The sequence below is a fragment of the Chitinophaga hostae genome (assembly GCF_018224885.1).
GTDB classification, from domain to species: domain Bacteria; phylum Bacteroidota; class Bacteroidia; order Chitinophagales; family Chitinophagaceae; genus Chitinophaga; species Chitinophaga hostae.
In genome coordinates this window covers 345,438-403,108 of record NZ_JAGTXB010000003.1, presented here as the reverse complement: position 1 = coordinate 403,108, position 57,671 = coordinate 345,438, and the positions used below count along the sequence as shown (strand labels likewise).

Below are 57,671 nucleotides of genomic sequence, written 5' to 3'. Positions count from 1 at the left end.
GCAGGTACCGGTCATTCCCTGGTTTTTTACCGGGGTGGTGGCATTAATTTTTCCTTTTACGAGGTTGTTGATCACCACGCCTTTTTCCTGTGCATTGGCTATAGTAGCGGCAAGCATGGCAAGTGTAAAACAAAATGTTTTCATAAACGATTTCATTAGATTATCGGCCTAAAGATAAGGGAACCCCTATAATAAAAAGTACCATTACCGTATGAACGGTAATGGTACGGATATAATCTGCAATAGAATGGCGGTAATCAATTCTCAATACCAACATGGTAAGTCGTAGAAGAGCCCTTGATATGCACTTGTTTGGCTTTAAGGTACTTACGGTATTTGGCAACGATGTTATCAGGTTGTTTAACACCATTGATAAACAGGCCGTTATCGTTTTTTTCTACGCTGTAATCTTTTTGTGTATCCAACAGGTTGTCGGCAACCATTCTTCTCAGCATTTCCTGGTATATATCGTTTTCTTCACGCTTTTCGTTTGCCTCCCGTCTGTCTTTATCTGCTTTTTCCCGTCTTTCTGCTATTTCTTCTCTTTTGTATGCCATGTCTTTTTTAGCGGCTTCTCTTGTTTTGCCGGCTTCTTCCCTGGCTCTTGCGGCGTCTTCAAGAGCTTCCGCTCTTTGTTTGCGGATGTCTGCCAATCGCCGGCTGTTTTCTTCTTTCGACATATTGGCTGATTGCAGACTTGTTGCCACCTCTTTTCTTATTTTATTGCTGAGGTCTTTCATGTCCAGGCTCTGATAAGCCATGGCCAGGTTTTTATTGAGCGTGGCAAAGTCGATATTTTTCAATGCCGCAGCGGCTTCTGCCTGGGCTTTGCTTATCTGGTCCCAGTCCACATTTTTCAATGCCGCAGCACTTTCTGCCTGTGCTTTGCGCACCTCTTCCGATACATCTTTCCAGTTAATGTTTTTGGTAGCTGCCTGGATATCTGCCTGCACTTTTTTCATATCCACTTCCTGGAGTTGCTTCATTGCCAGCTGGATGCTCTTCTGCGCCTCGCGGATCTGTTTGCGGATTTCCTCTTTTGTGATATTGGTATCCTTGCTATAATTGTAATTATAGGAAAAGGACATCTTGTTGTTCACATTTGTATTTGTCTTCACTTTGACATGTGAATACACATTGGCTGAGCTGTCGCTGATTTTATGAAAACGGTAACTGGTCTCGTCATTTATTTCCCCAATTCCTGACAAATCATTGTTCAGCGGACCAATAGCCCCTGGTGTTGTTGCAGGTCCAGGAAGCGGGGCAGGGCCAGGGGCAGCTGCCGGATCAGGCGCAGGTGGTACTGGCGGCGCAGGTTCTACGGTGTCAACGATGATTTCATCGAGGGCGCGTTTAAACTGACTGTTGGCAGCCTGGGGCAGTTCAACAGCGTTGTTGCCATCATCAGCCTTTTTAGGGGATACTGAGTCTTTAAGATGTTTTTCAGTTACCTGTTGTTCCTTTGTTTCATTACTTTTTCCTTTGGCGGGATTTAACCACGCAATGGATATAAGGCTGGTGGCAATGATTAAGACAGCTAAAAATTTTTGACTATAATTAAGATGATTAGTTTTCATTTCCATGATGCGTTTAATGCGGTGAAACAGATGTTGTTTACTGTCTGCGGCAGCCATGGTAAGCCGGTGAGCGGTTAACCGGTATTGTTCAAGCGCTACCAGTGCATGCGCATATTGCAGCGGTTGTACGGTGCTGGCTATAACCAGGTCGTCGCAGCAGTGTTCTCTTTCAATACGGATGGTTTTTGAAATCAGCCATACAAAAGGATTAAAGAAAAGGATTGTTTCAACAATTGATTGGAAGATATTCAACAGATAATCATTGCGTTTGATGTGCGCGAGTTCGTGCAGCAGCACGGCTTCCAGCTGTTCTTCAGTAAGATTGTTGACCATGGCCACCGGCAACAGGATCAGCGGTTTTAAAAAGCCCAGCATTACGGGCACCTGCACATGCCTGGAGATCAGTAGTTTCACCTTGCGGGGAATCTGGAGCTGAGCGGCCAGTTTGTGGAGATGTTTATCCCATGCAGCCCCCATGGGCTCTATCCGGGTAGTACGGATCTGGTGTAATTGAAAAAGATCAGAAAATAATTTAACGGTCATCCCGGTCATGCCGGCAATGTAGAGTGTTACCAATAAAGGGAAACACAACTCGAGGTTGGGAAACAGCCATATCAGCGGATCCTGGCTTGGGTATACCGCCGGCAGTGATACAGGATCCTGCAGCGAAATGGTGCCATGAAGTGCTAAAATAGTGCTTCTTGCTTCCTGCAACCGTTGTATATGCATATAGAAGGTTGCCAGGAACCAGGTAAAAATACCGGTGAGTGATACGAACGACAAATTATATTTGATTCTGGCACCCGCCTGTGGCCAAAGCTTTAATACTATCCGTAAACAGGCATAGATAAGGAATGCCTGCCACATGGAATGAAGGATGGTCCATCCCAGGGCGCGTACAAGGTCGCCCGTAATAGGTAATAAATTCATGGTAGTGAGTTTACCTGTTGTCCTTTTGTTGTTTTTCTATCGCTGACAAATACTGACGGATCTTTTCCAGTTCTTCTTCTGATGACTGATGATGGCCAAGGGCCTGCATCACCAGCTGTGATGCCGAACCACCAAAAACCGTATCGATCATTTTATTTACCAGTTGTTCCTGCGTTTTCTGTTGTGAAATGGCGGCAGTATATACATGGGTTTTGCTGCTGGTATCGCGTTGCAACAGCGCTTTCTCATGCATAATCTGCATTAATTTAAGTGTGGTGGTATAACCGGCATCTTTCGTTTGAGATAAGATATCATGTACCTCACGAACGGTGCTGGGGCCCTTTTCCCAGAGCACACCCAAAATTTCCAATTCACTTTCTGTAGGCCGGAGTTGTTTCAAAGCAATGCGTATTAATGATGATTATTATTGTACGAATATCTTCGTAAACGAATGTACGATAGTTTTCGTAAATGCCAAATTTTTTGTGATTCTTTTCTTGCCGGGATTTTTTTGCCCAGGATTAGACTGATTATAATGATTTAAAGGATTTTTTTCTTTGATTTTAAAAGATTGGAGGAGACATAAGCGAATATATCTTCCCAAATCTTTTAAAATCAAATACAATCAAAGAAAAAAATCCTTTAAATCATTATAATCAGTCTAATCCTGGGCAAAAAAATCCCGGCAAGAAAAGAACAAGAAAAATTCGGAACAAGACTAACCCTCCCGCCGGAGCTGCCTGGTAGTTTTCCGGCTGCCATCGGCACTCCAGCCCGGTGCGTCAAAAATGTAATGCCACGCTTCCCGGAAGGAGCGGGCATGGCGCAGATCCTGCCATATGTCCACCCATTCGTGGGTAGCAATCCGGAAAGGGTTATAGCTATGAATATTTTTTGTGAGACCATAGACGGGACGCTGCTTTTCAGGCGTAAAAGTGCCAAACATACGGTCCCAGATAATCAGTATGCCGGCATGGTTGCGGTCCAGGTAGTCAAGATCGGAGCCATGATGTACCCGGTGATGTGAAGGAGTATTGAAAATATATTCTATGGGCGCCGGCAGTTTGTTAATTACCTCTGTGTGGATCCAGAACTGGTAAATCAGGCTGATAGCCTGCATACTCATCACCATTATTGGATGGAAGCCTACAAAAGGCATCCAGAGCCAGAATATAAAGGTGCCGGTTAGATTACCGGTCCAGTTTTGCCGCACGGCGGTGGCCAGGTTGTACTTTTCTGATGAGTGGTGAATCACATGGGAAGCCCAGAAAAAACGGATGGTATGACTGCTGCGGTGAAACCAGTAGTAACTGAAATCGTCTGCAAAAAAACATAATACCCAGGCCCACCAGGTAAAACCTAATGTGAACAGGCGGAGCTGGTAAATAGAAAGATAGATCCCGAAAATAACGGCCTTGGTAAAAATTCCAATGAAGACATTGCCCAGTCCCATAGCGATGCTGCTGAGGGCATCCTTGGGCTCATACATATTCTTTTTATCGATGGTGGTAAAAACGATTTCCAGCAGTATGAGCAGCACAAATCCGGGAATGGCATATGTAATCAGGTCGGGAGCCATAATGTATGCTTTGTTGCTATTGAAGTTAACGATTTTGCCTTACTCCGGATTAAACTGATTTTGTCTTACCCAGGATTAGACTGATGTCTTACCCAGGATTAGACTGATTTTGACGATTTTCAGGATTTTTATCATTTTGATGCGATAAGATAGAAAAAGATTAGCGGAGATAGATGGAAAGATGTCCCATCTATCTCCGCTAATCTTTTTAATTATAAAAAAGAATCCTGAAAATCGTCAAAATCAGTCTAATCCTGGGTAAGACAAAATCAGTTTAATCCGGAGTAATACAAAATTACTTATTAAAACTCCGTTCCGCCCTGCTTACAGCCGACGTGCCAAACCAGCCCAATATCCTGATCTGACCATTGGTGGAGGTGTTTTTTACGTTGCTCTTTACGTTCTCCAGCACTTTGGCGAACAAGCCGCCGGAATTTACCTGGGCGTCTACCTGCGTGAGGAAACTATGTGAAGGATAAGTAACGGAAAGCAAACGCACAATTGCCTTTTCGCCGTTCAGGAATGGTTTCTCATAGTCGGTGATGCCTTCTTCTATGGGTAAAATAAACGGATCACCGTCAGAAATGCCGGCATCGTAAGAACCGTCAATAGAGAAGTTATCTTCCAGGCGTCTGAGTGTATCGTTACGATAGGAGCGAATCCAGTAATAATCAACCGTGTCTTTCAGATCCCTGGCGTGAAAGGTAGCATAGAAGCCTTCTTTGCCGCTGATAGATTCCTCTTTGGTTTTGAACTCATAAGTGATGGAATCGATACGGGGCACCCTTTTGATACTGTCGAATGCTTCAAATGTTTCTCCCTTAAACTCTATGCGCAGTTTGTAACCGTGACCAATCACACCGATTGGTTTCGCGGTGGCATCGTAGGAGTAAGCCTTATCTTTAAACAGGAAAGGGTAGGAGGCGCCGGTGGTCAGGTCGTATAATGTGATTTTTGCATCATCGATAACTGGCGCCGGGTTGTTATCCGTATAAGGTACAGACATGGTGAATTTTATCTTCTGTATGCCTGGTTCATTGGTGATCCACGCATCGAGTACCGGGAAAGATTTACCATCCTTTACGTTCAGGTCTATCTTGTCTTCACAGGCTGTTAAACCCGCAACGGCAGCAAATAATATGAGGAATAATGATTTTTTCATCTGATGTTGAATTTTGGACAATTAGAACTTAAAGTTGTACGTGATACCCGGGATAATAGAACCGATGATGGACAAACGGGTAGCTTCGCGCTTGGTTGGATCATCATCATTCTGTTTAAAGTAAATGGTATAGGCATTTCTGCGGCCATATACGTTGTACAGTGAAAATACCCATTCTCCTTTCCAGCGTTTTGTTTGCTTGCCTTTCAATGTCATAGACAGATCTAAGCGGTGATAGGCAGGCAAACGGTAGTTATTGCGTTTTTCGGTACTGTTGTATGGAATATCCCAGTCCTGGAATTCCAGGCGGTTATCGGCAAAGGTGCCTGGTGTACCGGAAGCAAATACCCAGTTGGCAGAGAGGGAAGTGCGTTTGGTAAATGTATGTGTTAATACCAGGTTCAGGTTATGGGTACGGTCGTAGCGGTTCAGGAACCACTCATCCATGCTGATGCCGGGTGTTTTTCTTTCTGTACGGGACAATGTATAGCTCACCCAACCGGTGGTTTTACCGATATCTTTTTTCGCGTAGATCTCCAATCCGTAGGCACGGCCCTGGGAAGGCAGCAGGTCGGCTTCGATCAGCGGGTTCAGTTGCAGGTTGGCGTTGTCGATATAATCTACCTGGTTATCGGTGGTTTTGTAGAATACCTCGGCCGATAACTCATACGCATCATTAGGCGCATTGTAGAAATAACCGGCAGTATACTGATCAGACACCATTGGCTTTATGTTGTTGGTGCTGGGTGTCCAGATATCCAGTGGTGTAGGAGAGGCGGTGTTCGACAACTGGTGCATAAACTGGGTGGTTCTGCTGTAGGCCAGTTTTACGGCGTGCTCGTCTGAGATAGCGTAGCGGGCGCTGATCCTGGGTTCAAAGTAGTAGTAACCTTTGATCAGGTCGTTGGCGCCGTAGTCTTTCATACTCACCAGTCTTTTACGAATACCGGGAGTGGTATCTGCGTAGAAATAGGCTGTTCCCTTTCCAACAAACTGGTAGGCTGATAAGCGGCCGCCATACTGGATACCGAATTTTTTAGAAGGCTTGTATTCATGATCAATGTACACAGCAGATTCCAGCGCATGCTGATCATACAGCTCTTTCACATGTTTGATATCTCCGTAGGTGCTGGTACCTGTTCCTGGTTTGAAGGTATAATAGATACCCTGTACGCCGAAATGCAGACTGTTGGAGGAGTTGATGTAGTAGGTGAAAGATGGTTTAAAGCCATAGTTGATGATATTGGAAGTCCAGTCGTAGGCCTGGGAATCCTCGTTGGTTTTCTTCTTGGATTCGTTACTGAAACGGAGACTATAATCATACTTACTATAGTAAGTTGTTAAGTTCAGGAACAGCCGGTTGGTAAATACGTGGTTCCAGCGAATGGTGGCGGTGCTGTTTCCCCAGTTCATATTAACGTCTTTTCCGAATCCAAACACATCCCTGCCAAAGTATCCGCTCACAAAGAGGGAGTTGTTTTTATTGAATTTATAGTTGGCCTTGGCGGTGAGGTCGTAGAAATTGAGTTTGGTATCTTTCATATCTCCCTTTACAAAAGGTTTCATCAGCAGATCTATATAAGATCTTCTGGCTGCCACAATGAAAGAGGCTTTATCTTTTACCAGTGGTCCTTCTACCGACAGGCGGCTGAAAATATTACCGATACCGCCGTTGATATTGAAATTTTGGTTATTACCATCTTTCATCCGGATATCTAATACAGAAGAGGTACGACCGCCGTATTCAGCTGGGAATCCGCCTTTGATCAGGTTCAGGCTTTTTACTGCATCAGGATTGAATACAGAAAAGAAACCGAGCATGTGAGTGGAATTGTATACGGGGGCTTCATCCAGCAGGATGAGGTTTTCATCGCTGTTGCCACCGCGTACGTTAAAACCGGAAGCACCTTCTCCTACAGTATTTACACCGGGAAGGGTTTGAATGGCGCGCAGTACATCTACCTCACCCATGAAGGTGGGCATCTTTTTCATTTGCGCAATATCCAGTTTATTGATGCTGGTGTTAAGGGTATTCACCGTTCTTTCCTGTTTCTGTCCGTTTACCGTTACCACGTTGAGCTGGCTGCTGGTTGCTTCCATGCTTACGTCGATAGTAGCATTTTTTTTCAGATTAACGGTGGTTTTGTAGGTGCCATAGCCCATAAAGGAAAACTGAATTTCATGTTCTCCTGCCGGAAGCGTAAGGGAGTAAAAGCCATATTGGTTACTCACAGTACCCAGTGTGGTACCGCTTTTACCAATGGAGATGCCCACCAGGCTTTCTCCGTTTTGTTTGTCTTTTACATAGCCGCTTACGGTATATCGTTGCTGCTGTGCGGTTGTTGTTTGTCCTGCTAAAACGAGAAGGAGCAGCGACAGCAACAGGGTTGCCTTAGTTTTCATAAAAAATGAGTCCGTTTTTATATGATTTCCATTGCCTTTTTCCGGCATGTTGCATATAAGACGTCACAAAAATATTCTACCCCTACGCCAATAAATTATTTTTTTATAAATGGAATAAAGCTGTCATGATGAAGGGCGGCGGCGGTGTAGTCCGCTGCTGGCTTCACCAGGACAGCTTTTTAGATGTTATGCCTTGTATCTAACTAATCCAGGATGTCGCAACTAAATCCAAGGCGGGTTACAAACTCAATAATGGTTTGTTCTGCTAATGATTGGGGGCTGACCACGCGTAATACCCTGTCGCAATCCTCCAGATCCACACTACAGGCGTTTACGCTAAATTCTGCTGAAATGGCATGAATAACATTGTTTCTATCCTGAACAGTTGTAATATTGGTACGGAATATTCCCATCATGGCTTATTTAATTTAATATTCGGAATATTTTTGTGCAAATTTGCTGCTGTTATCCCATATAGCTGTTACACGAAACGGATAAATACTTATACGAAAAGGATTATTTATGGGCGTAATTATTACGGATGATGCCAACCAGGTATTGTTAACGGAGGATCAACCTTTCGATTCCCAACGCATCAATTCCAGGGTGATGTTGGAACAGACCCAGGCCATGCATCACCATTTCGGTTCTGCTTCCCTGACGGAATCCTGCTTTGAGGGAACCAGTATTGCTTACTGTACGGCCAACGTATACGAGAATATTCACATCATGTCGGATTTCCAGGAGCCCCGTGTGCTGATGATGTTTATGGAACAGGGCGATGTGACGACTTCCATATCCGGCATTGCAAATCATTTGAAATTCAAAACGCTGGAACATAACCTGATATTTAGTCCGAGTGACTCAGAATCAGCAGCAGTAAAGAAGCAGCTGGATATACAGTTTTTTGCGCTGACCTTTACGCCCGGTCGTTTCCTGGAGCTGGCGGAGAATAACGGGAAGGTGCTGGATGGTTTAGCCAATAACGTAGCCGTTAATAAAACGGCCACCCTTGCAGAGAAGTTTAATCCCCGTATCACCCCGCGCATGCGGATGGTAATGGATGAAGTGCGTCAGTGCAGTTTCCGGGGAGGGTTGAAAAAGCTATTCCTGCAGTCGAAGGCGATAGAGCTGCTGGCTTTACAATGTGAGCAAACGGAAAATGAGCTGTATTCCGTTAAACAAACCGGTATTAAAATATCCGCTACGGATACAGAGAAGTTACATTATGCCCGGGAACTGCTTCTACAGCATATGCAACAACCGTTGAGTCTTGAACAGTTGTCGCGTAAAACGGGATTGAATGAATTTAAGTTGAAGTCCGGTTTTAAGGCGCTTTTTGATAATACGGTTTTTGGATACCTGAGCGAACGCCGGCTGGAGCTGGCCAGGGAACTGATCCTGGCAGGACATCAGACCATGGCGGTGATTGCAGAAGAAGCGGGTTATTCTTCCCCGCAGCATTTCAGTAATGCTTTTCGTAAGAAGTTCGGCGTGAGCCCCATGAAAATGAGGGGATAAAAAAACAGGACAAACAAGTGTTCGTCCTGTATGTAAAAGTATATCGTTACCAGCTATTAGTAGGCCAGTGTAAACCGCTGTTTGATATGTTTAGGCTGTTCCAGTTCATCCAGTAATGCCACTGCGTAATCTGCGGTAGAAATCTTGCTTTCACCTTTATCGTTAAAAACTACCTGGTTTGTTCCGAGGCGGAATTTTCCGGTGCGTTCGCCTGGTTGTATCATCATGGCGGGGCTCAGTACGGTCCAGTCGAGGTCGTTGGTGCCTTTGATGACGTGGAAAGCATCGCGGGTAGCGGAAGCGCCTTCTTTCCACTCTGCCGGAAATTCGGGCGTATCGAGCAATTGTAAGCCCGGTGCTATTTCCAGGCTGCCTGCGCCGCTCACAGCAATCAATCTCTTGATACCGGCTTTTTTAGTAGCATCAATAATAGCATGGATAGCTTTGAGGTAGGTAGCGGAGTCATGTGCGCTGTAGGAGCTGATTACAGCGTCGTTGCCAGCCAGCAGCGGGGTCAGGGCGGCTTCATTGGTGACATCACCTTTTTTCACCGTCAGATGCGGGTTTTGTACGGTTATTTTTTCAGGATTGCGTACAATCGCGGTTACTTCATGTCCCCTGTTCAGTGCTTCGTTTAAGATGGCGGAACCAATAAATCCGGATGCTCCGATGATGGCTACTTTCATGTGTTAATTATTTTATGGTGTTTAATATTACAGTCTGCCTGTACTGATTGTTTAATTGATATAAAAAATGTTACAGTTTTAGATTAAAAAAATACAGATCTTTAATCTGTAATAATTTTAATTACAGTACAAATGTAGGAAAGATATTTAAAACGCCAAAAGGAAAGTTGATTTTTTGGGGAATTTATTTTTTTCGGGGGTTGAAATGCGGGCGGCGGAGGTTTGGGGGAGATGAATAACGCAGCGGGCATGCGGCTTGGCGGATAATTCCAGGGTGATGGGAATACAGGAGCGGGTGCTACAGGTAGGGAAACCCTGGTCAGGGCAGGGCTACAGCGGGCATACCGATTGGCAGATAATTCACAGGTATTGTATTTGCCGGGGAATACAGGATCAGCGGGTGTTACTGGCAGGAAAATTCAGTTGGGGCACAGCGGGCAGCGCATGGGCCGCTGCATATAACGGCCGGGCAAGGGAGTTGCTTGCAGCAGCCAACACGGGAGGGCATCATTCCCGGGAAATGCCATAAAAAAACAATTCCCGTCAGTACAGTGTACTGACGGGAATCCGCTTATATCTCAATCAACTTATTTCTTTTCGAACAGGTAGGCAGTGGCTTTGCCGCTAACTGTTTTGGCTGCCGGTTGTACCGTTTCTGTTTTAGCAGTTGGAGGCACCGGAGGCTGTTTGGTGTGGAATATTTCCGCGAGAGTAGGCGCAATAACCAATGATACGATCGACATCAGTTTGATGAGGATGTTCATGGATGGGCCGGAAGTATCTTTAAACGGATCACCTACAGTATCGCCGGTTACAGAAGCTTTATGTGGCTCAGACTTTTTATAGTAGGTTTCGCCATTAATTTCCACGCCTTTTTCGAATGATTTTTTAGCATTATCCCAGGCGCCACCGGCGTTATTCTGGAAAATCCCCATCAGTACACCAGTTACGGTGGCTCCGGCCAGGAAACCGCCCAGTACTTCGGGACCGGCCAGGAAACCCACCAACAGCGGGGAGATGAGGGCAATGGCGCCAGGCAGCATCATTTCACGGATAGAGGCCTGTGTGGAGATCGCCACGCATTTATCATATTCCGGTTTGCCGGTACCTTCCATGATGCCCGGTATTTCGCGGAACTGGCGGCGTACTTCTTCCACCATAGCCATAGCTGCGCGGCCTACCGCCGCAATGGCAAGCGATGAAAATATAAATGGTATCATACCGCCAACAAATAGACCGGCGAGTACATTGGCTTTATAAATATCGATGCCCTGGATACCTGCTACACCCACAAAGGCAGCGAACAGCGCCAGCGCGGTTAATGCAGCGGAAGCAATGGCAAAACCTTTACCGGTAGCGGCAGTGGTATTACCTACTGCATCCAGGATATCTGTTTTTTCTCTTACTTCTTTTGGCAGTTCACTCATTTCCGCAATACCTCCGGCGTTATCGGCAATAGGACCAAAAGCGTCGATGGCCAGCTGCATAGCGGTAGTGGCCATCATACCGGCGGCGGCAATAGCTACACCGTATAATCCTGCAAGATGGAAAGAACCGGCAATACCGGCGGCCAGCACCAGTATCGGCAAGGTGGTGGATTCCATTCCTACAGACAAACCACCAATAATGTTGGTGGCAGCGCCGGTAGCGGATTGACGGATGATGGATTTCACCGGACGTTTGCCCATGGCAGTGTAATATTCTGTAATAATACTGATCAGCGTACCAACCGCCAAACCTACCATGATGGCGCCAAATACTTCTCCGCGGGTAAACTCATGGCCACGTAAAACCATGGTGTTATCGGGCAGTATCCAGTTTACCAGGAAATAGGAAACAACGGCTGTTAATACAATGGAGCCCCAGTTACCAAGGTTCAGTGCTTTTTGTACCACACCGGTATTTAATCCTGCTGCGTCGCTGATCCGTACAAACAGGGTTCCGATCATAGAAAAGATAATACCCGCACCTGCAATGATCATTGGTAATAAGATAGGAGCAATACCGCTAAAGGCATCCTGCGAAACTGTTTCAGATCCCAGTACCATAGTGGCTAATACTGTAGCTACATAGGAACCGAACAAATCGGCGCCCATACCGGCTACGTCCCCTACATTATCTCCTACGTTATCGGCGATGGTAGCAGGATTGCGCGGATCGTCTTCCGGGATACCGGCTTCTACTTTACCTACGAGGTCGGCGCCCACATCGGCAGCCTTGGTGTATATACCACCACCCACGCGGGCAAACAAAGCGATACTTTCAGCACCCAGCGAAAAGCCGGTAAGCACTTCAATCGTTTTGATCATTTCAGCTGTATTGGCTGCCGCAACAAAATATGATTTCAGGATGATGAACAAGGATCCGAGACCAAGTACCGCCAAGCCGGCAACTCCCATTCCCATTACAGAACCGCCGGTAAAAGATACCTGCAGCGCTTTGGCAAGACTGGTACGTGCTGCATGCGCTGTGCGCACATTGGCTTTGGTAGCTATTCTCATTCCTATAAAGCCTGCAACAGCAGAAAATACAGCACCTATAATAAAGGCCAGTGCAATAGACCAGTGTGAATTTTCGTGTGTAGCTCCCATATAACCCAGGAGCAGGGCAGCAATAATAACAAAGTAAATAAGGACTTTATACTCAGACTTAAGAAATGCCATAGCGCCTTCAGCAATATGCTGAGCTATCTCTTTCATCTTGTCGTTGCCGGCATCCTGTTTTGAAACCCAGGCGCTCTTGACGGCTGTAAATAACAAAGCCAGTAATCCAAAACACGGTACGAGGTAAACTATATTCATGTAATCGAAATTTATAAAAACGTGGTTGACAAAAAAGTTTAATAATTAAAAAGAATAGGATTCCAAAAAAAAATATTTCAAATGAATATAAAACATAAATTATTAATAGTGTAGGGAATAAATAAAATTATTGCACACATGCGCCATGAGCCAGTGTTTGGGGCGAAAAAAAATAACAGGGAAAGGGGATATTATGGGAATTTTACACAGGGGCGCATCAAATCCCTTCCTGGAAGGCTTTACCCAGCCAGCTGATAATATCGGTGGCCGTCATAGCTTCCTGCGAAAGGTGTGCAGCTGCGAGATCTCCGGCATAGCCATGCAGCCAAACACCCAGCAGCACCGCTGCTTTGGGAGAATAATCCTGGGAAAGCAGGCCGGTTAATATACCGGTTAGCACATCTCCGCTGCCGCCTGTGGCCATGCCGGGGTTGCCGGTATTATTAAAGTAAACTGCGCCATCGGGGCAGGCTATGGCGGTATATCGTCCTTTTAGTATGATATAGATCTGCAGGCTGACAGCCTGCTTCGACAACAGGTCCAGGCGGGCCGTATCATTGGCGCTGGGACCAAACAAACGTTCAAACTCTTTCGGATGCGGGGTAAGTATGCTGCCGGCCGGTATCCTGGCTAACAGGAACGGATATACGGAAATCAGGTTGAGTGCATCTGCATCTATCACCATAGGGCGTTGCCAGCCGGACAACAGGTGTTCAAAGGATTTAGCGGTTCCCGGTTGCGTATCCAGTCCGGGCCCTATGCCTATTGCTTTATAGTTTGTATTGGTAATATCCTGGTGAAAGTGTGTATTGTAGCGGGGATCCTCGTCGGTAATACACATTGCGCATGGTTCGCTGATCTGCATAATATCGTAGCCACACTGCGGAACATGACAGGAGAGGAGTCCGGCTCCGGCGCGTAAACAGGCCCTGGCACTGAGTATGGCGGCGCCCATTTTGCCATAGCTTCCGGCAATGAGCAGCGCATGGCCATAGGTGCCTTTATGCGCAAACGGATCGCGCGGGCGATAAATGGTGCGCATAATTTCACGGTCAGACAGGTGATATCGTGCAGGCGTTTGCGTTATATAATCCGGATGCAATCCAATGGGCAGGATATGCACTTCACCTGCATAGGGAGCGTTTTCCCGCAGCAGGAAAGCCAGCTTGTAAAATTCGAAACTCAGCGTGTAATGCGCCTGTACCACGGCGGTATGGCGATTGCTTTCATCGGCCATCAGGCCGGAAGGCATATCTACGGAAATGATCACATGTTTTTGCCGCTGGTCATTGATCAGATGGATAATACCGGCTGTCCATCCTTCTATTGGCCGGCTCATGCCGGTGCCAAAAATGGCATCAATGATTATTGCATTTGCCGGAAGGGCAGGGAAATCAGATATATCGCCTATATCGTAAACAGTTGAAGAATAATGTTCCTGCAGCGCCTGCAGTTTGAGTTCCTGGTCAGCGCTGGCTTTGGGGCTGTACTGCAATATACCGGTACGAACTGTGTAGCCATGATCGAGCAGTAAACGGGCTATCACGAGTCCATCTCCTCCATTATTTCCTTTCCCGCAAAAAATATAAACGGGATGTACAGGGGAGTAGTGATCTTCGAGCCAGGCTGCGCACTTGCCCGCCGCTCTTTCCATCAGGCCGGAGCTGCTGATGGGTTCGTGGGCGATCGTGAAGGCATCTGCCTCCCTGATTTGTGCAGCAGAAAAGATTTTCATGTCCGGTAGTTGAACCTAAAATTACTCCAAAATAAGGAACATAAAAAAACGGACCATGCTTGCCTCATGATCCGTTTGTGATGAAGTGGTCCGTTTGTTTAGAATGTAAACCTGGCAGACACACCGCCAATCTCCTCACCCATATAGTTGGTGGGTCCAACAAACTGTACGTAAGGTTTCAGATCGGCACTGATGTTTAAAGGAATTTTTTTGAAGGTATACTCAATACCGATAATACCATCCAGTCCTGGTGATACATAGGTACCTTTACCTTTGTCTACATAACGATCCCAGTCGTAATCACGACGGTCGTAGAAGCCGATGTGCGCACCGCCACCGGCATACATATTCAGTTCCGGTAAACCTATATTCCAGTTGTATTCGTACAACGCTGTGAATGTAACATTGCTTCTGTGTTCATGATTTGTAGTTACCATACCTTCAATGGCATGAGGCCCCTGGATAAAATGTTTAATGGTAAAGCCCACTATCCATGGGTTTAAACGGATACCCAGCGCAGTATTGTAATTGGATGGATCGCTGCTTTTGTAACTTTTTTTCTTCTGCGCGTTCGCCTGTATAGCAAGCATGGTAATCAGGCTGAAAAGTAACACGACTTTTTTCATAGATGTGTTGTTTGAATTGAAACTTAAAAAATATACGTTAAGAAACGTTGGCTTCCTTTCTAAAGTATAAATGCACGACGAAAATTAAATCATGATTGCTTTACAAGAACAATGCCAACCGGCTTAAGGAGGCGGAGAAAAATGAATCCTGCAATGCCCGCCAGCAGGGAAGCTGCTATCACGGATATGATGGCAATAATCTGTAATTCCCGCTCTGCATAGGCCAGGGAGGAGATAAAAATAGACATGGTAAACCCGATACCGGCAATTAATCCAACGCCAATCAGCTGCATCCAGCCTGCTTTTGAGGGAAGGGTGGCCAGTTTTAATTTTACAGCAAGAAAAGAAAGTGCAAAAATACCTAATGGTTTTCCCAGCACCAGTCCGGCTATAATGCCATAACTGATATCATTCTGCAGGGCGCCGGCCATATCGGAAGGTAGCTGTATGGCAGTATTGGCCAGGGCGAACACGGGCATGATGACAAAATTTACCGGGTCATGTAAATTATGTACCAGTTGCGCGATCTTCTCCTGCGGAATACAGAATGCCAGCAGCACGCCGGCGATAGTGGCATGTATCCCTGAATTGAAGAGGCAATACCAGAGTACCAGTCCCGGAATGTAGTAGAAAATGGGCCGGTGTACTTTTAAGAAATTGAGCACCAGCGGAATTAGCAGTACGGCGCCACCTATCAGCAGGTATTTTACGTCTAGGTGAGGGGTATAAAAAACAGCAATGGTTAATATGGCTCCGAGATCATCGATAATAGCCAATGCCATCAGGAATATTTTCAGTCCTACCGGCACCCTTTTGCCCAGCAGGGATAATATTCCCAGGGAGAAAGCAATATCAGTAGCCATGGGAATACCCCAGCCATGGGCATAGGGTGTATTTTTATTAAACAGGGTAAATATGAGTGCGGGAAACAGCATTCCGCCGATGGCTGCCAGTACCGGTAAAATGGATTTTTTTAGGGAAGACAGTTCACCTACGGTAAGCTCTCTTTTTATTTCCATGCCTACCAGAAAAAAAAACAGGACCATCATCCCATCGTTTATCCATAACAGGTAGGAGTTGGGAAGGTGCAGGGCGCGGTATTGGTAATGATGTCCGCCTGCCGGATCAAAGAGGGTGTTCCAGAATCCAACATAATCCTCCTGAACAGCTGAATTAGCCAGTATCATAGATATGAGGGTACATACTATGAGTACAATACCTACCGCACGACTGTCTTTTAAAAAGGTGTAGATAGGGGAAATCAGTGTTTTTCGGATAATGTTAATAGAGTGCCGGATCATAATATAAAGAATTGCGAATTAAAAAAAATTACGAATTACGAATTACGAATTACGAGTACTGGAAGATTGGCAATGGTCGTATTTACCTCGTAATTCGTAATTTTTAATTCGTCATTCTTTTATTGCATTAGCTCGTACTTACTTTTCGGCTGCCGCTTAATGTCCCATTTGAAGTTTTCCAGTTGTAACTGTTCTTTAGGACGTTGTGTAAACGGATAAACGGTGCCTTCTGCATCTTTATAAAAAACTACTTTGTTTACTTCTCCTTTTTTGAAGAAGATATTGATGGTGGCGCACTGGGTTTTATTAACGCTCATATAGGCGCCTGCCTGATCTTTGATATAGTTGATGGTTTCGGCGTTCCCTTCCACGTGCATCCAGTCGAGGGTTTCGCCTACTACATAACCTGTAACGGTGTTGCCTTTGATCTGGTTAAACATGCCCGGGCCGGCTTCATTGATAATGAATCCATTATTTTTCAGCTCCATCCTGTCGGCCGTCTGGTTCTTTGTATACATCAGGATGGTATCGCCGCTCAGTTGCGTGGTATTGTTGGACCAGAGCACCGGGTTGCGGTAGAAGCGGAAGACGGAATCTTTGGAAGAATAGTAAACACTGTCGGCCACTCCCTGCAGGGAGTCTGAAAATATACGGACGTTATGATAAGCAAGAATATAGCGTTGCTCACTGGTATCTTTTGGTGCTTTCAGCGCCATACTGTCTGCATGATGTTTAATTCCCGGCAGGGAATCGCGCACGGCTACATCCGGAATGGGCGCTACTTTCACATTTTTCACCAGGGAGGTATCGAGTTTCTGCCTTGTTTTTGCCAGGGCGCTGTCGGCCATGAACATCATAACGTTGCCGGCTATACTATCTTTTTGTTTCCTGGCAATAGAATCGCCGAGGGCAACGGGAGAAATGACGGCGTCGAATCTCTCCGGCGGTCGTATGGTTTTTAGTGCCTCCAGGTTTTTGGTAGGTGAGTCGGGGATGCGTTTGAGGCCTGCAACAGATGGAATAGACAAACTGTCGTTTGGTCCGATTACGCCTGAAAACAGGGTGTCAGCGGCCATATACAGGGTATCTTTGTTTTTTTCCATGATGAGCAATGGCTTCTGGGTGGCCAGGATTGTTTTTTCGCGCTGATTGGCGATGCCTTTGTTGGCCAGCAGCGACATTTTGCGTGCTGTATCCTTGTATACCATATTGCCGGTGGCATAGGCCATACCGGTTAATTTATCCATTTCAATATTATCGGCTGTGAGTGTACCGGTACTGTCTTCGATGGTAGGCCGGTTGCCAAAGTTGCCGTATCCTTTATCCGTATCATAATAACCACTGGTAGCATACATAGTGCTTTTGTCGTTATTGTTGATAGTGGTAGGGGCGATGATAGTGGCAATTTTTGTATCGGTATTATACAGCAGTTCGCTGGTATTGAGGGTGTATTCGGGATCTACGAGCAACACGTTCCGGATGAAATGCATCTCTTTGGTTTCTGTGTAGTAGTATCCTTCATCGCTGGTAAGTACGCTTTTACCGTTTACGAGCCGTCCTGACTGGGTGTAGGAGCCAATTTTGGCATTCATGTCGTATTGTAGTTCGGGTCCGGTGATGGTAACTTTACCATCGGTGAGTCGTGCATCTTCTCTTAACAGGGCGATGCGGGTGTTGGCATCGTAGTTAAGAAAGTTACCGTAGATATGAACGCTGTCGGCCTGGTTAATATGAATATGACCGTAAGCGTCGATGATATTCGTTTTGTTATTTTTTATCGCGCTGTCACAGTTAAACAGGGTACTTCCCTGTTTAAAGACGGCATTACCGAGGAATCGGGTAATGCTGATAGAATCATGATCATTCATGATCAGTGAGTCTGAATGAATTATTTCAATAACAGACCCTTTTTTCGGAGCCGGTTCGGCCGGAAACTGGGCGCTGGCCGAAAATGCCAGCAGGCATATTACGGCCAGGAAGGTCCCTGATTTTATGTATCGATGCATTGATGCTTATTGTTGTGCCGCTGAATCAGAAGGTAACGGCTTCGTTTTATCTTTTTTGCCAAACAGGGAAAAGTGTACATAGCGTTTTGGATTGACGCGGAGGTCTTCCAGCAGCTTATTCAGGTTACCCAGTGAGTACTGAAGGTTGTTATACACTTTTTTATCGTTCAGCATCAAACCTGCGGTGCCATCGGTAGTATTGAGTTTGTTGATGGTCTGGTTCAGGCTGTTGATTGTTTGTTGCAGTTGCAGTAATGTTTTGTCGATGTTTCCTTTTGCCAGCGCATCGGTGGTTTTCTGGGCGTTGTCGAGTATACCTGTGATTTTAGCGTTGTTGTCTTTCAGGTTACCGGTTACAGCGGCCAGGTTGTTGAATGTTTTCTGGATATTGCCTTTATCAGGATCCAGCATGCCATTCAGGGATGCGGAGGTATGCGTAAAGTTACGCATGGTGGTATTCAGGTTACGGATGGCGTCCTGCAGGTTACCTTTTGCGGTGGTGTCGAGAATGGCATTCACAGACAGCAGTACGGTATCAATATTAGAGAGGGTGCCTTCCAGTTTTTTTACCAGCGGGTTAAGCTGTTCTTTGAGTGCATCTGTCATGGAGCCGTCTACCGCGGCATAGATGGTATCGCCGCTTTTCAGATATTCGCTGGCGTTACCCAGGTCCATCTGTACTGTTTTGGTACCCAGGAGATCGCTGCTGATGCGGGCAACGGAGTTGCGCGGGATATCAATTTTTTTGGTAATGGTGATGGCTACCAGTATCCTGGAGGCATCTTTATCCATTACTTCCAGATTGGATACACTGCCTACTACCAGTCCATTTACCTGTACAGCATTGGCGGGTTGTAATCCGTTTACCTGCTTATATACGGCGTAAATGGTTTTATTATGTGAAAAAAGGCTTTTCCCCTTCAGTAAATTAAAGCCCAGCACAAGTAAGGTTATACCCAGCACCGTTAATATACCAACTTTGGTTTCATTAGATAATTTGAGCATGAGATTCGTATACGTTCACGCAAAAATAATCAAAAAGCATGCACGGGAAGTGATCGTGTAAAAATGTTGCTAATAAAAAAGGGGAAAGGGGGAAAACGGGGAAGGGGTATGGGAGGTAGCGGGAACTAGCAGGAGGTAACAAAAGCGTCTTTAAATCCCAGTTTGCGGGCCTTGCGCAGGGCACTGGAGGCTTGCTGGTCTGTTTTGAAACGGCCCCATATATATTTGTTTAGTTTTTTTTTATTCATCACCACCTGTTGACGGTTGATGTCACCATGGAGCTTCCTGAAAATGGAAGCTCCTGGTTTATAAAATTTATCTGTAATGAGCAGTTGTACGCAGTAGCTGTCGCCGGGTTGCGGTGCGGCGGGCTTGTTACGGCCTGTTTTACCGGGTTGGAGGGAAGCATGTGTGTTATTGCCTTTGGATTGTATGCTGGTGGTAGACGGCTGGGAATTACGGTTATTGGTGAACCTGTCGAGTTCTTCCCGGTAACGTTTAATAGCTTTATAGATACAGTTGGCCAGTTCCTGTTGTCCGTTGTTGGAATTGAGGTAGTCTTCCTCTTCCGGGTTGCTGATAAAGCCCAGTTCCACGAGTACGCTGGGCATGGCGGTGGCGGATAATACCCAGATACCTTTTTCATTCCTTTGTCTTGCGCCGCGGCTGATACGTCCTACCCGGGTAAATTCATCTTCAATAAGGGTGGAAAGACGGAGGCTTTGGTCGAAGTAGGCATTCCGCAGGGTGTTAAGCAGGATAAAGGTTTCGGGATCGGTATCGTCCATCAGCTGTTTGGTTTCTTCTGAGTTGGCGTCCAATACGATAACGGAATTTTGTTTCAGGGATTCCATTTTTGCGTTATTCTTGCTGGTGGCCCATATATACGTTTCCGTGCCTTTGGCATTGCTGGGGTAGTAGGCATATATCGGCTGTTTAACCGCTATTTTCCTTTTACCTTTTTTGCGGTAAACGGTTTTGTAGTCTACTACTTTACGGATTTTACCGGTTGAATTACAGTGGATGGATACGAAGAGTTCTCCCTTATTATCGTTGGCGATCTGGGCTTTTTTGCGGGGATCGTCAAAGCGGTCGCTTTTTCGTGTATACACCACCTTTACATCGGGCATATTTTCTTCCAGGATTTTCCCCAGTTTCAGGGCTACTTCGAGGGTGACCTGTTTTTCGGTGGAGTAGCTGCCTTTGGCGCCGGGATCTTCACCGCCGTGGCCGGCATCAATTACAATCGTTCTGATAGGCTTATCCTGTTTTGAGGAAACGGGATTATTTTTGGCCTGAATAAAAAAGGTACAGGTGAATAGTGTTCCCAGTCCTAAAATCCAAAATCGGTTCCAGCGCATGATTCTCATTTTAATGGGTGCTGTTTTTCACAAAAAATAAAAAAATAAGTTTATCTGTTAAATTAATAATCCGCTTGCTCCTTGCGAGTTTACGTCAATCTGACTAATACCTGCCGCTAAACAATACAAGTTGCCTTTTGTAATAAATTGTATAAAATCTTGTAGGTTTGTGGCCGCCGTAACACATGAACATCAGCTACAAAAATAATTATAAAAAGTTTTTTCGACATACATACCTGGTTTTTGCCGGTATGTTGATTGCCATTCCCTTTATTATAGATGCAGTTGCAGCCACCAGGCCACATGCTGTTTCATTTTTTAACAAAAGTTTGGCAGATACGACTCCGGTAACCAGGAAAGATACGGGTAAAACCCAACGACCTGCTGTTACCCCGGCTGCCGCCTCCGATACCAATATACTGTCCAGGGATAAGGATACCAGCGGAGCCGGCACGGTTGATACCCTGTTTGTACCAAAGATATCGAAAGACACGCTGGATGCGCCGGTTAATTATAAAGCCAAGGACTCTATCATCCTGATGGTACCCGACAAACGCTTTTATTTATATGGTACTGCCAACACAAAGTACAAAACCATTGATCTTTCTGCCGAAAAAATGAATTTCGACCAGGAAACCGGTGTGCTGGAAGCTACCAATGCCAAGGATACGGCCGGTAAACTGTTTGGCGGGCCGGTTATGAACGATGGCGGACAAAGCTTTGAATCGGATACCCTCCGTTATAACTTTACTTCCCAAAAGGCAAAGATCTATAATACCCGGTCCCAGTACGGCGAAGGCTATATTCATAGTGCACAGACCAAAAAAGCTGCAGATAATACCATTTTCGGTTTTAAAAATGGCTATACCACCTGTAACCTGGATACGCCGCATTTCAGCTTCCGGGCCCGCAAAATAAAGGTTATCCCTGATAAACTGGTTATTTCCGGCCCGGCCAACCTGGAAATTGAAGGTATTCCTACGCCTTTATTTATACCTTTTGCCATTTTCCCTATCACGCAGGGACAGCGGTCGGGTATCCTGCCTCCGCAGTATGTGGTAAATCAGCAGAAGGGGATAGGTCTTGAAAACGGAGGGTACTATATAGGTTTGGGCGACAATTTTGACCTCACGATGCGGGGTGACGTATACTCATACGGCAGTTGGAGCATGACGGCCAGTCCTACCTATCGTAAGCGGTACAAATATAACGGGGGGCTTAACCTCAGCTTTGCCAATACCCGTTTTGGCGATCCTGCCGTGAAATCAGAGTTCAGCACCTCGAAAGATTTCCGGGTAACCTGGAATCACAGCATGGACAGCAAGGCCAGGCCGGGTGTAAACTTCGGGGCAGCGGTAAATTTTGGGACCTCTTCTTACAACAGGTATAACGTATACGACTATAACACGCGTGTAAACAATAACATCGGATCGTCTATCACGTTCTCCAAAACCTGGATCGGCAAGCCCTATAACCTGACACTGGGCCTGAACCATTCACAGAACCTTAGTACCCGCGATGTGTCTGTTTCCTTCCCGGACGGAACCTTTACGGTAAATACTATCTACCCTTTCCAGCCAAAAGAAATGGTAGGTACGCCAAAATGGTATGAGAAAATTGGGGTGTCCTATAATACGGTGTTGCGCAACCAGGCTAACTTTAAAGACTCGCTGTTTGGTAAACAGGCCATGTTTGATGCTATGCAAACAGGCATGCAGCATAATATCCCGGTCTCCTTCTCCATCCCGGTATTTAAAACATTTACGCTGTCGCCGGGTATTAACTATACAGAATACTGGTATACCAAAAAGTTCAACCGTAAATGGGATCCCAATAAAAACAATCCCGGATTGGGTACCAAAGGCGCCATCGATACTTCTTACCAGGCCGGCTTCTTCACCGCCCGTGACGTGAGCGCCAGCTTGTCGCTGTCCACCGCTATGTATGGCATGTACACCTTTAATAAGCACTCAAAGGTAAAGGCCATCCGTCATGTGATGCGGCCCACACTGAGCGCCAGTTACCGGCCGGATCTGAATCCCAACCTCTATAAGGAGTTACAATATAACAAAGAAGGCGATAAGTCCATGGTATCGGTATATGATGGGGCTATTATCGGTGTACCTTCTCCCGGGTCTTTCGGCGGGTTGAACTTCGGTTTGGATAACAACCTGGAAATGAAGGTATACTCAAAAAAGGATACTACGGGGAACCATGAACGAAAGATAAAGTTGCTGGATGGTTTTGGTATTAACGGTAGTTATAACCTGGTAGCAGATTCCTTTAAGCTGTCGACCTTCAGTATATACGCGCGTACCAACTTATTTGATAAGCTGAACATTTCCGCCAGTGGTAATATTGATCCTTACCAGACGAATGCGCGCGGGAACCGTATCGACAAATATGTGTGGCAGCAGGGTAAATTCAGTATTGGCCGTTTAACCAACGCCAGTATTTCCATGAGTACATCGTTCCAGTCGAAAGATAAAAAGAGCCAGGCCAAGGAACAGAAAATAGATTCTATTGAGAATGCACAGGGCGCGGATGCTGCCTTTGCTGCGCAACAGCGGCAGCTGGCCATGGTACGTAATAACCCTGGCGAGTATGTGGATTTTGATATTCCATGGCGTGTGGATCTCTCATATAGCTTATCATACACCAATACCGTAATCCCTGATTCCGGTGGTGTTGTAAAACGTATAACCCAATACGTTAGTTTCAACGGCGACTTTAGCCTGACGCCTAAATGGAAGATCGGATTGAACAGTGGTTTCGATTTCACCAATATGCAGATCGCCTATACGAACATGTATATCTCGCGGGATCTGCACTGCTGGCAGATGTCTATTAACCTGATTCCGTTTGGTACCTTCCGGCAGTTTAGTATTACCATTAACCCGAAAGCCGGTATTCTGAGGGATCTGCGAATAAACCGATCGAGACAGTTTTACGACCTTTAGACCGGGAGGTTTTTTTGCCGGGGATTTTTTCTTGCCCAGGATTAACGGTGATTATGATGATTTTCAGGATTTTTTCTTTTTTGATTTTAAAAGATTCGGGAAGATCTAAGCGGATAAATTCGTTTAGATCTTCCCGAATCTTTTAAAATCAAATTATAATCACAAGAAAAAATCCTGAAAATCATCATAATCACCGTTAATCCTGGGCAAGAAAAAATCCTGGGCAAGAAAAAAATCATGCGTAAGACGCGCTATATATCCCGCTTTATATAATACTCCCACATCTGCTTAAACACCTTTTCCTTCAGTGCCGGCAGGTCGTCCCTGTTAAGGCCTGCAGTAGGCACAGGGGGCAGAAAATGATAATCGATACGGTGGGGCCATGCGAAGAATTTTCTTCCGACCGGTAATATCTTTTTGGTGTGAAACAGCAGGGATGGAATCAGCGGCAGTTGCGTATCTATGGCTAGTGCAAAAGCGCCGTCGTAGAAGGCTTTTAATGGTTCGGAGGTACGGTTGCGCGTGCCTTCCGGGTATAAAAGGATATGCAGGCCCTTAGCAAGGGCCTGTTTCATTTCTATTACACTTTGTTTTCTGCTGGCTTCGCTGCTGCGATCCACCATGATGCCACCGATCTTATACAGTACGCCAAAGAGGGGTATTTTTCCCAGTGAAGCTTTGGCAAGTGTTTTATTGGCACCGGGTATTTTAGCGGTGGTAACAGGTACATCTATCAGTGAGTTATGATTACATACGATCACATAGGTTTGTCCGGGTGCAAAATATTCGGTGCCTTTTCTGTATACGGGGCATCCGATCAGCGGCATATATACCTTCATCCATACTCTCCCTATAGCCAGGAACCCCTTTGATTTCCTGGGATCGGGACAGAAAGAGAAAATCCAGATAGGAATAAATACGATCAGCATGGTGCCCGCGAACAACAGCAACATCCAGGCTGCGAATATTCTACCAAGGATATTTTTCAACATAGCTTTTACTTTTATAATCTCCAGTCTACCGGTGCTATCCCTGCTTTACCGAGTATTTCGTTGGTTCTTGAGAAATGCCGGCATCCAAAAAAGCCTTTATCGGCGCTAAAAGGAGAGGGGTGTGCTGCCTGCAAAATATGATGTTTTGTGGCGTCTATCAAATATTGTTTATCCTGTGCAAACCGGCCCCAGAGCAGGAATACCACATCGGAACGTTTATCGGAAATATTTCTGATCACTGCATCTGTAAAATCGCCCCAGCCTATTTTGCTGTGTGAAGCAGGTTCTCCGGCCCTTACCGTAAGAAAGGCGTTTAATAACAGTACGCCATGCTCGGCCCATTTGGTGAGATTGCCACTGGCAGGGATCTCCAGCCCGAGGTCCGTTTTCATTTCCTTGTAGATATTTACCAGGGAAGGGGGCGGTTTAACGCCATCCGGCACAGAAAAACTAAGCCCATGCGCCTGACCCGCACCATGATACGGATCCTGGCCAAGAATCACTACCTTTACCTTGTCTATCGGCGTTTTATCAAAAGCATTAAAGATGAGGTTTCCTGCGGGATAGATCACTTTATTCAATGCTTTCTCATGTTTGAGAAACATGACGATCTGATCAAAATACGATTTGTGAAATTCGTCCTTTAGCGCTTCCTTCCAGCTTGATTCTATTTGTACATCCATGGTATTCAAAACGATATTTAAAGAAAAATAAATTAAATTTGATTTATTGGGAGAAATTTACATAAATTTGCACTCCCAAAACGCGAGATAAATATAACATTTTATTTCACATTACAAGGGAAAAGGAACACATAAGTCTTGGTAGCTCAGCTGGATAGAGCAACTGCCTTCTAAGCAGTAGGCCATTGGTTCGAATCCAATCCAGGACACGAAGAAGAGGACAAATCGATCAGCGGTTTGTCCTTTTTTATTGCGACAAAAACCCATGCTCAAAGTTGTATATTCGTCTGCCGGATTCTACCAACCAAGCGCTTTTACAACCGCTTGCCAGGAATATTTCAGGCGGCAGTAATATAACCGGGGCTTCGCCGTTAAACCTGGAGCTTACAACAATTATTTCAACCAATAACGCCACATCTGCAGTATGAGAAAACTATTCTTATTCGTTTTGTTAACGCAATTATCTTTTGTAAAAACATTTGCCGCGCAAACCCGGCCACAACCAACCGGCGACAGCGTAAACATCTATAATAAAATACTAACCTCCCCGGAGATGAAAGCCGATCTCCGGATTTTCCGCGAGATCAGGGAAAAGGCCAATTCCGGTTTATACCGTTACCGTTCTCCCAAACAGATCGACAGTATCTACAAATGGGCATTTAAAAAAATTAAAAAGCCGCTGAGCACCACCGAATACTTCAAAATACTGCTGCAGTTAACCGATTTTGAAGGCAGTTGTCATAACTACACAGAAGTAGGAAAAGATTTGTTGAATTTTCTCAATCGGCAGCGCAGCTTTTTTCCCTACGATGTAAAATATATTGAGGGTAAAATCATCTTTAATAACCAGACGCCGGAGATCCCCGCCGGATCACGTATCTTGAGCGTTAACGGCGTACCGGATACCACGCTGATGCATTCCTTTTACAAGTATTGCACCGCAGACGGATATACTACCACACAGAAATTAACAGGAAGTGTACAACGTTCTTTTGGGCTTCGCTACCTGCTGGAGTATGGTCTGACGGATAGTTTTGCCGTTAGTTTTCATCCACCCTACAGCAACGAAGTGAAACAGGTTACACTGCCTGCTGTTAAATTGGAAGCCCGGAAGGAAAATTTGCTGCACCGCTACAGTGCAGCAGTAGACAGCATTATAGATTATAATGTGCAGCCCAGGTATAGTTTCCGCATGATTAATAAATCGACGGGGCTGCTTAACTTCAGAATATTCACCATGGCTGCTGATCAGCGTGATCCCGCCTTCCCGGTGTATGTGCGTTTCATTGACAGTGTGTTCAGTGAGCTCGACAAAAACGCGGTACCTGATCTGATCCTCGATATCAGGAGCAATCCTGGCGGCAGCGATCCTACCTACGAGCAACCGATGATGTATCTTACCAATCATTCATTTAAAGAAAATACACTTGCCTATATCAATTTTGACCGGGATACTATCCCCTTTATGAAGTATTTCTGGGGAGTAAGCACCGACAGCAAAATGAGTCCCGAAGAACTGGTGGCAGGCAAACAGTTTCTGAAAGATAATTTCCAGCCGTTCAGCAATGGAAGAAGTTACCAGGATACTGTTTACAACCCGGTTTACTATCCCAAGCAACCTGCCTACAAGGGGCATGTATACCTGTTGATCGACGAAAATACCGCGTCCGCGGCTTCCCACCTGGCCTCGCTGATGAAAGCGTATGCCAGTAATACCACCATAGTGGGTGTGGAAACAGTAGGCGGTTACTACGGTCATAACGGACACGCGGGCGTGGTATACGAACTTCCGCATTCCAGGATTAAAACGAAGTTTTCTATTGTATACGTGGTACAGGATGCGCCTTTGAAACCTGATCAGCCGGAGGGAAGAGGAATTATTCCTGATCATGAAATATGGCCTGCTTTCGGTGATTTTATGGATAAAAAAGACACACAGATGGAGTATGTACTTAAACTTATTGAACGAAAATAGTCTCCAGGATTTGTAGCCGGCGCTGCAAATCAGGTTCCGTGGACTATTACGATCATCCGTCATTTCTTCTTATATTTAATCATAAACTTTAATACAATGGCAGACTTCATAAAATCAGGTGTTACCCAGGCACATATTTTTATTAATCTCGAATTTGTTACCGATATCGAAATCACCGGGGATCATAAAGCCATTCATTTTTACTACACCAACGACAGGAGAGTTGAATGGAAATATGACGATGAAAAACAGCTGGAAGAAGACCTGAACTTAATAAAGCATCGCAGCTCCGATAAATATAAAAGCCGTCAGAGTGGTTTCAGAATGAGCTGATGAGAGGTGGGTAAGCGATGGCATGCTTAATTTTATCGTCCACATATTATGTTTGTAGTTACTGTATGGAAAACGAGAAAAAGAACGTTTTTGAAGCGTACAATGTTATTGCCAGTTGGTTCGCAGAAAACCGATACCAGGGATTGATGGAGAAACCCTACCTTGATAGCCTGATTGATATTATTGGCGAGGGGGCCAGCGTGTTGGATCTTGGCTGTGGAACGGGAGAGCCCATCATGAAATATCTTTTAAAAAGAAAATTAAGGGTTACGGGGGTTGATGCCAGCTACCGTATGCTGGATATAGCAAAGGCTAATTTCCCGTCAGCGGATTTTCTGCAGGCAGATATGCGTCAACTTTCGCTCAGCCGGCAATTTGATGCTGTTATCGCATGGCATAGTTTCTTTCACCTTTCCCCTGAGGACCAGCTTTCCATGTTTACTATTTTCAAAAATCATTTGAAAAGCGGTGGCGTGTTATTGTTCACTTCCGGGGTAGAATATGGAGAAACCTGGGGCATGAACGGAGGGGTAAATCTGTACCTTGGATCACTGGATAAGGAGCAATACCGGGCGCTTCTGGAAGCGAATAATTTCCGCATTTTACAATATAGGGAAGATGATCCTGAATGCGGTAATGCTACCGTATGGATGGCACAACTATCTGGTTAACCGCGAGCGATTATATGTTATGCAACAAAGGATCAGCGTAATTGCGCTGATCCTTTGTTGTTTTATGGTGGTTTACCGGGCAGTATCTTTCAGCCAGGGTTTGCGGCCGGCTTCCAGGATAGGAAGGTTGGCTTCCGTTGGCACGTAGATGACCGCCTGCGGATTTTTTTCGATATTATCAATCCATAACCAGTGGAGATAGGCCTCATTGTTACGCAGTGATTCGCCGATGATCTGGTTGGAGCGGGCAACACCATGTGCGCGGATGGTATCGGCAGCGGCCAGCATGGCTGCACTTTCCATTTTGGCGCGTGCTTCCGCTACGGCTACTTCTTTGGATGCCTGCGCATGTGCCAGTAGTGCTTCACCTTCCATACGCTGGGAATATACCCGGTATTGGGGACAGCCCCATAATCCAAGTATCACTAAGCCGGTAAAAACCATCAGTACAAAGGAGGCCAGGGAGATAACAGATTTTGTATTCATACAGGTGATGTCCTGCACCGCAGGACGGGGTTTGGTTAGGATCCAAATATAGTTATATTCCCTATAGCGTATAACCCTGCGCGTAATGGCCTCTGTCACTAAAAAGCGGGATTTTCTGCTTTTATATACTTCAGCCCCTTCTTCACCGTTTATTAAAATTATATTTGTAGCGTTTTTCATTATTGCTATTATGATCGCATCCATATTAACCAGGCTTGAATCTTCCCGCAAGGAGTTACTGGATTTAGGTCTCAGGAATCCATTGTTGAATTACAAGCTGCCTGTTGGGAAGGGCTTACATATTGTAGAAGAACAATCCGCCGCCATTTATGATATATTGGTGCGGGAAAATAAAACCATGTCTTTTCTCGGACGGCCTGAAAAAAAGCCGGCCGAAGAAGTAGTGGAATACAATGAACCGGTATCAAAAGAAGCTTATAACGATACCCGTTTACAAACGAATGAGAACCAGGTAACGCTGCATGCAAAACTGCTGAACACCTACTACGCGGCACGTATGAGCATAGAGGAGCAAGGGGTAAATATCCTGTATATTTCACTGGGTATGCTGCAGTGGTACGAAGAAGCAGGCAGTGAAGAACCCCGTTTGGCCCCGCTTATCATGATCCCTGTGTCGCTTGACCGCTCCAGTGCGCGGGAACGTTTCCGGTTAAAATATTCATTGGAGGAAGTAGGCGCTAACATTTCCCTGCAGGCAAAAATGAAGGCGGATTTTAATATCCACATCCCGGACCTGCCGGATGCGGAGGATTTTGATGTAAATGCCTATTTAGCTGCCGTAGGGGAGGCGGTAGACAGTATGCCCAAATGGAAAGTGAACCCGGACGCCATTGAACTGGGCTTTTTCTCTTTTGGTAAATTTATGATTTACAACGACCTGGACGCCTCCAAATGGCAGCAGGAAGATGATATACTTACACATCCCATTATTCAAAGTCTTTTTGGCGGCGGATTTACAGACAATGCCCCACAAATACCGGAAGACGCATTTATAGATCACGATACCAAAGCGCATGAACTGTTCCAGGTGGTAGACGCCGACAGTTCCCAGATCATGGCTATGCTGGCTGTACAGGAGGGCCGCAACCTGGTGATACAGGGACCTCCGGGCACCGGGAAATCGCAAACCATTACCAATATTATTGCAGATGCCATTGGCCGTGGAAAAAAAGTATTGTTTGTAGCAGAGAAGATGGCCGCATTGGAAGTGGTAAAACGGCGACTGGACAATATACAGCTGGGAGAAGCCTGCCTGGAACTGCACAGCCATAAAGCCAATAAAAAGGAGCTGCACCAGGAGCTGCGCCGGGTGCTGGAACTGGGGCGCCCGTCTATCCAGAAATTACAGGAAGAAGTATTACTGTTAGATAGTTATAAAAAAGAACTGAATGACTATTGCCTCTCCGTAAACGGCGCTATTGAAAAAAGCGGGTTAACCGTTCACCAGGTGATAGGCCACCTGTTACGGTTAAACGAAGAAACCACCGGCATTACTTTGCCCGCGATACAGTTGCCGCAAATCAACGAATGGGATGCCAACGCCATGAACAAGGCCACCGCTATGGCATTGCGCATACAGGCCTGTTTGAGGGAAACCGGCGTGCCGGCAGCATTGACTTTCCGTGGCAGTGAGCTTACCGTGTTATTACCGCATGAACAGGCCGCACTAACCGGTTTGCTAAAAGAAGCATTTGCCGCGTTAACAACACTGGTGCAAACGACTACAGCGATCGCCGGGAAAATTGGGGTTCCGTCTCCGCAAAATATAACCGATACAAACGCGCTGATCAATATTTGTGACCTGCTGGCCCGGCAACCGGACCTGCAGGAAATTGATATTACCAACAATGCCTGGCTGCTGCATCAGCAGGACATTGCAGAATGGCTCGCTGCTGGTATAGCAGCTACTGCCGTACAACAACAATACCACGACATTTTTATTCCTGAAGCCTGGGAGCAAAATGTGATGGAGATCCGGCAGGATCTGCTGGCACATGGCGAAAAATGGTATAAATTCCTGATAGGCGCCTATAAACGCAGTAACCGGCAGCTGGCCGCATTGTGCAAACAGCCGCTGCCCGGCGATAACGGGGAGAAGTTGCAATATGTAGAAGCCATCATGGAGTTCAGGAGACAGGATGTGTTGTTGAAAGAACATGCTGCGCTGGGCAGCACCCTGTTTGGCAGCCGCTGGCAGAAATCACACACCGACTGGGAAGCGTTACAGACAGCTACCGCCTATCTCACGGAGATGCATAAACGTATTGCGGCAGGTACGCTTCCTGCAGCAGTAGCCGCTTATCTGCAAGCCTCCCGTGATGCTGCGGGGGCGCTGGCGGATAAAGAACAATTGTTCCGCTTATCGGAGGAACAGCAGCAACGCAGCATGGCCGTCTTACAAAAACTGGAAATGAACAGCCAGTATTACCCGGTGTTGTTTGCACAACAACAGGCCGTACTGCAAACATGGATAGAGAAATTACCGGAAATACATCACCTTATTTCCTGGAATAATATAACGGATACGGCTATACAGGAAAACCTGGAATGCCTCATTACACCTGTGAAAGACTGGGACGGCGCACATTTGCTATTGAAAACAGCATTACTGAAAACATGGTATGAGTACCTGGTGGAAACAGCTGTGAAGTCGCAACCTGCACTGCGCAAATTTGAGCGCGGCGGCCACGAGGAAATGGTACAGCAGTTCAGAAAGTTAGATGTGCTGAACTTACAGTATAACCGTGCCCGTGCAGCATTACAGCACTGGGAACAAATGCCGAAAGCAGATGCCGGCGGCCAGGTAAATATGCTGCGCACCGAATTTAATAAGAAGGCGCGTCATATGCCTATCCGCAAACTGATGCAGGAAGCCGGTTTGGCCATACAGGCCATCAAACCGGTATTCATGATGAGTCCCTTGTCGATCGCAAATTTTTTACCACCGGCTACGCTGGAGTTTGATCTCGTGATTTTTGATGAAGCCAGCCAGGTAAAGCCAGTCGAAGCGCTGGGCGCCATTTTACGCGGCAAACAACTGGTGGTAGTGGGCGATAACAAACAGTTGCCGCCTACCAGTTTTTTTGACTCGCTGACAAAAGAAGTGGATGATGAAGAAAATGTAACAGCAGATATGCAGAGCATCCTGGGGTTGTGTGATGCACAGGGTGCGCCGCAACGTATGCTGCGTTGGCATTACCGGAGCCGGCATGAATCGCTGATTACCTTATCCAATCATGAATTTTATGAAAACAGGCTGGTGATTTTCCCCAGTCCCGGCTCTAAAGAAAGAAAAGGGTTGGTGTTTCATCACCTGAAAGATACTGCCTATGATCGTGGTAAAACCCGTACCAACCCGAAGGAAGCAGAAATAGTGGCCGATGCGGTAATGGAGCATGCGCGTAAAAACCCGGGACTTAGTTTAGGGGTGGTAGCGTTCAGTACTTCACAGCGACAGGCGATCAGTGATGCGCTGGAGTTGCGCCGGAGGAAGGCGCCGGAGCTGGAATCGTTTTTCAGCGGGCACCAGGACGAGCCCTTTTTTGTAAAGAACCTGGAAAATGTGCAGGGTGATGAACGTGATGTAATCTATATTTCTATCGGCTACGGACGTACGGAAGAAGGCTATGTGGCAATGTCTTTCGGTCCGCTGAATAATGAAGGCGGTGAAAGAAGGTTGAATGTACTGATCACGCGGGCCAAAACCAGGTGTGAAGTGTTTACCAATATTACGGCAGACGACATTGATGTGAACCGCACAAAAAGTTATGGGATACAATCGCTGAAGAATTTCCTGTACTTCGCGCAGCATGGAAAGCTGTATATGACGGCGGAAACAGGGTTGCCGGCCGACAGTCCTTTCGAAGAGAATGTAGCGGCCAAGCTGGAGGCGCTGGGATATATTGTACGGAAACAGGTGGGGTCTAAAGGATTTTATATCGATCTCGCCATTGTGGACGCGGAAAATCCGGGGCGTTATTTAATCGGGATAGAGTGCGATGGGGCGGCTTATCACTCGGCCCGTTCGGCCCGTGACAGGGATCGTTTACGGCAGCAGGTACTGGAAGCTATCGGCTGGAAAATATACCGGGTGTGGAGTACAGACTGGTTCAGGGATCCACAGCGGGAACTGGACCGCCTGGTAGCCGCTATTGAAAAGGCGAGGGCCGCGGTGGCGATCGACGACCAGGCCGCGGCAGATATGGTGAAAGAAGCAGCTCCGGTATTGGCCAGAGAAGCAGTAGTGGATACAGAAGAGGAGGTGCCGGTATATGAAACAGCGGTGCTGCCGGATGAAATCAGGGAGCAGGAGTTTCATCTTTCCCCGATCGGCAAATTGTGTAACTGGATAGAGCAGGTAGTGACCGTAGAAAGCCCGGTGCACTTCGATGAGCTGGCCAGGCGTATGGTGGAAGCCGCCGGAATTACCCGGGTGGGCCCGCGTATCCGCGAAATATTACGGCATGCTGTCCGTCATTCGGATGCGAGTAAGAGAATAAAGATTAAAGGACAATTCCTTTGGGATACAGCATTGAGTACGCCTGTGGTGCGTAATCGCAGCCAGTTGCCGGCTACGGCCCGTAAGATCAACTATATCGCTGCAGAGGAAATTGGTGTGGCGCTTGAAAAAGTGGTGAAAGATGCCGTGGCTATTCAACGGGAAGATACAGTGCCTTTTATTGCAAAAATGTTTGGCTACAGCCGGGTAACGGAAGAAATGAAAGAAGAGATCCTCAAAGCGGTTGATATCAGCATTGAAAATAAATGTGTACAACAGGAAGGTGCGTTGCTGAAACCATGATATCGTACAGGAGATGTATCAAAAGCGAACATCTATTAATTTATTTATATTTGTTTTGTATTGATATTTAATGATGGCACGCGGTGGCATGTTTTTTCTTTTCCTGTTCGGGAAGATAGTTTTGTGAGGTAGGATTCATCAATAAATTCATCTAAGATGTTTCGCAATCATCTCCTTATTGCCTGGCGTAACCTTGTTCGTTATAAGTATTACTCATTGATCAATATCGCCGGTCTGGCTATTGGCCTTGCGGCCTGTTGGTTGTTGCTGTTGTATGTACAACGGGAAACCAGCTACGATAATTTTTATTCCCAGGGCGACCGCATTTACAGGGTAGTGAACCGGACCACGGGAGAGGGCAGTGATCTTAACCTGGCTATTACCGCTCCGCCTTTTGCCGCTGCATTAAAGAAAGACTACCCGGAAATAGCACAAACCACCCGCATAGATCCGGAGGGAGGGGCTGCCCTGAAATATGGAAAGAAGAAGGTGGAAGTGGGAGACATGTTTTTTGTGGACAACACTTTTTTTAACATTTTTGATTTTCCCTTTGTGGCAGGTGAGGCCACGAGTGCGTTGTCGCAGCCTAATTCACTGGTAGTTACACGTAGCCTGGCAGAGAAGCTGCTGGGAGGCGCAGGTGACGCAGTAGGAAAAACCGTGCTGACAGAGGATAGTACGGTATACCAGGTAACCGCTGTGATGGAAGATGTGCCGGCCAATTCCCATTTTTCTTTCAGCGCATTACGCTTGCTGCCACCTCATTATAATGAAAATGGCTGGCAGGACTTCAGCGTATATACCTACCTGTTATTGCAGCCCGGTGCAGAGCGAAAAGTGCTGGAGACCAAGTTGCCCATGTTTTTTGAGCGTTACCTGAAATCAAAAATGGGAAACGCCGGTTATAAGATGGAGCTGCAACCTGTGGCGGACATTCACCTGCATTCCCACCTGGATTTTGAAATGTCTGCCAACGGCAATATTCTTTATATCTACATCTTCCTTTGTATAGGGGCGCTGACCTTGCTGATTGCCTGTATCAACTATATGAACCTGGCTACGGCCCGTTCTTCGGCCCGTGTAAAGGAAGTAGGTGTTCGTAAAAGTATGGGCTCGCACCGGGAGGATATTGCACGCATGTTCCTGACGGAGTCTATGCTGCTTACGTTCTTTTCAGCCCTGTTGGCCATGGTACTGGTGATGGCATCACTGCCATGGTTCAATGCCTTTACTAATTCGCATGTTTCCATCTGGCAGTTTGGGGTAGCGAAAACCCTGGGAGTGATTACCCTGTTGTCGGTATTAACAGGTTTGCTGGCGGGTATTTACCCGGCGGTATTCATGTCGGGGTTCCGGATTGTAAACGCTTTAAAAGGCAAGCTGGGCATGGGGAATCATGCCGGCTTCCGGAAAGGGCTGGTTACTTTTCAGTTTATTGTAGCAATTGTGTTAACCGCCAGCACCATGGTGGCTTATGATCAGCTGCAATTTGTTATGAAAAAGAACCTGGGATTTAATAAAGACCAGGTACTTACTTTTCATATTCCCGATCAGCAAATGCGCACCAGGATGCCGGCACTAAAAGAGCAGTTACTTCGCAATCCGCAGATACAGCAGGCATCCGCGGCCAGTAATGCCATCGGAAAAAATGATATAGGCGGCCATGGATTTTTCTTTGAAGGAAAAAACGGCATGGCAACATCTACCTATATGTCCCAAAGTTATATGGTGGATGCTGACTACCTGAAAACGATGGGTATTACTTTACTGAGCGGACGTAATTTTTCTGATACGGGCGCCGCAGATGCGCATCATTCCGTGTTGGTGAACGAAACGCTGGTGAAGGCACTCAACTGGGATCAGCCAATTGGCAAACGGGTACAATGGATAAAAAATGTAAATACCTCTGATAGGGAAGAGCGTATAGTTGTAGGGGTTATCAAGGACTTTCACATCTATTCACTGCAACATAAAATTGCACCATTGGTATTGGAAATGCCTTCGCAAGCCCGTGATGAAGATAACGTGTACGTAAAGGTGAGTAAAACAAACATTCCGGCTACAGTAGCCTATATAGAAAAGGTATTTAAATCCTTTGATCCCGATCATAATTTTGGTTACAGTTTTTTAGATCAGAATTTTGCAAAACAATATGCAGGAGAACAGAAACAGGAAGCCATTTTTATGATGTTTGCTATGCTGGCACTGTTTATCGCCTGCCTGGGACTCTTTGGCCTGGCGGCTTTTACGGCAGTCCAGCGCACAAAAGAAATTGGTGTGCGTAAAACATTGGGTGCTTCCACCAGTAGTATTGTGCGGATGTTATCGAGAGATTTTATGAAATTATTGCTGATCGCCGCGGCAGTGGCATTCCCGCTTACCTGGTGGATTATGGATCGCTGGCTGAATCATTTTGCTTATCACATTGGTATCAGCATATGGGTGTTTGTATTAACCGGTGGCGCGATTGTAGTAATTGCACTGATGACAGTAAGCTTCCATGCGTTTAAAGCGGCGATGGCGAATCCTGTCAGAAGTTTGCGGGCAGAATAGATAATTTTCTCCGAATAGTAAAGAGGCTGTCTCCATAAAAAGAGACAGCCTCTTTGGTTTTGTAAACGCGACGATGATTTTCCGTTTTGCGTAAACCATTTTCCCGAATCAGAAAACCCGCTTATCATCCTGCCTGTATTTTTGCGGCTGATTTTTCATAGCATTTAACTAACCTATATGTCTTCATTTATCGGCCGGGGCATGGCACTGATATGCTTTTTGTGTGCGCTTTTCTTTACTGTTACAGCATCCGCAGCAACGGAACCATTATCTGCTATTAAGGGCGTGATCATTACTTCGGACGGAACACCTGCCGCATATGTAGCGGTTCAGATCAAGGAGAAAAACAAGGGAACACTCACCAATGAAAGAGGGGAATTTGTGTTTAAGAAAATGCTTCCGGGGCATTATACCCTGCAGGTAATGCTGATGGGATATAAAACGCTGACACAGGAAGTGATTGTAGTGAAAGACCAGATTGTGCAGGTGAGCCTGCAGCTGGAAGCATCTGACAAGCAACTGAAAGAAGTAACCATTAATGGTATGAAGAACCGGTACAAGAATGATACGCTTTCGGGATCACTGCGTTTAAGAACGCCTATCCTCGAAGTGCCGCAAAATATCCAGGTGATTTCCGGTACCGTGATGGCCGATCAACAGGCTTTTGATATCGTGGACGGTATTACCCGTAACGTGAGCGGCGCCAGCCGCGTAGGGCATTGGGATAACCAATATGCACAGATCAGGATGCGTGGGTCTAAAATTCCGGCTTTCCGTAACGGCATGAATATAGAAGCCAGCTGGGGTCCCACAGCAGAAGATGCTGCCATGATTGAGCGTATCGAATTTGTAAAAGGTCCTGCCGGATTTATGCTGGCAAACGGTGAACCCGGCGGCTTTTACAATGTAGTTACCAAGAAACCAACCGGCAATACAAAAGGCGCCGCTACCATCAGTATGGGTAGTTTCAGCACTTACAGGGCTGCATTGGATTTTGACGGGAAACTGAGTAAAGATGGGAAGCTGCTTTACCGGTTAAATATTGCCGGCCAGCAAAAGGATTACTATACCAAATACAACTATAACAACCGCTACCTGTTTGCGCCGGTATTAAAATACGTGGTAGATGACCGCACTTCCGTTACCCTCGAGTATACGTTTCAGGGGTCGAAGTACCTGGCTAACGGGAATTATGTCTTCTCCAAAAAGAAAATACTGGATGAAAATATCTCCAATGATTTCTTCTATGGAGATCCTTCCCTGGAGCCGGGTAAGCTGAGGGATCACAGTATATATCTCTACTTCGATCATAAGCTGAATGATAAATGGGAAGCGCATGCGCAGGTGGCTTACTTCAACTTTAACATGGTGGCTAACAGCATATGGGCCACCAGTATGGAAGACAATGGCGATATGAAACGGTATTACAGTGTAGCAGATGAAGCCGGAGAGAATCGTTTTGCCCAGGCCTCCTTTTCAGGGGAGGAATATACCGGATCTGTACGTCACCGGATACTGGCGGGTATTGATATGGGAAATAAGAAGTTCTGGGGCGATTTCAGAACGCTGACGCCTAACCTGCAATTGCCGAAAGGAGTGCCCTTCAACGTATATAACCCGGTGTATGGAATTGCTTTTGATTCTATTCCTAAAACAGACAGGAGCCAGAGTGTGAGAACCAGGGCCGGATCTACTACCTATGCTTCCGTTGTAAATTATACTTCTGCGTATATACAGGATGAACTCGGATTTTTTGATAACCGGCTGCGTTTATCCCTGGCTGCACGTTTCACTTATGCAGAAACAGTAGGTAAAACAAAGGCCGCAGAACTGAAAGATAATGTAGTAACGCCACGTGTAGGACTGAGTTATTCGATAGATAAGCACACCACGGTTTACGGATTATTCGATAAATCCTTTGTGCCTGTGCCCGGCCTGGATTCCAATTTAAACGCCTTTAAACCTATTACCGGCGTGGATGTAGAGGCGGGTGTTAAACGGGAGTGGTTTAATGGCCAGCTGGTAACTTCTGCATCTGTTTACCGGATCAGGCGTCAGAACTCACTGATCACACTGAATATGAAAGATAGTCGCGGTGCAGATGTACAGGAGCAGCTGGGCGAAACAGAAACCAAGGGAGTGGAAATAGATGTAAACGGAGAGATTTTACCGGGGCTGAATGCTACCCTGAACTATGCGTACACGGATTCCAAAATATCGAAAGAGCCGGCGAACGCTAAAACAAAAACGTTGGGTAATATTACGCCCAATACTGCCAAACATATCACTAATGCATGGCTGAACTATAGAATCAGCAAAGGATGGCTGAATGGATTTGGCGTGAGTGGAGGTATACAGTGGCTGGCAGACAGGGTAGTTGGCAGTACGTCCACGAAGCCTAATATACCAAACTATTTCCGCGCCGATGCCGGTTTGAATTATGCAAAAGGAAAGTATAATGTTTCCCTGCTGGTAAATAACCTGCTGAACGATCAGAAGCTGCTGACAGCAGCGTCCATCCCTGCTGCCGGTGGTATCTATAGCTATATTGTGGAGGCCAGGCGTAATTTCAGGATGACGATCGGGTATAGATTTTAATAGCTGTTAGATTTTAGCTGTTAGCTTTTAGCAGAAATGCAGCGGATTTTTTTCTTGCCCAGGATTAGACTGATTTTGATGATTTTCAAGATTTATTTTTTTGATTAAAAAGATTTTAAAAGATTTTGGAAGATCCTGGCCGAAATATCCGCTTAGATCTTCCAAAATCTTTTAAAAATCAAAAAGGAAAAAATCCTGAAAAATCGTCAAAATCAGTCTAATCCTGGGCAAGAAAAAAATCCGCTGCATTTTTGCTAGAAGCTAATGGCTACACTGTTGTTTTAAAGCAGCGCATACTGATGCTGCCATTTTGTATTTCCTCGTAAGTAAATTCTATTTCCTCGTTTTTGTTAACCAATCCGAGGGTATAGAGCATGGGGAGGTAATGGTCGTTGGTAGGAATCGACAATTGTGCTTCCCTGCCGAGGTTTTGATAATTTACCAGGTCGCTGAAGGCTTTTTGTTCCAGTTTTTGTTTTACGGTAGCATCGAAAGAAAGGGCCCAGTCGAATGGTTGGGCGTTGTCGCTAAAGGAGATCTGTCTCAGGTTGTGCACGATGTTACCACTTCCCATGATCAGTACGCCTTTATTTCGCAGGGCTTTCAGTTCTGCCGCCAGTTTGAAATGATATTCCGGTGGTTGGTGATAGTCGATACTCAGCTGGAATACCGGGATATCGGCCATGGGATACATATGTTTGAGTACAGTCCAGGAGCCGTGATCGAGTCCCCATTGATCATCTTCCATAACATTGGTGGAGGTGATCAGTTGTTTGGTTTCCCTTGCCAGCGCCGGCGCCCCGGGGGCGGGGTACTGTACGGCGTAGAGGGCTTCCGGAAATCCGCCAAAATCGTGTATGGTTTGTGGTTGGGGGGCTACCAGCACATGTGTGCCTTTGGTAAGCCAGTGTGCGGATATTACCAGGATGGCGGCAGGCTTCTGCGGTAAGTCCTGTCCCATTTTGCCCAGTGCGCGGGTAAAGGCGTTATCGCTGATACCGTTCATGGGGTTACCGTGACCAATGAACATCACCGGCATCTGACCGGTACTTTTATATTCGCTGGTAATATTTCTGAGATCGTTGAGTTGCATGCTATTCCTCCTGATGGCAGCAATGCCTTTGATGATAAATATTTATTGTTGGAACTGGCGTAGAAAATCGGCCAGGCTCATTTTTTCCAGTTTATGGAGCAGCGCGCTTTCGATTTCCAGGTAGAGGTGGTCGAGGCGTTGTTTGATCTGCTTCCCCACCGGGCAGTCCGGGTTGGGTTCGTTTTTGCTGTTTCCCAGCAGGGAGGCCTGTTGTACGGCGTGAAATACTTCTGAGAGCTGGATCTTTTCCGCTGGTTTTGCCAGGGTAGCTCCGCCGTTTTTGCCTTCTTTACTTTCTATCAGCCCGTGGTTGCGGAGGTTGCTGATTTCCTTGCGTACCAGTACGGGGTTGATGTTGATGCTGCCGGCGATGTAATCAGATGACAACAATTCCCCATCCGCGCTGGCCAGCAGCGTGAGAATATGCATTGAAATGGGAAATCTTCCGTTGTTCATTCTGTAATTCCTTTTATTACAGTACAAAAGTACAATAATCAAGGCAAATGGAAAAATTTTTACCGGTGGGTGTAGAAGTACACGATGCTGGCGATAATAAGGACGAGTATGATCAGCACGATAACGCAACCATTTTTATTGGGTTTTTTCACGGCGCTGCTGAGTCCCCGCGCGGCAATAAGGCTTTCTACGGCTTCTTTGGCCTCCAGCAGGCCCAGGTTGGCGCCGGGTTGTTTATTCATTTCGGTCAGGTAATATCTGACCGCGGGCAGTTTGCCGGCGCCCATTGCCAGTTGTATTGTTTTTTCTTCGATGGCCCTGGTAGCAGACCTGCTTTTTTGGGTGGAAGGGTGATCATTTCCGGAAATTACCCGCTGGCATTGTTGACAAACCAGCATTACATTAAATGGATCTTTTTCTGGTATAGTGCGTATAATATGAGGGCTCCCACACCAGGGACATGCAAGTTCAGTGCTCATTAATGGTGGAATATTTTTGTTGACTACAGCTTAAGATAGGAAAAGTTTCTTAGCTTTTAGCTATTAGGGGAAATGCAGCGGATTTTTTTCTTGCCCAGGATTAACGGTGATTATGATGATTTTCAGGATTTTATTTTATTGATTATCAGATTTTAAAAGATTTTGGGAGATCTGGGTGAAAATATCTGCTTAGATCTCCCCAAATCTTTTAAAATCAAAAAGAAAAAAATCCTGAAAATCATCATAATCACCGTTAATCCTGGGCAAGAAAATCCTGGGCAAGAAAATCCTGGGCAAGAAAAAAATCCCCGCTAGTATCCTTTCTTCAGGTGCCCGGCGAAGGCTTTTTTGAATTTTTCCAGTTTAGGCTTAATCACAAAGGTGCAATAAGGCTGCGAACCGTTCTGGTTATAATAGTTCTGGTGATAGTCTTCCGCAGCGTAAAAATTGGTCAGAGGCGCTATCTCTGTCACAATTGGTTTGTCGTAGGCCCCTGACTCCTGCAGTTTTTTCTTGTATAATTCGGCTTTTTCCTTTTGTTCTTCACTATTATAGAAGATAACGCTGCGGTACTGGGTACCTACGTCGTTACCCTGCCTGTTGAGCTGTGTAGGGTCGTGGCTGAGCCAGAATGCCTGCAGCAGCTCGTCATAGCTGATTTTGGCCGGGTCGTAGGTGACTTTGATGACTTCGGCGTGGCCGGTGGTGCCGGTACATACTTCTTCGTAGGTGGGGTTGGCTACGTTGCCGCCGGCAAAGCCGGATTCTACTTTAATTACCCCATCCAGTTCCTGGAATTGCGCTTCTGTACACCAGAAGCAGCCGCCTCCAAAGGTAGCGGTGGCCGTTTTTTGATTGTTGCTTACTTCCATGTCCCCTGGTACTTTATCCTTTTTGTTTTGAGCGCAGGCAAAAAGCGCCAGTGCTATCAAACAAATGAAAATTGAATATTTTCTCATAAAATAAAATTTTAAAGATGCAGATTTTTTTATATGACCCGGAATTAACACTGTAGCGGGATTGCAGTGTGCCGGAGCATCTTTATATTGCCTGCTTCTTTCACTATTTACGTAATATGTGATGCAGGAGAACGACAAGTTAAGTAACTTTAACATTCTTTTGGAGTTTCCAGGAACCCGTGGGGTACTCCGGAAGGCATTTAAAACATACGTCAGCAGCAGCAGGAACAGATATAATAAGCCGGAATAACCGGATACGTTTGATAGCATAATGACAAATAAGATGAACAAGAACTAATATTTCCCGGATAACGCTTTCCCCGCCACAATGATGGCAGCGCTTTTACGCGCCCTGATCGTAAACCTTTTACGCAGACACAAACAGGTACTGGCTTGTTTGTGCCTTCTTACTTTAAATAAATAACACTTGAAATATTTTCCTGAATCTGCGTTAATGCAGTTGGAATTCGACAAAGTACAGGCATTGCTGCAAGAGCATTGTAAAACAGAACTCGGCAAGGAGATGGCCGCAGAACTGCGCCTGCATACGCATATAGATTACGTTAAATCAGCCCTTCAACAGGCACACGAATACAAGCAACTCACCCTGTTACAGGAGAATTTCCCGAACGATTTTATCCTGAACCTGAAAAGGGAATTGCGTCTTCTTTCTATCGAAGGGGCGGTACTTACCGGTGAGCAGGCCATGTTGCTCCGCAAGCTGGCAGAAAGTATGCACAGTATTGTCCGCTTTTTTGATCACGACCGCCGTTTACAATACGGGGGGCTTTTTGAAGTGATCAAAGACACCCATTATGAGAAGAAGATTACCGCTACCATTGATGAGGTGCTGGATGAGCTGGGGCAGGTAAGGGATAATGCTTCCCCGGAACTGGCCAAAATCCGGATGTCGCTGTTCCGCAAAAGAACGGAACTGCGCCGTGTATTTGACCGTATTCTCCAAAAATTACAGAAACTCAACTACCTGGCCGACCAGGAAGAGGCGTTCCTCAACGGACGTAGGGTGGTAGCCATCTACGCGGAAAACAAGCGTATGGTCAAGGGCCTGATCCATGGCGAATCGGATACCCGTAAAACGTCTTTCCTGGAACCGGAGGAAACGATCGAGCTTAACAACGAGATCCAGTCCCTGGAACGGGAGGAAGGCCGTGAGGTATACCGGATACTCAAAGCCATGACATCGGCGCTGAGTGGCTATTCCGGTTTGCTGAACAGCTACCACGAGATACTGGGCACTTTCGATTTTATCCGGGGAAAGGCTAAACTGGCCCTGGATATGGATGCCAACTACCCGATGCTGTTGCCACACGCCCAGCTAAACCTGATACAGGCCTATCACCCGCTGTTGCTGTTGTATAACAGGAAGAACCAGAAGCCCACTATCCCGGTTAATATTAACCTGGATAAGGATGCGCATATACTGGTGATCAGCGGACCCAATGCCGGTGGTAAAACCGTTACCCTGAAAACCATCGGGCTTATACAGCTGATGTTACAGTCGGGGCTGCTGGTGCCGGTACATCCCTCTTCCCAGATGGGCATCTTCAAACAACTGATGATCCACATTGGGGATACCCAATCGCTGGAGTTTGAGCTGAGTACCTATAGCTCCCATCTGAAAAACATGAAGTATTTCATGGAGAATGCCAACGGCAAAACCCTGTTCTTTATAGATGAACTGGGTAGCGGTTCGGATCCTAACCTGGGAGGGGCTTTTGCAGAGGTGATCATGGAAGAACTGGCCAAGAAGCACGCCTATGGCGTGGTGACTACGCACTATCTGAACCTGAAAGTGATGGCCAATAAGGTAAAGGGCATTATCAACGGGGCCATGGGTTTTGATGAAGAAACATTGTTGCCCATGTATAAGCTGATGGTGGGTAAACCGGGCAGCTCCTATACTTTTTCCATTGCCGAGCGTATCGGGCTGCATCCTTCACTGATTGCCAGGGCCAAGAAACTGGTGGATGAAGGCCATTTCCAGCTGGATAAGCTGCTGAATAAAGCCGAACAGGATCTGCAGAAGGTAGAAACCAAGGAAAAGGATCTGCAGAAGCTCCTGAAGGAAAATGAACGGTTGAAAAAGGAGTATGAGATACTGGCTGATAAAGAACGCAAGCAACAGCAGTATACATTGCTGAAGTTGCAGAACCAGATCAAGGAAGATGACCTGAATTATCTGAAAGATATGGAGCGTAAGCTGAAACAGATCGTGATAGAATGGAAGCGTGCTGATGATAAGGAAAAGGTGATGAAGCAGGCCGAAATACTGCTGTTCCGTCGTCGCGAAAAACAGCATACCGTGCAACTGAATAAAAAAGTGCAGGATAAATTTGAGGAAATCAAAGGACAGATAGAGGTAGGGATGCAGGTGAAGATTGTGACCAACCGCCAGGTGGGCAAGGTGCTTGAGATCCGTGATAAGCGGGCTATTGTGAAGATTGGTAATATTCCTATTAATGTGAAGCTGAGTGACCTGGTGCTGGTGCAGGAAAAACCCGCAGAAAAAGTAGATGAGGGGAAGTGATATAGACAACCGGCTTTAATATAGAAATTATCTATACGCGGTATAGTTGGAGTAAGGTTGTTTAATCAGCTACCTTTACCTCGTTAAATTTAAATGATGGTTACCTATAAAATATTAAACCAATGGAAGTATTAGAACGTGTTGTAACACGGAATTCGGAAGTACAGGTTTATAACTGTGACTACGCAGAAGGGGCCAACTTTTTCATGAGTGAATGGAACGGACGTGAATGTATGGGGGATATGAATATTCCTCATCGTCATAACGGATATAGCATAGATATATTGATAAAAGGCAGCATCCGGCAGTCGATCGATTTTAAAAAATACGATATGAAAGCGCCGGCGCTGATGCTGATGGAGCCTAACCAGGTACATCAGCACGAAATGGGGGAAGATGCAGAGTTAATCAATATATATTTTACGAACGACTTCCTGGTGCCCGAAATGCAGGGAGTGGTGAGTTGCTGGCGTTGTGTATTCAGTTCCGGTATGGTGCCGTTGAATGAGGAACAGCTGGAAGAAGTGTTGTCATATGCAGACCTAATCAGGAAAGAATACAGCGGTGATAAGCTGCGTAAGGAAGCGATTATCCGTAATCTGTTGAATGCCTTTGTTATAGCCTGCGGGCGTATTTCAGAACCATCCGGCAACTGGATGAATGCTGAAAGTTCGCAATATAATATGGCAAGACAATTTAAGATACTGGTAGATCAGCATTTTCATGAAAAAGCGCAGGTATCTGACTATGCAGAGATGTTGTACGTTTCACCGGGTCATTTAAATGACACTGTAAAAGCATTGCTTGGCAGAAATGCAAAATTCATCATTGATGAAAAACGCATTATGGAAGCAAAGCGGCTACTGTACTGGGGGGAACACTCTATTAAGCAGATTGCTTCGCAGTTGAATTTTGAAGATGATGCCTATTTTAACCGCTTTTTTAAGAAGCATTCCGGATTCACCCCGGCATCATTTCAAAAGAGTATCCGTGAAAAGTACAACTAAACCCGTAATAATTTAAATGCCCGTTAACATTAAATATCTATTTTTGCATTGTCTTTAAAAAATATGATGTCGCCCGTGCATCATTCAAAATTTTGAAAACCGATGAGAAGTTATTAGCGGCCGACCGCAAACTTTCAGTTTCTTTTTTACAGTAGTAACAAATTGCTGTGCTCAAACGTATAATGTGCTGTAACATTATAGGTGCCTGAGCGTCGCGGGGCTGCCTACCTGTATAACCACAACCCGATTGCTGTCATTGATCTTGATTGCTGCGAAGCAAGGCTGTCTTTTATTGGCCTGTTTCGTTAAAGGGAATCTTATTGTTAGTCGTTTAAAAAAAATGTAGTATGAAACCATTGAAATCAACATTTACAAATTTGCCGGCAGGCTTACTCTATAGCTTTATAGTTCTTTCCGTAATGTCTGCCTGCAGCACGTCGCAGGCCAAAAATGAAGCGCCGCCACCACCATCTTTACCTGTAATTAAAGCAGTTACATTACCTGCCACAACGTTTCAGGATTTCTCTGCTTCGGTAGAAGGAACCCGTGATGTGGAAATAAGACCACAGGTAGACGGCTATCTAACGAATATTTCAGTAGATGAAGGTGAATATGTTAGAAAAGGTCAAACACTTTTCACGATCGACAGAAGACCATATGTAGAGCAACTCAACAATGCCACTGCAAATTTACAAGCTGCAAACGCGGCATTAGAGAATGCACAAATCAACGTTGATAAATTGAAACCGCTACTTAGTAATAATGTGGTATCGGATGTTCAATTAAAATCGGCCGAAGCAAGTTACAATTCAGCGAAAGCTAGCGTTGCCCAGGCACAGGCCCAGGTAGAAGCCGCCCGTATCAATCTTGGGTTCACAAATATTAGCGCACCTGGCGATGGTTATGTAGGTAGTATTCCCTTTAAAACGGGAAGCCTTATCAGCAGAGGAATGGCAGGCGCATTGACTACTATTTCTGAAGTAAAGGATATGCGTGTTTATTTTTCTTTGAGTGAAACCGATTTCCTCAAATTCAAGGAAAAATATCCAGGTAATAGCATTGCTGAAAAAGTAAAAGGAATGCCGGCGGTAGAATTAATCCTGGCAGATGGAAGTGTTTATCCTGAAAAAGGAAAAGTTGAAATAGTGGAAGGGCAGTTCGACAAAACTATTGGTGCAATTAGTTTACGTGCCAGCTTTCCTAATGCACAGGGAGTACTTAGAAGTGGTAATACCGGTAAAGTAAGAGTACCTACTTTACATGCTGCTGCATTGGTAATCCCCCAGGAAGCCACGTTTGAATTGCAGGACAAAGTGTTAGTTTATACGGTGGCCGATAGTAATAAAATCGTTACAAAACCGCTAACCATTTCTGGCAAAACGTCTAATTATTATTTTGTTACTGATGGCGTTAAGGAGGGAGATAAGATTGTATTATCTTCTCAATCTACCATGATGATGGGTGGTTTAAGAGATGGCGTTGTTATTCAGCCACAGATGGTATCTACAGATAGTTTGCTGAAAGTAAAGCCGCTGCTTTAAAATAATTAAGCGTGAAAGCACGCCAGTGTTAAGAACGTTTACACAAAACATTATTCAAATTGTGACGCAGGCAGTGTTGTTACACACATGCACTGTTTGTGTTCGTGCGGACATACCGCAACCCATAATTGTTATTTATGTTAAAACGATTTATTGAAAGGCCGGTGTTATCTACGGTTATTTCTATCATATTGGTTATACTGGGAGCGTTGTCTTTATTCTCCCTGCCTACGGCTTTATTTCCTGAGATTGCGCCGCCATCTGTACAGGTTATAGCCAATTATCCTGGCGCCAACGGGGAGGTGATAGCCCGTACAGTTGCTATTCCGATAGAAGAATCGGTAAATGGTGTGGAGAACATGACGTACATGACCTCCAATTCCAACAACGATGGTAGCTACATCTTGACAGTTTTTTTTAAACAAGGAACGGATCCTGATATTGCGGCGGTAAACGTACAAAACCGCGTATCTAAAGCGAATAGTCAACTACCTCCCGAAGTATTACAAGCCGGGCTTTCTACACAGAAGGTGCAGAGCAGCTTCCTGATGTTTGTGGCGATATATAGCGAGGATAGCGTTAAGTATAACGAGCTGTTCTTAAATAACTATGCAAGAATTAATATCATCCCTCAGTTACAACGTATACCTGGGGTGGCACAGGTACAGCCATTTGGTTCAAAGGATTATTCGATGCGTATCTGGTTGAAACCCGACCGGCTTGTTGCTAACAATCTTTCTACAGCAGAAGTGATGAATGCGATCAGAGATCAGAACGTAGAAGCTGCACCAGGGCGTTTGGGACAAAGTAGTAAAGAATCTTTCGAGTATATTATTAAATACAAGGGAAAGTTAAATAAGCCTGAAGAGTATGAAAATATGGTGATTAAGGCAAAGAGCGATGGTTCTGTTCTTCGCCTTAAAGATTTGGCCAGGGTTGAACTTGGCGGCTATACTTATACTGCCTCGAATTTGCTCGATGGCAAACCGGCTACTGGTTTTGGTATTGTGCAGACACCGGGTTCCAATGCCAATGAAATTCTTACTGAACTGGAAAGACAGATTGGAGAGTTTGATAAGGCGTTACCCGAGGGTATGAAGTTTAAGATAATGTACAACTCGAAGGAATTTTTGGATGCATCTATCGACCAGGTAAAAGAAACACTGGTCATTGCGTTCATCCTTGTGGCCATCGTGGTTTTCATTTTCCTGCAAGATTTCCGCTCTACATTGATCCCGGTAATTGCTGTTCCTGTTTCGATTATAGGTACTTTCTTCTTCTTACAATTATTCGGCTTTAGCATTAACCTGCTTACATTGTTCGCATTGGTACTGGCTATTGGTATTGTGGTGGATGATGCCATTGTGGTGGTAGAAGCCGTACACTCAACGATGGAACGTGAGCATCTACCGGCAAGAGAGGCAACAGTTAAAACGATGAGTGAGATATCCGGTGCGATTGTTTCGATCACATTGGTAATGGCAGCAGTGTTTGTACCAGTGAGCTTTGTACAAGGTCCTGCAGGTGTATTCTATAAACAATTCGCCTTTACACTGGCCATCGCTATCTTTATTTCTGCGGTGAATGCGTTAACGCTAAGTCCGGCGTTGTGTGCTTTATTCTTAAAGAACCAGCATATAGGCGAAGGTGGAAAGAAAAAAGGTTTTGGCGCCCGCTTCTTCGACGCGTTTAATACCGCTTTTAATGCCATGACGGCAAGATATATACGGAGCATCAAATTCCTGCTGAAGAACAGATGGGTGGCCATTACCGGGTTATTGCTTGTGGTGGTTGCCACCGTTTGGCTGATCAAAACAACACCTACCGGGTTTATTCCGGATGAGGATCAAGGGTTCGTGGTTGGTATTACCCAAACACCTCCCGGTAGTTCACTTAGCAGAACGGAGAATGCAACGGCCCAGATTAGTAAAATTACGTTGAAAGATGAGGGGGTGAGCGATGTATGGGCTGCAAATGGGATGAACTTCGTAACAAATGCGAACGCTTCCCCTAATGCTGCGATATTTGTACGATTAAAAGATCGTAAGGAAAGAGGTGTTGTGAAAGACCCTACTGCTATTGCAGGCGGTTTGTTAGGCAAATCAATGCAAGTACATGATGCCTTAACTTTTTTTGTTGGTTTTCCAACAATACAGGGTTTTGGTAATGTGAGCGGGGTAGAAATGATGTTGCAGGACAGAACCAACGGATCGCTGGAGAAATTAGCAGGAACGGCATGGGGTTTTGTTGGTGCATTAAGTCAGCGGCCTGAAGTGGCAAGTGCCTTCACTACTTTTAATACCGGTAATCCACAATACACAATTGATATAGATGATGTAAAAGTGAAACAATTGGGTGTATCTGTGGGTGATTTGTTGAGTACGCTACAAACATATTATGGTAGTAGTTTTGTTTCAGACTTTAACCGTTTCGGGAAATATAGCCGCGTAATGGCGCAGGCAGATATTTCATACCGGATGGATAAAAGTTCGTTGGATGCTATTTATGTAAAGAACAACCTGGGTACGATGGTACCGGTAAGTACAGTGGCCAAATTCACACGTGTATATGGCCCGGAAACAGTTACACGAAACAACCTGTATACTGCTGTTACCATTAATGCTACACCCAAACCAGGTTATAGTACCGGTGATGTAATTGCAGCTATTGGAGAAGTATCGAAAAAGGCGTTGCCACAAGGCTATACCTATGAGTTTACGGGTATTACGAGGGAAGAGATAAGAGCAGGAAACCAAACTGCGTTCGTGTTTTTACTGAGTGTATTGTTCGTATTCTTCCTGCTGGCTGCACAGTATGAAAGCTATATCCTGCCCCTGGCAGTAATCCTTACTGTACCTACGGGTATATTAGGTGTATATAGTTTCATTGGCTTTAGCGGTATAGAGGGCAATATCTACGTACAAATAGGTATGATCATGCTGATAGGATTATTGGCTAAAAATGCGATCCTGATTGTGGAGTTTGCCTTACAACGGCGAAGGGCGGGCTATAAGCTTGTTCCGGCGGCTTTGGAAGCAGCACAGCTTCGTCTTCGTCCAATATTGATGACTTCCTTTGCCTTTATTGTTGGTATGTTGCCATTGATCTTTACACAAGGTGCATCTGCCAAAGGCAATCATTCAATTGGTTGGAGTACTGTAGGTGGCATGTTTACCGGGGTGGTCCTGGGGGTATTCATCATACCTGTGCTGTTTGTAATTTTCCAGTTCCTGCAAGAGAAAATCAGCCGTAAGCCGATAGTGGAAGTGGAAGCAGAACATGTGGCAAAGCTGGTACACTAATAGCGGCAGGAAAAAATATTATCAGATTCAGAAAACAGACAAATGAAAACAAGATATAGCTCATTTTATTTTTTGTTATTCTCTTTAGTTGTAGGTTTAGCAGCATGCCGGGTTGGCCGCAATTATGAGCGGCCGCCGGTGGCGCTGCCCCAGCAATTTGGAAATGTTGCTCCTTCAGATAGCAGCATAGCAGAAATGGAATGGAAAAGATTTTTTACTGATGCCGCGTTGCAGCAGTTGATAGACAAAGCCGTTACCGGCAACTACGACCTGCAGCTGGCGGCTAAGAGAGTGGAATCGGCCCAGGCCTATCTGAAACAGGCCAAGGTGGCGTGGTTGCCGGCTTTTAATGCTACTGCATCCGCCAGTACCAACTTCCCCTCCAAGAACAGCTTCAATGGTTTGAACCTTTCCGTTAACAACCTGGGAGATCATATTGAAGATTTCAACCTGGGTGTTGGTATGTCATGGGAGATAGATATCTGGGGCAAAATACGCCGTCAGAAAGAAGCGGCGCTGGCAACCTACCTGCAGTCGTATGAAGGAGCGCATGCCGTGCAAACCGGTCTGGTAGCCGCTGTGGCCACCAGCTATTTCAACCTGCTGATGCTGGACAACCAGTTAAGCATTGCCCGCAGAAACCTGAGTTTGAGTGATACCATTGTAAAGATGATCCGTTTACAGAAAGCTGCCGGTGAAGTAACCGAGCTGGGTGTACAACAGGCCATTTCACAGCAGCAAACAGCAGAACTGCTGGTACCGCAGCTGGAGCAAGGTATTGCCATCCAGGAGAATGCGCTGCGTATTTTAACAGGCGAACTACCGTCAACGATTACACGTAGCAGCAAACTGGCTGATTTCCAGGTAACGGATTCCCTGCCAACAGGTATTCCGGCTTCCATGATCAGTCGTCGCCCGGATGTACGTGCCTCTGAAATGGGCCTGGTAGCAGCTAACGCACAGGTGGGGGTAGCACAGGGCAGTATGTATCCAACGCTTACCATCACCGGTAGTGGCGGTGTGAATGCGTTTAAGGCCAGCACCTGGTTTAACCTGCCAGCCTCCCTGTTTGGTACTGTTGCCGGCGGACTGGCACAGCCTATTTTCCAGCGCCGCCAGTTGAAAACACAACTGGAAGTAGCTAAAATACAGCGTGAGCAGGCGGTGATAACGTTTAAGCAGTCGGCCCTGAATGCGATAGGAGAGGTGAGTGACGCGCTGGTGAAACTGGATAAAGTAAAAGTACAGCAAGAGATTGCGCAGCGACAGGTAAATACCTCCCAACTGGCGGTACAGCAGGCCCAAATGCTGTTCCGCAGCGGGCTGGCCAACTACCTGGAGGTAATTACGGCACAGAGCCGTTCCCTGCAGGCAGAGCTGGCACAGGCAGATATTGACCGTCAGCGTTTAAGCGCTATGGTGGATCTGTATCGTTCCTTAGGGGGCGGATGGAAATAATTTTCACGGATGACGGATCAAAGCGGATGACCAACAGCTGAATTTTAAGAATCGTTACCTGAGATAATTGTCGCTTAGGTCCGTCATTTGTAACAGATAAATCCCGGTTTACGCTTAGTGAACCGGGATTTTTGTTTTTTAAACCCTTTGTGGTGGCTGGTTTTAAAAATAATTGACGGATTTTTTTTTATTTTCAATTTCTTTTATACTTTTGCGTCCCTGGAGAGTTGGCAGAGCGGTCGATTGCGGCAGTCTTGAAAACTGTTGACTGTAACAGGTCCCGGGGTTCGAATCCCTGACTCTCCGCAAAAGCGACACAAAATTCATAAATGGATTTTGTGTCGCTTTTTCATTTTTAAGAAGGTGTTTGTCAGGTGTTTTCGATTTCAAAGGCGTGTTCGATAATGAGATTTTCTATGGAGATTTTTCCGAATCATCATTTATGAATTCTTTCTATTGGTTGTTTAATACTTCGGGTTATTGTTTTTTTGAATGATCGCTTGCTAAGTAGTAATGTCCTGCAGGCCTACTAAACGTTTGGGCAAAATAGTCTCCAAAAATAACTTCTAACATTTCGAGATTGTTTGATAGGTAGGATTTCATCGGGCGCTTTGAATCTTCGCTCGCAAGAAACTTTACACAAGGTCTTGTTTAACACTTGTATTTACGCTAGCCGCTGATAATCTTCCTTAGTTAAACAGTTCAAAAATAATTATTTATAAATATTGTTTTCTGTCAAAGTAGTATGTAGTAGCGGAAATATAATGTTGTGGGTTATGCAAGCGTAGTCCCTTGGGTTTGACAGCTCAAGTTATTTTAAAAATGATACCCAACGCCGAAGACAGAAAGGATCTTGCACAGGACATCTACTTAATGATATTTCAAGAATTAGGCAGTTTCAAGATACACTCATTTATAAACTTCCAGCGGAACCAAACCTTGTGAATGTTGATGCCGACAAAATACTCATCCGAAAAAAACTGGCAATAAAACACTTGGTGAATTTGCTTTTCAATATTTCCATTGCCCTTTATTGGTAGACCGATATGAAGCCGTAGAAGTCGCAATTAAAAGGTCAAATGAAAAAGAAGGACAACAAATAATATTGGCTGCATAAAAGACAAATATTTTGCGCTTCGTATTAAAGCGATAAACGCCGTGGGTATAACGAACTCAAATATCATTACTCTTTCTATTCCTATATTGAAAGAGCTTGCAATTAATGATGAAAATAATCTTGTAAGCGCAGCAGCTATTAGCTTATTGGGCAGACTAAAACAAAGAGAAAACATAACACTCTTTAAACAGACCTTACGTACAGCATCCTATGCAGTAAATCTAATGATATGAAAGGCAGGTATTAAAATAGGTGCCTCCTAATGTGGAATTCAGAATGGAGTAAGTGACCGGAAAAGTCATGACTTAAAGCCTTGGGTTATTGACCAAAGGCTTTTTTGATGTTGTGACAGGTCATTTGGAAAATACCATGAACGCGTAAAAACGGATAATGGAGGCAACCTACCTAGGAGAATTGCTATTCAACTAGGTGCTTGAAAAGTAGATATGCGATATTTAATTTAGTATGCTGAGAAAGGTAATAGGAAAGAAATTGTTTTAATAGCTAAAAGATAGATAATAATAGGTATTTTTCGGTATGAAAAAGACGGTATGAAGAGAATAGGATTTTTGTCGTTTGGGCACTGGTCTAACCACCCGGCCTATAACGCTCGTACAGCCAGCGACACATTGCTTCAATCTATTGATTTGGCTGTTGCCGCTGAAGAAATTGGTTTAGATGGCGCCTATTTTCGTGTGCATCATTTTGCGGCTCAGTTAGGATCTCCATTTCCTTTGCTTTCGGCTATCGGTGCCAAAACAAGCAGGATAGAGATAGGAACGGGTGTAATTGATATGCGTTATGAAAATCCACTGTATATGGTAGAAGATGCCGGCGCCGCGGATTTGATTTCGGAGGGGCGATTACAATTGGGAATCAGCAGAGGTTCCCCGGAACAGGTTATCGATGGATGGCGCTATTTTGGATATGAACCCGCCGAAGGAGAAACTGACGCCGATATGGGACGCCGTAAGGCATTGGAATTCCTGGATAAGCTGAAAGGTGTTGGATTTGCCGAGCCTAATCCGTATCCAATGTTTCCGAATCCACCCGGCCTGCTGCGTTTGGAACCCTATTCAGAAGGATTGCGGGAACGTATTTGGTGGGGAGCTGCTTCTAATGCGACTGCTGTTTGGGCAGCCGAAAACGAAATGTATCTTCAAAGCTCTACGCTGAAGATGGACGAAAGCGGCAAACCTTTCCATATACAACAGGCCGAACAGATCAGGTTGTACAAGGAAACCTGGAAGAAGGCCGGCCATCGGCGTGAACCGAGGATTTCTGTAAGCCGGTCTATCTTCGCCCTGGTAAACGATCAGGATCGCCATTTTTTTGGGAGGGAAGCCAAACAGGTTGATCAAATCGGAATGATTGAACCGAACAAACGCGCCATTTTCGGGAGAAGCTATGCTGCAGAGCCAGATCAACTTATAAAAGAGTTGGCTAAGGACGAAGCTATCCAGGAGGCAGATACGATACTTTTGACAGTACCTAATACATTAGGAGTTGATTACAATGTGCATGTACTGTCTGCTATTTTAGAGCATGTGGCCCCGGGATTAGGGTGGCGTTAAGTCATGCCAAGGACGACAGATGTTTTAAGTATTGACCCAAATCTCTGAGCACACATTAAAATGAACACACAATGAATGAGGACATCTTTTTAAAAGTAGATAATTACATCAGTAATTTGTTAGCCCCTGAAGACAAAGCACTAACCGACACCATTAAATCATTGGAAGAGGAAGATATGCCCCGGATAAGTGTGTCGGCAAATCATGGTAAATTTCTGCAGGTGCTTATGATGTCGTGCAATGCAAAACGGGTTTTAGAATTAGGCACTTTAGCGGGATATAGCACGATTTGGCAGGCAAGGGCTTTGCCTGAAAATGGAAAATTAATTTCCCTGGAAGTTGATCCGCGTTATGCGGAAGTGGCCAGGAAGAATGTTGAAAATGCAGGGCTTTCACACAAAGTGGATATCAGGGTGGGTAAGGCATTAGATCTTTTGCCCATCTTAATTGCTGAAAATGAAGAACCATTTGATTTTATATTTATTGACGCCGATAAACCGCCATATAAAGAGTATTTCGACTATGCGTTAAAGCTTTCCAGGCCAGGAACTTTGATCGTGTGCGACAATGTTGTAAGAGAAGCGAAAATCCTTGATCCCCATAGTACTGATGAACGGGTAAGAGGAGTACAACGGTTAAACGAAAGCCTGCAAGGAAATAAAAATGTTACTGCTACTATTCTGCAAACCGTTGGTGTGAAGGAACATGATGGAATGGTTATCGCGGTGGTAAACAGGTAAATGGAGATATGCTAAAAAGGGGCGGGGATTGTGTCGACACAATCATATACATCAAATCTTATCACTTTTTACAAATTCCAAAATAGGATTTAACACCTGCTCTACATATTCCTGTTCCCTGGCGTTACTTTTTTTGCTATGGGTGAAGGTGTCACTGATGGAATAATTCTTCATAAACTCCTTTTTCTTTTTACCAATGGCATATTCCATGCAACCAGGTTCCTGGGAGATATTGATGATCGTCATTTCCTCAAACATCATTAGCCGTTGTTTTAAAAAAGGTGCATTGATTTTGTAAATGATCCCGGCATTTTTATCAAAGAGAAACTTCACATTAACATTAAACAGGAAATCATAGATCGCATAAAACACCATAATAGCCCCGATACCATACAATGTATACCTGATATTATAATTCAGCCAGCTGTCCATAAAGGGAACTGCTCCAAAAATTAAAACGGACAGCAGGGCAAAGATTTTTATCTTAGGCATAAAGCCAAAGTAGGGTTTAATACTCAGCTCATGGGGTGTTATTTTCAATTGATATTTATTCATACCAAGAAATATACATGTTTTTATTTTTGTTCAACTCATAGAGAGAGTTCTGTCTGCTTAATTTGCTTCAATTCCCATGATCTCTGTCACTTCATTGATCGCGCTTTGGGCGGGGTGTTTGCTGAATAATCCTACTACAATGGGTACGCGCTTCTCGTTTCCATTTTGATTGAATATAAAAAAGGCAGTACTATCCAGTGTTATAAAGAGATACTTGCCGCTAAGCACATAAAAATTTTCAAACTCATTGAAGTGATATACGACCTCTCCATTCAGTGCATTATTTTTATGGGTAATGGTTTTCGTATTGGGATCAATCGTTAGTTTTTTGGTTGTTTTTAATAAGTTAATCAACCCAAAAACAAGGAACAACAGAGCAGCCCATATCCCGATTTTCTTTTCCGGGGGAATAATAAAATATAAGGCTGCTGCTATAACCAGGCATACCACCGTGCGGACAACTGCCGTAGACATATTGCTTTTCAAATGAAATTTGTTCCCTTCCTGCGTGAAATATTTATAATTGCTCATTTTTGAATTTTATAGGTTTACTGTATGTAATACAAAACTTATTTAGCGACGCTCCTGCATTTTTATCCGCTTCCATCGGGCGTAAGCTTTATAAAAGAATACAGCAGCCACCAGGAGCAGGAAAGCAAGTATTCCCCATTTACCAACCAGTTTGTAAAGCAACTGTTGGAGTTTGTTCATTTCGATGATTCCCCCTGTTACTTCCCATTGTTGTATCCTAATAAATTGATAGAGACCGGCGCCTGCAAAAAATAATCCAATAAGTGCATGGGCAATCACCCTGGAATAGGGTTCCCTTTTATTGCCTTCGTATATATGGTCTTCGGCAAAATGTTCATCGTTTTTGTTTGTTTCGGGTGTCATCTCTCTTGAAGTTTATTTCCTGTAAACCATTTGTACATTCCCCAAACGCTTGTGATCAGGTGCAGTAACTCTCAGGTTCTTATAGTCTGTTAATGAAAACGAGGTCTCCTTTCCCTGTTTAAAATCCGCGTCAGCAGCAGGCACGTCAGCAGCGTTGGCTGGAACGTCGATGTTTTTATCCGAGGCTATAGCCTTTACCACATCGGCAGTTGCATCTACGGCCGTTATTTTTAAGAGGATCTGTTTGTGGTCGTCGAAGAGGTATACCAGTATTAAGTCGCCGGGTTGGGGACTCGCTGCAAATAGCCCGGACTGCCGTATCTGTTCGTCCCGGCTTGCGCCGGTGCCGGCAGTTTGTTTGGGCGCGATGCGGTGGTAAATAAACATGCCTGTAAACAACAGGAAAATAGCTCCAAAGAACAGTATATTCAGCCAAATCAGGATTTTCCCTATTTTCCCGGCTTTAAAAGAGGTATTTACCTTTATCTTTTTTTTTTCGGCTTTGAAAAAGGTATCCAGTTCTTTATCCCAACGCACAACCGGTACATCCCGTCCACAATTTTTACAACAAACCGAAGCCGTTATTTTCTTCGTATCGCGTACCCAACCAGCTTCCAGCTGCAGTTGATAAAAAGTCATCTCCATTTTCCCCCTGGCGTTGCACAAAGGGCATCCGGCATTGGCGACAGGAATCGTTTTAAGAAAGAGATGATTTTTGTTTATTCTTGTGATGACTATCATGGTATTAAAATTCCAGGGTTATTTCAATACCACATCAGTTAATAAAAGCAAATTTGTCCTCGAACATTTTACCAAATACCGGAACCGGCTTTTCAGCGCCGTTGCCGGCATTAATCATTCCCAGTATCCAGAATACCATTAAAACATATCCGACCAGGCCCAGGAAAGATAGCGCCGGAACCACGTAGGCGATAATATTCAAAATAATGCTCACTGCAATGCTGATAATGGCCAGACCCAAAGACTGCTTCAGGTGGTATTTAAGTAAAGAGTCTGCCCGGTCTTTCCCGGAAAAATAAGCAATCAGCCATCCAATCAACGTAATGTAGGAGATAACAGATAAGGTTCGGTTGTTCATAAAATGTAATGATTTGTCGGGCAATATTGCCTGGCACAAATATCTGCCTGCGGTGACCGGCCTTCCAAACCTTGCTATGCTAC

Annotated in this window: 43 protein-coding genes and 2 tRNA genes (1 of these 45 only partly in view); 18 read left to right on the top strand and 27 right to left on the bottom strand. The window is 45.2% G+C overall.

What is annotated here, in order from left to right; genetic code table 11:
* From KE626_RS08735 to KE626_RS08705, 7 genes are all read right to left on the bottom strand, one after another.
* Positions 1-144, bottom strand: the beginning of a protein-coding gene (locus KE626_RS08735; RefSeq protein WP_211972485.1) for a C1 family peptidase. The gene continues 984 nt to the left of window position 1, outside the view; the window shows 144 of its 1,128 coding nt (coding positions 1-144); the start codon lies at positions 142-144; its stop codon lies off the left edge, out of view.
* Between the two features lie 113 nt (positions 145-257).
* Positions 258-2,507, bottom strand: a complete 2,250-nt coding sequence (locus tag KE626_RS08730) for a M56 family metallopeptidase (protein WP_211972484.1) — start codon at positions 2,505-2,507, stop codon at positions 258-260.
* Between the two features lie 10 nt (positions 2,508-2,517).
* Complete coding sequence (locus KE626_RS08725; protein WP_249207362.1) at positions 2,518-2,907, bottom strand: BlaI/MecI/CopY family transcriptional regulator; 390 nt, start codon at positions 2,905-2,907, stop codon at positions 2,518-2,520.
* 318 nt (positions 2,908-3,225) lie between these two features.
* On the bottom strand, positions 3,226-4,086 hold the full coding sequence (locus tag KE626_RS08720; RefSeq protein WP_211972483.1) for a sterol desaturase family protein: 861 nt from the start codon (positions 4,084-4,086) through the stop codon (positions 3,226-3,228).
* 295 nt (positions 4,087-4,381) lie between these two features.
* Positions 4,382-5,248 (bottom strand): DUF4249 domain-containing protein, encoded by an 867-nt coding sequence (locus KE626_RS08715; protein WP_211972482.1) that lies wholly within the window; start codon positions 5,246-5,248, stop codon positions 4,382-4,384.
* A 21-nt stretch (positions 5,249-5,269) separates the two neighbouring features.
* Positions 5,270-7,651 (bottom strand): TonB-dependent receptor, encoded by a 2,382-nt coding sequence (locus KE626_RS08710; protein ID WP_211972481.1) that lies wholly within the window; start codon positions 7,649-7,651, stop codon positions 5,270-5,272.
* Positions 7,652-7,854: 203 nt separating this feature from the next.
* Entirely contained in the window at positions 7,855-8,067 is a 213-nt protein-coding gene (locus tag KE626_RS08705; RefSeq protein WP_211972480.1) for a hypothetical protein, read from the bottom strand.
* 106 nt (positions 8,068-8,173) lie between these two features.
* Here KE626_RS08705 and KE626_RS08700 point away from each other — a divergent pair, with 106 nt between their 5' ends.
* Positions 8,174-9,172, top strand: coding sequence for a helix-turn-helix transcriptional regulator (locus KE626_RS08700; protein ID WP_211972479.1), 999 nt, complete (start codon positions 8,174-8,176; stop codon positions 9,170-9,172).
* Positions 9,173-9,228: 56 nt separating this feature from the next.
* Here KE626_RS08700 and KE626_RS08695 read toward each other — a convergent pair whose 3' ends face one another.
* Positions 9,229-9,858 carry an NAD(P)-dependent oxidoreductase gene (locus KE626_RS08695; protein WP_211972478.1) on the bottom strand — a complete coding sequence of 210 codons (630 nt, stop codon included), beginning with the start codon at positions 9,856-9,858 and terminating at the stop codon, positions 9,229-9,231.
* A gap of 277 nt (positions 9,859-10,135) precedes the next feature.
* Here KE626_RS08695 and KE626_RS08690 point away from each other — a divergent pair, with 277 nt between their 5' ends.
* Positions 10,136-10,387 carry a hypothetical protein gene (locus tag KE626_RS08690; RefSeq protein WP_211972477.1) on the top strand — a complete coding sequence of 84 codons (252 nt, stop codon included), beginning with the start codon at positions 10,136-10,138 and terminating at the stop codon, positions 10,385-10,387.
* A 58-nt stretch (positions 10,388-10,445) separates the two neighbouring features.
* Here the strand turns inward: KE626_RS08690 and KE626_RS08685 are convergent, their stop codons facing one another.
* The 7 genes from KE626_RS08685 to KE626_RS08655 all read right to left on the bottom strand — a co-directional run bounded on the left by KE626_RS08685 (position 10,446) and on the right by KE626_RS08655 (position 20,693).
* Positions 10,446-12,659 carry a sodium-translocating pyrophosphatase gene (locus KE626_RS08685; RefSeq protein ID WP_211972476.1) on the bottom strand — a complete coding sequence of 738 codons (2,214 nt, stop codon included), beginning with the start codon at positions 12,657-12,659 and terminating at the stop codon, positions 10,446-10,448.
* Positions 12,660-12,876: 217 nt separating this feature from the next.
* Positions 12,877-14,394 carry an NAD(P)H-hydrate dehydratase gene (locus tag KE626_RS08680; protein ID WP_211972475.1) on the bottom strand — a complete coding sequence of 506 codons (1,518 nt, stop codon included), beginning with the start codon at positions 14,392-14,394 and terminating at the stop codon, positions 12,877-12,879.
* A 98-nt stretch (positions 14,395-14,492) separates the two neighbouring features.
* Positions 14,493-15,020 carry a hypothetical protein gene (locus tag KE626_RS08675; protein ID WP_211972474.1) on the bottom strand — a complete coding sequence of 176 codons (528 nt, stop codon included), beginning with the start codon at positions 15,018-15,020 and terminating at the stop codon, positions 14,493-14,495.
* An 89-nt stretch (positions 15,021-15,109) separates the two neighbouring features.
* Positions 15,110-16,321 carry a Na+/H+ antiporter NhaA gene (nhaA, locus tag KE626_RS08670; RefSeq protein WP_249207361.1) on the bottom strand — a complete coding sequence of 404 codons (1,212 nt, stop codon included), beginning with the start codon at positions 16,319-16,321 and terminating at the stop codon, positions 15,110-15,112.
* 119 nt (positions 16,322-16,440) lie between these two features.
* Positions 16,441-18,327 carry an OstA-like protein gene (locus tag KE626_RS08665; RefSeq protein WP_211972473.1) on the bottom strand — a complete coding sequence of 629 codons (1,887 nt, stop codon included), beginning with the start codon at positions 18,325-18,327 and terminating at the stop codon, positions 16,441-16,443.
* Positions 18,328-18,333: 6 nt separating this feature from the next.
* Entirely contained in the window at positions 18,334-19,332 is a 999-nt protein-coding gene (locus KE626_RS08660) for an MlaD family protein (RefSeq protein ID WP_211972472.1), read from the bottom strand.
* 125 nt (positions 19,333-19,457) lie between these two features.
* On the bottom strand, positions 19,458-20,693 hold the full coding sequence (locus KE626_RS08655; protein WP_211972471.1) for an N-acetylmuramoyl-L-alanine amidase family protein: 1,236 nt from the start codon (positions 20,691-20,693) through the stop codon (positions 19,458-19,460).
* A gap of 185 nt (positions 20,694-20,878) precedes the next feature.
* Between KE626_RS08655 and KE626_RS08650 the strand changes: the two genes are divergently transcribed.
* Positions 20,879-23,653, top strand: coding sequence for a putative LPS assembly protein LptD (locus KE626_RS08650; RefSeq protein ID WP_211972470.1), 2,775 nt, complete (start codon positions 20,879-20,881; stop codon positions 23,651-23,653).
* 251 nt (positions 23,654-23,904) lie between these two features.
* Here the strand turns inward: KE626_RS08650 and KE626_RS08645 are convergent, their stop codons facing one another.
* Both KE626_RS08645 and ung read right to left on the bottom strand, forming a co-directional pair.
* Entirely contained in the window at positions 23,905-24,645 is a 741-nt protein-coding gene (locus tag KE626_RS08645; protein ID WP_211972469.1) for a lysophospholipid acyltransferase family protein, read from the bottom strand.
* An 11-nt stretch (positions 24,646-24,656) separates the two neighbouring features.
* Positions 24,657-25,328, bottom strand: a complete 672-nt coding sequence (gene ung / locus KE626_RS08640) for a uracil-DNA glycosylase (protein WP_211972468.1) — start codon at positions 25,326-25,328, stop codon at positions 24,657-24,659.
* A gap of 135 nt (positions 25,329-25,463) precedes the next feature.
* Between ung and KE626_RS08635 the strand changes: the two genes are divergently transcribed.
* The 4 genes from KE626_RS08635 to KE626_RS08620 all read left to right on the top strand — a co-directional run bounded on the left by KE626_RS08635 (position 25,464) and on the right by KE626_RS08620 (position 28,307).
* Positions 25,464-25,537 (top strand) — tRNA-Arg (locus KE626_RS08635).
* A 215-nt stretch (positions 25,538-25,752) separates the two neighbouring features.
* Complete coding sequence (locus tag KE626_RS08630) at positions 25,753-27,303, top strand: S41 family peptidase (RefSeq protein ID WP_211972467.1); 1,551 nt, start codon at positions 25,753-25,755, stop codon at positions 27,301-27,303.
* 96 nt (positions 27,304-27,399) lie between these two features.
* Positions 27,400-27,636 (top strand): hypothetical protein, encoded by a 237-nt coding sequence (locus tag KE626_RS08625; RefSeq protein ID WP_211972466.1) that lies wholly within the window; start codon positions 27,400-27,402, stop codon positions 27,634-27,636.
* Positions 27,637-27,701: 65 nt separating this feature from the next.
* On the top strand, positions 27,702-28,307 hold the full coding sequence (locus KE626_RS08620; protein ID WP_211972465.1) for a class I SAM-dependent methyltransferase: 606 nt from the start codon (positions 27,702-27,704) through the stop codon (positions 28,305-28,307).
* A 72-nt stretch (positions 28,308-28,379) separates the two neighbouring features.
* Here the strand turns inward: KE626_RS08620 and KE626_RS08615 are convergent, their stop codons facing one another.
* Positions 28,380-28,793 carry an SPFH domain-containing protein gene (locus KE626_RS08615; protein WP_211972464.1) on the bottom strand — a complete coding sequence of 138 codons (414 nt, stop codon included), beginning with the start codon at positions 28,791-28,793 and terminating at the stop codon, positions 28,380-28,382.
* Positions 28,794-28,983: 190 nt separating this feature from the next.
* Here KE626_RS08615 and proA point away from each other — a divergent pair, with 190 nt between their 5' ends.
* From proA to KE626_RS08600, 3 genes are all read left to right on the top strand, one after another.
* Positions 28,984-33,615, top strand: coding sequence for an anti-phage protein ProA (gene proA, locus KE626_RS08610; RefSeq protein WP_211972463.1), 4,632 nt, complete (start codon positions 28,984-28,986; stop codon positions 33,613-33,615).
* Between the two features lie 156 nt (positions 33,616-33,771).
* On the top strand, positions 33,772-36,168 hold the full coding sequence (locus KE626_RS08605) for an ABC transporter permease (protein ID WP_211972462.1): 2,397 nt from the start codon (positions 33,772-33,774) through the stop codon (positions 36,166-36,168).
* Positions 36,169-36,345: 177 nt separating this feature from the next.
* Positions 36,346-38,766 (top strand): TonB-dependent receptor, encoded by a 2,421-nt coding sequence (locus KE626_RS08600; RefSeq protein WP_211972461.1) that lies wholly within the window; start codon positions 36,346-36,348, stop codon positions 38,764-38,766.
* Between the two features lie 268 nt (positions 38,767-39,034).
* Here KE626_RS08600 and ygiD read toward each other — a convergent pair whose 3' ends face one another.
* From ygiD to msrA, 4 genes are all read right to left on the bottom strand, one after another.
* Positions 39,035-39,859 carry a 4,5-DOPA-extradiol-dioxygenase gene (gene ygiD, locus KE626_RS08595; RefSeq protein ID WP_211972460.1) on the bottom strand — a complete coding sequence of 275 codons (825 nt, stop codon included), beginning with the start codon at positions 39,857-39,859 and terminating at the stop codon, positions 39,035-39,037.
* A 42-nt stretch (positions 39,860-39,901) separates the two neighbouring features.
* Entirely contained in the window at positions 39,902-40,315 is a 414-nt protein-coding gene (locus tag KE626_RS08590) for an RrF2 family transcriptional regulator (RefSeq protein WP_211972459.1), read from the bottom strand.
* 59 nt (positions 40,316-40,374) lie between these two features.
* Positions 40,375-40,794 (bottom strand): hypothetical protein, encoded by a 420-nt coding sequence (locus tag KE626_RS08585; protein WP_211972458.1) that lies wholly within the window; start codon positions 40,792-40,794, stop codon positions 40,375-40,377.
* A gap of 311 nt (positions 40,795-41,105) precedes the next feature.
* Positions 41,106-41,753, bottom strand: coding sequence for a peptide-methionine (S)-S-oxide reductase MsrA (gene msrA / locus KE626_RS08580; RefSeq protein WP_211972457.1), 648 nt, complete (start codon positions 41,751-41,753; stop codon positions 41,106-41,108).
* Positions 41,754-42,180: 427 nt separating this feature from the next.
* Here msrA and KE626_RS08575 point away from each other — a divergent pair, with 427 nt between their 5' ends.
* The 8 genes from KE626_RS08575 to KE626_RS08540 all read left to right on the top strand — a co-directional run bounded on the left by KE626_RS08575 (position 42,181) and on the right by KE626_RS08540 (position 55,040).
* Positions 42,181-44,301, top strand: coding sequence for an endonuclease MutS2 (locus KE626_RS08575; protein ID WP_211972456.1), 2,121 nt, complete (start codon positions 42,181-42,183; stop codon positions 44,299-44,301).
* Between the two features lie 122 nt (positions 44,302-44,423).
* The gene (locus KE626_RS08570; RefSeq protein WP_211972455.1) at positions 44,424-45,308 is read left to right on the top strand and encodes a helix-turn-helix domain-containing protein; all 885 of its coding nucleotides are present in this window, start codon (positions 44,424-44,426) and stop codon (positions 45,306-45,308) included.
* Between the two features lie 347 nt (positions 45,309-45,655).
* On the top strand, positions 45,656-46,849 hold the full coding sequence (locus KE626_RS08565; protein ID WP_211972454.1) for an efflux RND transporter periplasmic adaptor subunit: 1,194 nt from the start codon (positions 45,656-45,658) through the stop codon (positions 46,847-46,849).
* Positions 46,850-46,986: 137 nt separating this feature from the next.
* Positions 46,987-50,151 (top strand): efflux RND transporter permease subunit, encoded by a 3,165-nt coding sequence (locus tag KE626_RS08560; RefSeq protein WP_211972453.1) that lies wholly within the window; start codon positions 46,987-46,989, stop codon positions 50,149-50,151.
* 42 nt (positions 50,152-50,193) lie between these two features.
* Positions 50,194-51,609, top strand: a complete 1,416-nt coding sequence (locus tag KE626_RS08555; protein ID WP_211972452.1) for an efflux transporter outer membrane subunit — start codon at positions 50,194-50,196, stop codon at positions 51,607-51,609.
* Positions 51,610-51,830: 221 nt separating this feature from the next.
* A tRNA-Ser gene (locus KE626_RS08550) sits at positions 51,831-51,915 on the top strand.
* A gap of 1,362 nt (positions 51,916-53,277) precedes the next feature.
* A complete protein-coding gene (locus KE626_RS08545) occupies positions 53,278-54,300 on the top strand; it encodes an LLM class flavin-dependent oxidoreductase (RefSeq protein ID WP_211972451.1) in 1,023 nt (340 codons plus the stop codon).
* 71 nt (positions 54,301-54,371) lie between these two features.
* Positions 54,372-55,040 (top strand): O-methyltransferase, encoded by a 669-nt coding sequence (locus KE626_RS08540; protein WP_211972450.1) that lies wholly within the window; start codon positions 54,372-54,374, stop codon positions 55,038-55,040.
* Positions 55,041-55,091: 51 nt separating this feature from the next.
* On the opposite strand, the gene KE626_RS08535 is transcribed toward KE626_RS08540, so the two are convergent.
* The 5 genes from KE626_RS08535 to KE626_RS08515 form a co-directional block, all read right to left on the bottom strand.
* Positions 55,092-55,532: a hypothetical protein gene (locus tag KE626_RS08535; protein WP_211972449.1), complete on the bottom strand. Its 441-nt coding sequence runs from the start codon at positions 55,530-55,532 to the stop codon at positions 55,092-55,094.
* Positions 55,533-55,652: 120 nt separating this feature from the next.
* Positions 55,653-56,126, bottom strand: a complete 474-nt coding sequence (locus tag KE626_RS08530) for a hypothetical protein (protein ID WP_211972448.1) — start codon at positions 56,124-56,126, stop codon at positions 55,653-55,655.
* A 42-nt stretch (positions 56,127-56,168) separates the two neighbouring features.
* Positions 56,169-56,489 carry a hypothetical protein gene (locus tag KE626_RS08525; protein WP_211972447.1) on the bottom strand — a complete coding sequence of 107 codons (321 nt, stop codon included), beginning with the start codon at positions 56,487-56,489 and terminating at the stop codon, positions 56,169-56,171.
* A 12-nt stretch (positions 56,490-56,501) separates the two neighbouring features.
* Positions 56,502-57,230, bottom strand: a complete 729-nt coding sequence (locus KE626_RS08520) for a hypothetical protein (protein WP_211972446.1) — start codon at positions 57,228-57,230, stop codon at positions 56,502-56,504.
* A gap of 34 nt (positions 57,231-57,264) precedes the next feature.
* Positions 57,265-57,588, bottom strand: coding sequence for a magnetosome magnetite crystal formation protein family (locus tag KE626_RS08515; RefSeq protein WP_211972445.1), 324 nt, complete (start codon positions 57,586-57,588; stop codon positions 57,265-57,267).
* Positions 57,589-57,671 lie beyond the last annotated feature (83 nt).

What these genes read in the sequence shown, in the direction of transcription:
- KE626_RS08730 (WP_211972484.1), bottom strand. Translation starts at nt 2,507, where the DNA reads ATGAATTTATTACCTATTACGGGCGACCTTGTACGCGCCCTGGGATGG.
- KE626_RS08720 (WP_211972483.1), bottom strand. Translation starts at nt 4,086, where the DNA reads ATGGCTCCCGACCTGATTACATATGCCATTCCCGGATTTGTGCTGCTC.
- KE626_RS08715 (WP_211972482.1), bottom strand. Translation starts at nt 5,248, where the DNA reads ATGAAAAAATCATTATTCCTCATATTATTTGCTGCCGTTGCGGGTTTA.
- KE626_RS08710 (WP_211972481.1), bottom strand. Translation starts at nt 7,651, where the DNA reads ATGAAAACTAAGGCAACCCTGTTGCTGTCGCTGCTCCTTCTCGTTTTA.
- KE626_RS08705 (WP_211972480.1), bottom strand. Translation starts at nt 8,067, where the DNA reads ATGATGGGAATATTCCGTACCAATATTACAACTGTTCAGGATAGAAAC.
- KE626_RS08700 (WP_211972479.1), top strand. Translation starts at nt 8,174, where the DNA reads ATGGGCGTAATTATTACGGATGATGCCAACCAGGTATTGTTAACGGAG.
- KE626_RS08695 (WP_211972478.1), bottom strand. Translation starts at nt 9,858, where the DNA reads ATGAAAGTAGCCATCATCGGAGCATCCGGATTTATTGGTTCCGCCATC.
- KE626_RS08690 (WP_211972477.1), top strand. Translation starts at nt 10,136, where the DNA reads ATGGGAATACAGGAGCGGGTGCTACAGGTAGGGAAACCCTGGTCAGGG.
- KE626_RS08685 (WP_211972476.1), bottom strand. Translation starts at nt 12,659, where the DNA reads ATGAATATAGTTTACCTCGTACCGTGTTTTGGATTACTGGCTTTGTTA.
- KE626_RS08680 (WP_211972475.1), bottom strand. Translation starts at nt 14,394, where the DNA reads ATGAAAATCTTTTCTGCTGCACAAATCAGGGAGGCAGATGCCTTCACG.
- KE626_RS08675 (WP_211972474.1), bottom strand. Translation starts at nt 15,020, where the DNA reads ATGAAAAAAGTCGTGTTACTTTTCAGCCTGATTACCATGCTTGCTATA.
- nhaA (WP_249207361.1), bottom strand. Translation starts at nt 16,321, where the DNA reads ATGATCCGGCACTCTATTAACATTATCCGAAAAACACTGATTTCCCCT.
- KE626_RS08665 (WP_211972473.1), bottom strand. Translation starts at nt 18,327, where the DNA reads ATGCATCGATACATAAAATCAGGGACCTTCCTGGCCGTAATATGCCTG.
- KE626_RS08660 (WP_211972472.1), bottom strand. Translation starts at nt 19,332, where the DNA reads ATGCTCAAATTATCTAATGAAACCAAAGTTGGTATATTAACGGTGCTG.
- KE626_RS08655 (WP_211972471.1), bottom strand. Translation starts at nt 20,693, where the DNA reads ATGCGCTGGAACCGATTTTGGATTTTAGGACTGGGAACACTATTCACC.
- KE626_RS08650 (WP_211972470.1), top strand. Translation starts at nt 20,879, where the DNA reads ATGAACATCAGCTACAAAAATAATTATAAAAAGTTTTTTCGACATACA.
- KE626_RS08645 (WP_211972469.1), bottom strand. Translation starts at nt 24,645, where the DNA reads ATGTTGAAAAATATCCTTGGTAGAATATTCGCAGCCTGGATGTTGCTG.
- ung (WP_211972468.1), bottom strand. Translation starts at nt 25,328, where the DNA reads ATGGATGTACAAATAGAATCAAGCTGGAAGGAAGCGCTAAAGGACGAA.
- KE626_RS08630 (WP_211972467.1), top strand. Translation starts at nt 25,753, where the DNA reads ATGAGAAAACTATTCTTATTCGTTTTGTTAACGCAATTATCTTTTGTA.
- KE626_RS08625 (WP_211972466.1), top strand. Translation starts at nt 27,400, where the DNA reads ATGGCAGACTTCATAAAATCAGGTGTTACCCAGGCACATATTTTTATT.
- KE626_RS08620 (WP_211972465.1), top strand. Translation starts at nt 27,702, where the DNA reads ATGGAAAACGAGAAAAAGAACGTTTTTGAAGCGTACAATGTTATTGCC.
- KE626_RS08615 (WP_211972464.1), bottom strand. Translation starts at nt 28,793, where the DNA reads ATGAATACAAAATCTGTTATCTCCCTGGCCTCCTTTGTACTGATGGTT.
- proA (WP_211972463.1), top strand. Translation starts at nt 28,984, where the DNA reads ATGATCGCATCCATATTAACCAGGCTTGAATCTTCCCGCAAGGAGTTA.
- KE626_RS08605 (WP_211972462.1), top strand. Translation starts at nt 33,772, where the DNA reads ATGTTTCGCAATCATCTCCTTATTGCCTGGCGTAACCTTGTTCGTTAT.
- KE626_RS08600 (WP_211972461.1), top strand. Translation starts at nt 36,346, where the DNA reads ATGTCTTCATTTATCGGCCGGGGCATGGCACTGATATGCTTTTTGTGT.
- ygiD (WP_211972460.1), bottom strand. Translation starts at nt 39,859, where the DNA reads ATGCAACTCAACGATCTCAGAAATATTACCAGCGAATATAAAAGTACC.
- KE626_RS08590 (WP_211972459.1), bottom strand. Translation starts at nt 40,315, where the DNA reads ATGAACAACGGAAGATTTCCCATTTCAATGCATATTCTCACGCTGCTG.
- KE626_RS08585 (WP_211972458.1), bottom strand. Translation starts at nt 40,794, where the DNA reads ATGAGCACTGAACTTGCATGTCCCTGGTGTGGGAGCCCTCATATTATA.
- msrA (WP_211972457.1), bottom strand. Translation starts at nt 41,753, where the DNA reads ATGAGAAAATATTCAATTTTCATTTGTTTGATAGCACTGGCGCTTTTT.
- KE626_RS08570 (WP_211972455.1), top strand. Translation starts at nt 44,424, where the DNA reads ATGGAAGTATTAGAACGTGTTGTAACACGGAATTCGGAAGTACAGGTT.
- KE626_RS08565 (WP_211972454.1), top strand. Translation starts at nt 45,656, where the DNA reads ATGAAACCATTGAAATCAACATTTACAAATTTGCCGGCAGGCTTACTC.
- KE626_RS08560 (WP_211972453.1), top strand. Translation starts at nt 46,987, where the DNA reads ATGTTAAAACGATTTATTGAAAGGCCGGTGTTATCTACGGTTATTTCT.
- KE626_RS08555 (WP_211972452.1), top strand. Translation starts at nt 50,194, where the DNA reads ATGAAAACAAGATATAGCTCATTTTATTTTTTGTTATTCTCTTTAGTT.
- KE626_RS08545 (WP_211972451.1), top strand. Translation starts at nt 53,278, where the DNA reads ATGAAGAGAATAGGATTTTTGTCGTTTGGGCACTGGTCTAACCACCCG.
- KE626_RS08540 (WP_211972450.1), top strand. Translation starts at nt 54,372, where the DNA reads ATGAATGAGGACATCTTTTTAAAAGTAGATAATTACATCAGTAATTTG.
- KE626_RS08535 (WP_211972449.1), bottom strand. Translation starts at nt 55,532, where the DNA reads ATGCCTAAGATAAAAATCTTTGCCCTGCTGTCCGTTTTAATTTTTGGA.
- KE626_RS08530 (WP_211972448.1), bottom strand. Translation starts at nt 56,126, where the DNA reads ATGAGCAATTATAAATATTTCACGCAGGAAGGGAACAAATTTCATTTG.
- KE626_RS08525 (WP_211972447.1), bottom strand. Translation starts at nt 56,489, where the DNA reads ATGACACCCGAAACAAACAAAAACGATGAACATTTTGCCGAAGACCAT.
- KE626_RS08520 (WP_211972446.1), bottom strand. Translation starts at nt 57,230, where the DNA reads ATGATAGTCATCACAAGAATAAACAAAAATCATCTCTTTCTTAAAACG.
- KE626_RS08515 (WP_211972445.1), bottom strand. Translation starts at nt 57,588, where the DNA reads ATGAACAACCGAACCTTATCTGTTATCTCCTACATTACGTTGATTGGA.